The 57,671-nt window shown below is 63.0% G+C and carries 45 protein-coding genes, 8 tRNA genes, 1 other RNA gene and 1 pseudogene (1 of these 55 running past the window's edge); 47 read left to right on the forward strand and 8 right to left on the reverse strand.

Going from position 1 to position 57,671, the window contains the following annotated elements; all coding sequences use genetic code 11:
- The 10 genes and pseudogenes from C7438_RS06370 to C7438_RS09565 all read left to right on the forward strand — a co-directional run.
- Positions 1-744, forward strand: a 744-nt coding sequence (locus tag C7438_RS06370) for an RNA-guided endonuclease TnpB family protein (protein WP_147402004.1), incomplete at its 5' end; no start/stop codon positions are given.
- 312 nt (positions 745-1,056) lie between these two features.
- Positions 1,057-1,719, forward strand: a complete 663-nt coding sequence (pgmB, locus tag C7438_RS06375; protein WP_121444547.1) for a beta-phosphoglucomutase — start codon at positions 1,057-1,059, stop codon at positions 1,717-1,719.
- A gap of 97 nt (positions 1,720-1,816) precedes the next feature.
- Entirely contained in the window at positions 1,817-2,512 is a 696-nt protein-coding gene (locus C7438_RS06380; RefSeq protein WP_121444548.1) for a sortase, read from the forward strand.
- 603 nt (positions 2,513-3,115) lie between these two features.
- A complete protein-coding gene (locus C7438_RS06385; RefSeq protein WP_121444549.1) occupies positions 3,116-5,329 on the forward strand; it encodes a stage II sporulation protein M in 2,214 nt (737 codons plus the stop codon).
- An 8-nt stretch (positions 5,330-5,337) separates the two neighbouring features.
- The gene (locus C7438_RS06390) at positions 5,338-6,003 is read left to right on the forward strand and encodes an ABC transporter ATP-binding protein (protein ID WP_121444550.1); all 666 of its coding nucleotides are present in this window, start codon (positions 5,338-5,340) and stop codon (positions 6,001-6,003) included.
- A 698-nt stretch (positions 6,004-6,701) separates the two neighbouring features.
- Positions 6,702-7,469, forward strand: coding sequence for a hypothetical protein (locus tag C7438_RS09045; protein WP_147402005.1), 768 nt, complete (start codon positions 6,702-6,704; stop codon positions 7,467-7,469).
- Positions 7,470-7,482: 13 nt separating this feature from the next.
- On the forward strand, positions 7,483-7,956 hold the full coding sequence (locus C7438_RS06395; RefSeq protein WP_121444551.1) for a ribonucleoside-triphosphate reductase: 474 nt from the start codon (positions 7,483-7,485) through the stop codon (positions 7,954-7,956).
- The gene (locus C7438_RS09715) at positions 7,937-8,638 is read left to right on the forward strand and encodes an SPASM domain-containing protein (protein ID WP_434963946.1); all 702 of its coding nucleotides are present in this window, start codon (positions 7,937-7,939) and stop codon (positions 8,636-8,638) included. Before C7438_RS06395 ends, C7438_RS09715 begins: the two co-directional genes overlap by 20 nt.
- A 251-nt stretch (positions 8,639-8,889) precedes the next feature.
- Positions 8,890-9,027 (forward strand): annotated as a pseudogene (locus C7438_RS09495) (manganese catalase family protein); the annotation flags it as partial.
- 37 nt (positions 9,028-9,064) lie between these two features.
- Positions 9,065-9,196, forward strand: coding sequence for a hypothetical protein (locus tag C7438_RS09565; protein ID WP_289626241.1), 132 nt, complete (start codon positions 9,065-9,067; stop codon positions 9,194-9,196).
- A gap of 151 nt (positions 9,197-9,347) precedes the next feature.
- On the opposite strand, the gene C7438_RS06410 is transcribed toward C7438_RS09565, so the two are convergent.
- Positions 9,348-9,421, reverse strand: a tRNA-Gly gene (locus tag C7438_RS06410).
- A gap of 196 nt (positions 9,422-9,617) precedes the next feature.
- Between C7438_RS06410 and C7438_RS06415 the strand changes: the two genes are divergently transcribed.
- The 15 genes from C7438_RS06415 to C7438_RS06485 all read left to right on the forward strand — a co-directional run bounded on the left by C7438_RS06415 (position 9,618) and on the right by C7438_RS06485 (position 32,717).
- Positions 9,618-10,571: an RluA family pseudouridine synthase gene (locus C7438_RS06415; protein WP_121444553.1), complete on the forward strand. Its 954-nt coding sequence runs from the start codon at positions 9,618-9,620 to the stop codon at positions 10,569-10,571.
- Between the two features lie 111 nt (positions 10,572-10,682).
- Positions 10,683-11,627, forward strand: a complete 945-nt coding sequence (locus C7438_RS06420; RefSeq protein ID WP_121444554.1) for a DMT family transporter — start codon at positions 10,683-10,685, stop codon at positions 11,625-11,627.
- Positions 11,628-11,863: 236 nt separating this feature from the next.
- On the forward strand, positions 11,864-14,935 hold the full coding sequence (locus tag C7438_RS06425; protein ID WP_121444555.1) for a 5'-nucleotidase C-terminal domain-containing protein: 3,072 nt from the start codon (positions 11,864-11,866) through the stop codon (positions 14,933-14,935).
- 240 nt (positions 14,936-15,175) lie between these two features.
- Complete coding sequence (locus C7438_RS06430; protein WP_289626238.1) at positions 15,176-16,279, forward strand: LacI family DNA-binding transcriptional regulator; 1,104 nt, start codon at positions 15,176-15,178, stop codon at positions 16,277-16,279.
- Positions 16,280-16,449: 170 nt separating this feature from the next.
- A complete protein-coding gene (locus tag C7438_RS06435; RefSeq protein ID WP_121444557.1) occupies positions 16,450-18,252 on the forward strand; it encodes a glycoside hydrolase family 13 protein in 1,803 nt (600 codons plus the stop codon).
- A 337-nt stretch (positions 18,253-18,589) separates the two neighbouring features.
- Entirely contained in the window at positions 18,590-19,891 is a 1,302-nt protein-coding gene (locus tag C7438_RS06440) for a sugar ABC transporter substrate-binding protein (RefSeq protein WP_121444558.1), read from the forward strand.
- Positions 19,892-20,185: 294 nt separating this feature from the next.
- Positions 20,186-21,520 (forward strand): carbohydrate ABC transporter permease, encoded by a 1,335-nt coding sequence (locus C7438_RS06445; RefSeq protein ID WP_121444692.1) that lies wholly within the window; start codon positions 20,186-20,188, stop codon positions 21,518-21,520.
- Positions 21,517-22,356: a sugar ABC transporter permease gene (locus tag C7438_RS06450; protein WP_121444559.1), complete on the forward strand. Its 840-nt coding sequence runs from the start codon at positions 21,517-21,519 to the stop codon at positions 22,354-22,356. Before C7438_RS06445 ends, C7438_RS06450 begins: the two co-directional genes overlap by 4 nt.
- Positions 22,357-22,428: 72 nt before the next feature.
- Positions 22,429-25,125 carry a glycoside hydrolase family 31 protein gene (locus C7438_RS06455; RefSeq protein ID WP_121444560.1) on the forward strand — a complete coding sequence of 899 codons (2,697 nt, stop codon included), beginning with the start codon at positions 22,429-22,431 and terminating at the stop codon, positions 25,123-25,125.
- A gap of 66 nt (positions 25,126-25,191) precedes the next feature.
- Positions 25,192-26,316 carry an ABC transporter ATP-binding protein gene (locus C7438_RS06460; RefSeq protein ID WP_121444561.1) on the forward strand — a complete coding sequence of 375 codons (1,125 nt, stop codon included), beginning with the start codon at positions 25,192-25,194 and terminating at the stop codon, positions 26,314-26,316.
- A 170-nt stretch (positions 26,317-26,486) separates the two neighbouring features.
- On the forward strand, positions 26,487-27,212 hold the full coding sequence (locus C7438_RS06465; RefSeq protein ID WP_170143611.1) for a glycerophosphodiester phosphodiesterase: 726 nt from the start codon (positions 26,487-26,489) through the stop codon (positions 27,210-27,212).
- 46 nt (positions 27,213-27,258) lie between these two features.
- Positions 27,259-28,884, forward strand: a complete 1,626-nt coding sequence (locus C7438_RS06470) for a Ppx/GppA phosphatase family protein (RefSeq protein WP_147402007.1) — start codon at positions 27,259-27,261, stop codon at positions 28,882-28,884.
- 23 nt (positions 28,885-28,907) lie between these two features.
- On the forward strand, positions 28,908-31,139 hold the full coding sequence (gene ppk1, locus C7438_RS06475) for a polyphosphate kinase 1 (protein ID WP_121444563.1): 2,232 nt from the start codon (positions 28,908-28,910) through the stop codon (positions 31,137-31,139).
- A 43-nt stretch (positions 31,140-31,182) separates the two neighbouring features.
- Positions 31,183-31,752, forward strand: a complete 570-nt coding sequence (locus C7438_RS06480) for a low molecular weight protein-tyrosine-phosphatase (RefSeq protein ID WP_211322117.1) — start codon at positions 31,183-31,185, stop codon at positions 31,750-31,752.
- 20 nt (positions 31,753-31,772) lie between these two features.
- The gene (locus tag C7438_RS06485; protein WP_170143612.1) at positions 31,773-32,717 is read left to right on the forward strand and encodes a fructosamine kinase family protein; all 945 of its coding nucleotides are present in this window, start codon (positions 31,773-31,775) and stop codon (positions 32,715-32,717) included.
- 11 nt (positions 32,718-32,728) lie between these two features.
- Here the strand turns inward: C7438_RS06485 and C7438_RS06490 are convergent, their stop codons facing one another.
- The 4 genes from C7438_RS06490 to C7438_RS06505 form a co-directional block, all read right to left on the reverse strand.
- Entirely contained in the window at positions 32,729-34,045 is a 1,317-nt protein-coding gene (locus C7438_RS06490; protein ID WP_170143613.1) for a globin-coupled sensor protein, read from the reverse strand.
- A 150-nt stretch (positions 34,046-34,195) separates the two neighbouring features.
- On the reverse strand, positions 34,196-34,903 hold the full coding sequence (locus tag C7438_RS06495) for a queuosine precursor transporter (protein ID WP_211322118.1): 708 nt from the start codon (positions 34,901-34,903) through the stop codon (positions 34,196-34,198).
- A gap of 99 nt (positions 34,904-35,002) precedes the next feature.
- A complete protein-coding gene (locus C7438_RS06500) occupies positions 35,003-37,072 on the reverse strand; it encodes a heavy metal translocating P-type ATPase (RefSeq protein WP_211322119.1) in 2,070 nt (689 codons plus the stop codon).
- Between the two features lie 338 nt (positions 37,073-37,410).
- Complete coding sequence (locus C7438_RS06505; protein WP_121444567.1) at positions 37,411-38,934, reverse strand: RsmB/NOP family class I SAM-dependent RNA methyltransferase; 1,524 nt, start codon at positions 38,932-38,934, stop codon at positions 37,411-37,413.
- 165 nt (positions 38,935-39,099) lie between these two features.
- Here C7438_RS06505 and C7438_RS09265 point away from each other — a divergent pair, with 165 nt between their 5' ends.
- Entirely contained in the window at positions 39,100-39,354 is a 255-nt protein-coding gene (locus C7438_RS09265) for a YqgQ family protein (RefSeq protein WP_211322120.1), read from the forward strand.
- Between the two features lie 95 nt (positions 39,355-39,449).
- On the opposite strand, the gene pdo is transcribed toward C7438_RS09265, so the two are convergent.
- On the reverse strand, positions 39,450-40,118 hold the full coding sequence (pdo, locus tag C7438_RS06515; RefSeq protein WP_121444696.1) for a protein disulfide oxidoreductase: 669 nt from the start codon (positions 40,116-40,118) through the stop codon (positions 39,450-39,452).
- Between the two features lie 326 nt (positions 40,119-40,444).
- On the opposite strand from pdo, the gene C7438_RS06520 reads away from it, so the two are divergent.
- From C7438_RS06520 to C7438_RS06580, 13 genes are all read left to right on the forward strand, one after another.
- Positions 40,445-41,206, forward strand: coding sequence for a uracil-DNA glycosylase (locus C7438_RS06520; protein WP_121444569.1), 762 nt, complete (start codon positions 40,445-40,447; stop codon positions 41,204-41,206).
- Positions 41,207-41,236: 30 nt separating this feature from the next.
- Positions 41,237-42,037 (forward strand): inositol monophosphatase family protein, encoded by an 801-nt coding sequence (locus tag C7438_RS06525; protein ID WP_121444570.1) that lies wholly within the window; start codon positions 41,237-41,239, stop codon positions 42,035-42,037.
- 107 nt (positions 42,038-42,144) lie between these two features.
- Positions 42,145-42,220, forward strand: a tRNA-Ala gene (locus C7438_RS06530).
- Positions 42,221-42,281: 61 nt separating this feature from the next.
- A tRNA-Ser gene (locus C7438_RS06535) sits at positions 42,282-42,371 on the forward strand.
- 6 nt (positions 42,372-42,377) lie between these two features.
- Positions 42,378-42,451, forward strand: a tRNA-Trp gene (locus C7438_RS06540).
- Positions 42,452-42,555: 104 nt separating this feature from the next.
- A tRNA-Cys gene (locus tag C7438_RS06545) sits at positions 42,556-42,629 on the forward strand.
- Between the two features lie 3 nt (positions 42,630-42,632).
- Positions 42,633-42,709 (forward strand) — tRNA-Arg (locus C7438_RS06550).
- 5 nt (positions 42,710-42,714) lie between these two features.
- Positions 42,715-42,790 (forward strand) — tRNA-Ile (locus tag C7438_RS06555).
- 38 nt (positions 42,791-42,828) lie between these two features.
- A tRNA-Ser gene (locus tag C7438_RS06560) sits at positions 42,829-42,920 on the forward strand.
- A gap of 178 nt (positions 42,921-43,098) precedes the next feature.
- Positions 43,099-43,473: RNase P RNA component class B (gene rnpB, locus C7438_RS06565), an RNA gene on the forward strand.
- A gap of 208 nt (positions 43,474-43,681) precedes the next feature.
- A complete protein-coding gene (locus C7438_RS06570) occupies positions 43,682-44,875 on the forward strand; it encodes an MGDG synthase family glycosyltransferase (RefSeq protein ID WP_121444571.1) in 1,194 nt (397 codons plus the stop codon).
- Complete coding sequence (gene sppA, locus C7438_RS06575) at positions 44,868-45,929, forward strand: signal peptide peptidase SppA (protein WP_121444572.1); 1,062 nt, start codon at positions 44,868-44,870, stop codon at positions 45,927-45,929. The genes C7438_RS06570 and sppA overlap by 8 nt, the downstream gene beginning before the upstream one ends.
- Positions 45,914-46,483: an RDD family protein gene (locus C7438_RS06580; protein WP_121444573.1), complete on the forward strand. Its 570-nt coding sequence runs from the start codon at positions 45,914-45,916 to the stop codon at positions 46,481-46,483. The genes sppA and C7438_RS06580 overlap by 16 nt, the downstream gene beginning before the upstream one ends.
- A gap of 90 nt (positions 46,484-46,573) precedes the next feature.
- Here C7438_RS06580 and C7438_RS06585 read toward each other — a convergent pair whose 3' ends face one another.
- Positions 46,574-47,476 (reverse strand): diaminopimelate dehydrogenase, encoded by a 903-nt coding sequence (locus C7438_RS06585; RefSeq protein WP_245956546.1) that lies wholly within the window; start codon positions 47,474-47,476, stop codon positions 46,574-46,576.
- Positions 47,477-47,520: 44 nt separating this feature from the next.
- Between C7438_RS06585 and plsY the strand changes: the two genes are divergently transcribed.
- The gene (gene plsY, locus C7438_RS06590) at positions 47,521-48,192 is read left to right on the forward strand and encodes a glycerol-3-phosphate 1-O-acyltransferase PlsY (protein ID WP_170143614.1); all 672 of its coding nucleotides are present in this window, start codon (positions 47,521-47,523) and stop codon (positions 48,190-48,192) included.
- 17 nt (positions 48,193-48,209) lie between these two features.
- Here plsY and C7438_RS06595 read toward each other — a convergent pair whose 3' ends face one another.
- Positions 48,210-49,037, reverse strand: coding sequence for a S1C family serine protease (locus C7438_RS06595; protein WP_245956548.1), 828 nt, complete (start codon positions 49,035-49,037; stop codon positions 48,210-48,212).
- Between the two features lie 267 nt (positions 49,038-49,304).
- Here C7438_RS06595 and C7438_RS06600 point away from each other — a divergent pair, with 267 nt between their 5' ends.
- From C7438_RS06600 to C7438_RS06630, 7 genes are all read left to right on the forward strand, one after another.
- On the forward strand, positions 49,305-49,862 hold the full coding sequence (locus C7438_RS06600; RefSeq protein WP_170143615.1) for a helix-turn-helix domain-containing protein: 558 nt from the start codon (positions 49,305-49,307) through the stop codon (positions 49,860-49,862).
- 31 nt (positions 49,863-49,893) lie between these two features.
- Positions 49,894-50,823, forward strand: coding sequence for a Cof-type HAD-IIB family hydrolase (locus C7438_RS06605; protein ID WP_170143616.1), 930 nt, complete (start codon positions 49,894-49,896; stop codon positions 50,821-50,823).
- A gap of 98 nt (positions 50,824-50,921) precedes the next feature.
- Positions 50,922-51,896: a hypothetical protein gene (locus tag C7438_RS06610; RefSeq protein ID WP_121444578.1), complete on the forward strand. Its 975-nt coding sequence runs from the start codon at positions 50,922-50,924 to the stop codon at positions 51,894-51,896.
- Entirely contained in the window at positions 51,893-53,689 is a 1,797-nt protein-coding gene (locus C7438_RS06615) for an ABC transporter ATP-binding protein (RefSeq protein ID WP_170143617.1), read from the forward strand. The genes C7438_RS06610 and C7438_RS06615 overlap by 4 nt, the downstream gene beginning before the upstream one ends.
- A gap of 93 nt (positions 53,690-53,782) precedes the next feature.
- Positions 53,783-55,582, forward strand: a complete 1,800-nt coding sequence (locus C7438_RS06620) for an ABC transporter ATP-binding protein (RefSeq protein ID WP_147402009.1) — start codon at positions 53,783-53,785, stop codon at positions 55,580-55,582.
- An 85-nt stretch (positions 55,583-55,667) separates the two neighbouring features.
- Positions 55,668-56,024 carry a hypothetical protein gene (locus C7438_RS06625; protein WP_121444581.1) on the forward strand — a complete coding sequence of 119 codons (357 nt, stop codon included), beginning with the start codon at positions 55,668-55,670 and terminating at the stop codon, positions 56,022-56,024.
- A 99-nt stretch (positions 56,025-56,123) separates the two neighbouring features.
- Positions 56,124-57,671, forward strand: partial view of an ABC1 kinase family protein gene (locus tag C7438_RS06630; protein ID WP_121444582.1) — the 5' portion only. It continues 198 nt past the right edge of the window; the window shows 1,548 of its 1,746 coding nt (coding positions 1-1,548); the start codon lies at positions 56,124-56,126; its stop codon lies off the right edge, out of view.

Raw genomic sequence — 57,671 nt, forward strand, 5'->3', positions numbered from 1 at the left:
GGCCGAATGCGCACTTATCTTCCCCAAGGCCGCATTCTTCACGCCACCGTAAGCCGTGAAGCCGACCGGTGGTTCGTGAGCCTCACGGTAGAAGAGGAAGTGCCCGACCCTACTCCACCAAAAGGGCCGGCGGCGGGAGTCGATGTGGGGCTTGAGAGTTTTCTCACGCTGGCCAATGAGGCGGGGAACATCTGGAAACTTGGCGCGCCGAAGCCGCTTCAGAAGATACTTCAGAAGATACTTAAGAAGCTAAAGCGCGAGCAACGGAAACTCTCGCGACGCGGCAAACGAGACCGAAACGGAAAACTTGTAGAGCGCACGAAGAACTACGAAAAGGCGCGCCTTGAACTTGCCAGACTCCACCGCCGGGTTCAAAACATCCGGTTGGACTTCCTCCACAAGCTCACGACCGAACTCGTCCGGACGCATCCGGTGATCGCGATTGAAGATCTAAACGTCGCCGGCATGCTCAAAAATGACCGCCTTGCCCGGCACATTGCCGACGTCGGCTGGAGCACCTTCCGGACGCTCCTCGAGGCGAAAGCCAAGCTTCGGGGAGTGCGGATGGTGAAGGTAAACCGCTTTGAGCCGACGTCGAAGACGTGTTCTGTCTGCGGGTCCGTACTTTCTGAGCTTCCGCTTTCTGTCCGAGCGTGGACGTGTCCGGTGTGCGGCACACGCCACGACCGAGACGAAAACGCGGCGAAGAACCTGCTCAAATTTGCCCTGGCAGTCGGCGCGTAGACTGCCCTACCGCGAGTTCCGCGGGAAGTTACGCCTGTGGAGAGGAGCTATGCGGCGGAACGGGAAATCCGGTCTACGAGCACCTCCTCGTGGAAGCAGGAAGCACTCGGGGCATTTGCCCATGTGTTGCGGAACGGTACCATCGCCTGTCCTTCGGTGGGATACCCTTAGCCTCCTTCGGGGTAGCGAATTGGATAGATCTCGTATACCTCGCGGGCAAAGATTCCGTGGTGTTCCTCCCCGGGAATTTTTTGCGACAATAGGTCCGGGTGCCTAGCTGAGGATTCGACTTGCTCCGGGGGTACGGGAAACTTGTGGGCGGTTGTTTTCGATTTGGACGGCGTCCTCGTAGATACGGCGAAACTCCACGCCGAGGCATGGAGGCGCCTCGCCGGGGAACTCGGGATCTCCCTTTCCGAGGAGTTTCTCCGTTCGCTTCGGGGTCTGAACCGCATGGACTCCCTCGACCGTATCCTCGAGTGGGGTGGGCGGACGGAAGTGGGGCCTGCGGAGCGAGAACGCCTTGCCGAGCGGAAAAATCGGTGGTACGTGGAAAGCCTCGAACATCTAACTCCGCGCGACGTGCTTCCCGGAGTCGTCGAGCTTCTCGACGGACTTGCCTTCTATAGGGTTCCCGTGGCAGTGGCTTCTTCGAGCAAGAATGCGCGCTTGGTGCTCGAGCGCACCGGATTGGCGAAGCGCTTTTCCGTCGTCGTCGATGGGAATGCGGTGCTTCGGGCAAAGCCGGACCCGACGATCTTCCTCGAGGCTTTCCGTCGGCTCGGCGTTTTCCCGCAGGACGGAGTCGTCGTCGAGGATGCGGCATCCGGAGTAGAGGCCGCCCGCCGCGCAGGAGCACGCGTCGTCGGGGTTGGTCGACCGGAAGAACTCCCCGGAGCAGATCTCGTGGTTTCGGACTTGCGCGAACTCACCGTAGCTCGCCTCAAGGCGTTGGTAGATTCCGCCGCGCCCTGAACACGTTCGGTGGAGAGATTGGCGATTTTGCGGATGTCCCTGCCCTTACGGAAAGAAGCCGTGTGGGCAGTAGAGATTGCTTGAGGAGGGACAGAAGATGAAGGGGAGGGTACGCCGCGTCGTCGGCGTAGGTCTCATCGTCGTAGGAGTGCTCGTCCTCGGGTACGCTGCTGTGGCGAAGTGGTTAGGCGCGCGCGAGCTTGCGCCCTGGCGCGAGGCGGCAGACGAAGTGGAAAGGGAGGTTCCCGCAGGGGCGCTTACCGGAGACGTGGGTTCTCCCCCGTGCCTCACCCTCCCGCCCAAGCTCCAGGAAAACCTCAACACGCCGGGCGTCGTTGCCGCCCTCTACCTCACCAAGACGAAGGAACTCATTCCAATTCGCAAGGCGGCGACGATTCGAGAAGCGGAAAAGCTCCAGACCGCCGCGGGCATCATCCCGTGGGAGACCCTTCGCACGTGGAGCGGTAGGTGGGACGAGGAAGGAATCAACGTTGGCCTTGCGGGGCACGCGACGGCGCTCTACGCGGCGGTATTCAACCGCCTCGAGGAATACGCGGTAGGGGATTCGTTCCTCGTGTTTACCCGCGAGGGCGCCTTCGCGTACCGCGTATTCGACGTGCGCGTGGTAAAGGACACGGAAGGTTGGGTACTCGATCCCGTGCCGGGCAAGACGGTCGTCACGCTTGTGACGTGTACGCCCAAAGGAGCCGTTCGTCCCGACCGACTGATCGTCCGCGGAGAACTCGTTCGCACCTACGGGGCAGGAGAGTGCCCGACGACCGACGGGAGGTAGTTCGGTCAAAGCAAAAACTCCGGCGGATTCCCGTCTGAGAGGGAAGCTTCCCCTACTTGGGAAAAGAGCTTAGCGCTCCCTAAACTACTTCGGGCAGGGGAGGATAGATCAACTTGCGCCCCTGCTTGAAGAGGGGCAGCGGCAGTTGTACGGCTTTCGAGGGGTGAAGAATCCCTCTTTCGGACAAAGCGGCGTGGGCGCGGCAAAGCCGTAACGGGTTGGGTGCACTGGGTATGTGTCAATTTTGTTGCATAGGTCAACCTTGGGATTTATTGACGGGATATTCGTACCTGTGCTATCTTTACCTCAATGCCGGAGTTACCCTGATTCGGGATTTCGCCAAACCCAAAAGCTTAGCGCAGGAGACGAAGTCGAGGAGGCGAGTGAACGAAACGGGAGATTGAACGGCGCAGGAGGGAGGGTCGTGGGAAGCCCCTCAGAGAAGCGAGTCCTAGGCCAGGAACCGGCGTTCCTGGCGGCGGATGAGGAGATCGCGGAGGTGCTCGGCGATTGGGTAGGATCCTTTGTATAAATAGTTAAGATTAACGCAAAAATAAGTAATAATTGCCGCCGTTTTGTTAAAACAAGGCGGTAACCTGGAATATGAACATTAAAATAGTTATTTTACAGTTTTTGCGAATGGAGCGCCGATCTATCCCTCATTTTTTGAAAGCTTTTTCCCCTTACTTGGCAGATAAACCTTTATTTCACCTTTTCTATCGTGTAATTGAGGTTCTCATGAGTAGCGCGCTGGTTCTTTTTTTGGTGATTCGTGCGAGCGATGGGTGGGGGCCGGGCGTAGCGGGGACGGCACTCCTTGTTTTTTATACCTATACCTTTCTTTTTTCAGCTATTTCAATACGTCCGGATATATTGCAAAGAGAATATAATTTTTCTTTTTATCGTATGAGCCGGACCAGCGATGAATCGCTTTACCGCAGCGTGCTGTGGGTGGACGTTGCGGCCCGCTGGCTGTATCATCTTCCCCGCCGCCTCCCTTTTATGGTCGGGTCGATGAGCGTCATGGGGATGCGGGCCATCCCGCTCATGATGCTCGGTGATGCGTTGGCCCTTGCTGCCTACATGCATCGGGCGACGCGGGGGCTGGGAGAAACCGCAGGGCTTCAAACGCTGCGGGCGGTACTCAAAGGCATCCTGGAACGGGGAATCGTTGGCCTTTTTGCTTATGGGATAGGGGTTTTGACTGCCCGTTTCCTTGAAATCATCCGAGGGGTTACGCTGCATCGGGGGATTTCGCTCGAGACGTGGCTTGCGGCCGAGGCGGCCGTTCGCTCCGAAGTGAGGCGCTTCCTTGAAGCGTTTTCTCTTTCACCTTCCGCCGTGACGGCGTTTGTGGAGGGGCCGATGTGGATCGGGGCGCTTCTCTTCGTCCCGGGACTGGTGCTTCTTGCCGTCTTTTATTCCACGCGATTTCAGATCGAGCCCGCTGTAAAGACATTTCGGATGCCGCGCCTGATCGTTGAACGATGCTTGTCGGTAGAGAGGAGCTCGCATCGGCTCGAGGGAGCGTTCGTTTTGGACCGGCTCCGGCTGCTTCGTCGTCAGGACCGGCTCGCTCATCCCTGGTGGATGTGGGGAGTACCGACGGGTTTTGTTGCCGCTTTGGCCTTTGTCTTGCCGGTCCTTCAGCTGGCCCACAACCCGTATGCGCGTGCGTTTTTGTTCTTCATTGTTTTTTTCTTTGCTTTGCGAAGCGTGGCCGATGAAATTCAGTTTTATTTTCAGGATGTCTTCTACTATCGCTCTGATCTTCGTCGTCTTCCACTTTATCATCTTCTCGGAGTGGAGCGGCTGGAGACGTTTTTGCGGAGCAAGATGGAACTTCTCTCATGCCTCGTGCGGCGCATCGCCGGAGTGCCGCTCGTGATTCTGGGGACTGTGGCGTTCATTTTTCTCGGGGTTCATACGGTAATCCTCGGAGTAGTTGCCGCGTTAGTATTTCACATTTTTCTCAAGGGCGCCGTGTTCTTGGCCGCATCATTTCCGTATCGGAGGTTTTTGCTGGCATTTCAATTGAAAGAGTTTCGCCTTCGTCCACCGGAGGAAGAGCGTATTGAAGAGCATATGTTCCAAATCGTTGTTGACTACCCCCAAAGAGTGCTCGTCTATGCTTCGATCCTCGGAAGCCTGATCGTCGCCATGTTCGGGCTTGTTCGGGGTGCGGGGTGGCTCGTTTACGGATTGGCCTTCTTTGGGATCTGGACGCTGTTTTTGATGACCCGGTACCGGGAGGCCTTTGGGGTTACCCCGGAACGGGAAAAGTGGGCGTCGCTTTCATTCTGGCTTTCGGCGACCGGGGCGTCGCTTTTCGTCTTTGGGATTGGAGTCGTGGGAGGGTTTGCAGTTAGCGGCGGTTTGGGAGAGATCATCGGCGCTTTCGGTTCGATTGTATCTCCTTCTCTCTCATGGGAAACGATCCTCTTCAACAATGCTCGGGTGGCACTTTTGCTCTTTGCTTTGGGACTGGTGAGCTTTGGCTTTGGTGCGCTCCTCGTTCTCCTCTTCCAAGGCTTTGTGCTCGGGGGGAGCGTGCGCATCGCGGTGGACGCTGTCGGCTGGGAGTTGGTGTTCCGGAAGATTTTGCCCCATGCTTTTTTAGAGATCGCGGCTGTAAGCCTCATCGCCGGCGCTTCCTTCACTGGATTGCGTGTACTCCGATCCATTCGGCGAGAGGGAAGGATCTCCGGTGAGCTTCTTAGAACTTGGCTTCAGGAAGTCGCGTGGGCTCTCTTGCTCGGGGCGATCCTTCTCACCGTGGCAGCGTTCGTGGAAGCGTATGTTTCTTCTCGGGGGTGAGGGAAGGCATGTCAGGACAGCGTCATCTGCTTGTTCTTCGGGATCTTGTCTTTTCTTACACGACCGACGGAAGTCCGCCGCTTTTTGACGGACTGAACTTTGAGATCGCTCAGGGAGAAAAAATTCTTCTCGTTGGGCCGAACGGGGCCGGCAAGACGACGCTCCTGAATCTGCTGGCTGGTCTGCTTGAGTCCTACCGCCCTCGCTATCAGGCATTCTGGGCGGGGAAGCCGGTTCGCCTACAGGAAATTCGTCCCGAGATCGCCTATGCGCCGGATGAAGATTATCTTTTCGACGAGCTTACGGCCGAGGAGCACATCGAGGTGTTTCGGGCGCTCTGGACGGTTCAGCCGACGTACCGAAGCGATGTGCTGGATCTGCTCCGGCGATTCGGGCTGGCCGAGATCACAAAGCCAGTGGGACGGTACTCCCGCGGCATGCGTCGGAAGCTCTTCCTGTCTCTCATCCTCGCCCGCCGCGCCTCGCTTTGTCTTTTGGATGAGCCATTCAACGCGCTCGATCAGCAAAGCATCGAGGCGCTCATTTCCTTCATCGAGATGAACCCGGGCGCGTGCGTGCTTGTCGCGCATCGGCCGCCGGAGGCCCTTCGGATGGACCGCGTCATCGATATACGAACTTTCACGCGATCTGACGCTTCTTCTACCCGAGAGTGAATTCAGAAAGGAGAATGGACATCATGAAAAGTCTCTTCGTTTCCTTCTTGTTATACGTCCCGTTCATCGTGATCGCGCTTATTTTGAAGTTCTACGGGATTACGTCGCCTTACGTCGTCGAACTGCTTATCGCCGGTATCTTCATCGTTGGTGCCATGGAGCGGCGACGCCATTTACGGCGCTAACCATGACTTGTCTTTGGTAAGCTAAGTAAACAGAGAGACATAAGGATCTTTCGATGTTAGTTTGGCGGGGCCAGGATGGTGAAGCGGCCGAAGGCGTGGCGGTGGGAGCGATCGAGGGCAAGTGTTTCACCATGTGGCACGACGGATGAATCGGCATGAAGCATGGACCCGGCAACTGGCTCGAGTGGCCGGGGAAGGCTTGAGATCCATTTGTCGGCACTGAAAGGCTCTACAGAGACCGGCCGCGGGTCAAACAGATGCTGCGTGAGTTGGCCCGAGCGGAGTAACGGTTGTGGTGAAGAGAACCGGTGCCAGTGAGGTCTTTGCTTACCGAACGTTGACACACACCAATTTCGTCACACTTTTTGACACAAAATATACACAAAATGTTATTTAACACCACTTTACGGGATATTACCGCTGTTGATAACATACAATTGGGAGGTTACATGCATTCCAAGGGAGAAAGGAGAATAAAAAATGGCCGTAACTTTGTAGACAAGCGGTGGCTCTTTGTTCTCCTCTTCTAAAACAAATGTCCAGACCGTTTCAGCTGCTTACAGCAATGCTATTGCAATTTCTAAAGGAAGCACAAAGTCAGCGACAGCAAGTCAGGATCGTTTAGAAATTTCCCGAGAAGCAAAGCAACTTTTCGCAGCCAAGCAGAATACCTCGAATTCTTGGGTGAATACTGTAAGAATCTGGTTACAGCAGCCGGTGGAATGGTTAAAAAAGGCGGGGAGCTTTGCGCTTGAAGCCGCCGAAGCAGGGCTTAACTTTCTGGTACTCGATGATATTCGCGCCCTTTTTAATCCCAATGTCAGCAATACGGACAAAATTCTTTCTTTGATTTCACTCTTTCCCGCGGGGAAAGTGACGAAAGCCGGAAAGTTATATGCGTTACTAAAAAAATACGGCAAAGGAGAAATGGTTGATGCTTTATCTAAGATGGGCAATGTATTAAAATACAACCGTAAAGCCGTTTTGATGGAAGGTAATTCAAAAGAAGGATGGAAGCACATTGTAGAAAATCATATCATTGGAAAACCTGGAAAGTCACTGTTTCCAAAGCATATGGGAGAAGTGCAGATTAAAAATTTAATCATAGAGAGCGTGGAGAAAGGTAGTGTTTTCAAGAAACAAAGAGATGGCGCCATAGTAGTGTATTTGTATAGACTAAATAAGTATGGAATCAGTGAAATGCTTACGGTCGTTGATAGCAACGGAATAATTCGTACTTCTTTTCCAACCAAGGGTACAAGTGTTTTTAGAAAAAAATAAGGAGGTGTGTTACATGTCTATCAAGATTTTGCTTTATGATTGGGAAGAAGACCTAAGATCAGGTTATTTTCGTGGTTTTTTCAGTAGCGAGATGCACATGATAATTAATAATGGATCAGAACAACTTACTTTTGAAGTTGCTACAGCCCACAGTTCGGCGTTAATTTACATTGCAGATCAGCTTGCTAAAATGCTGAAAATTAATGGAAATTATTCCTTTAAAGTTTTAGGCTTTGGTTCTATTTACGATTGTGTTATCACTTCTTTGAACGATAAAATTAGAATTGATCTTGTTGATATATCTACCGACGAAGCAGAAGAAAGCATTTTATATGACAAAATTAAGTTTGCGCGAGATTATGTTCAGGCCTTAAAAAGTTACTTGAAATGTGCTGAGCATATAAACCCAAGGATCAGGGACGACGAGACGTTTAAACTTATCGATCAGTTTATGAAAAAACTAGAAAATGTTATTACAATGGAATAGCCTTCGAGATATCTCGAAATGCAAAAACAGCCTTGACTACGTGACGGGTGGGCGTTGTCTATGGCAGCGTCGAGGACCAGTTTGGGGTCTCTGTCCTCAAGCCAGGGGTGTTGGCTGGCATCTATACTTGAGGGTGCGGAAGGCGCGTTCGACTCGCCGGAGATCCTTGTATCCCCACACCGCTTCTCGCGGGATCGGGCACCGGGCGGTTCTTCCAGGTGGAGGCATCTATGAGCTGGTGGATAAAACCAATATCCTGTGCCCAGAGGTAGTGAAGACCATCTCCATCCATCCCGACGGCAGCGTGAAGGTCTGCTGTGGTCAGTCCATGTTCGAACACAGCAACCTCACAATCGGCAACCTGCTCGAGGTTTCCCTGCCCGAATTGATCGAGGAGGTTCCCTTGCCCGAATTAATTGAGGCCGCTCGCCATAACCTCATGTACTGGTGGATTCACATCCTCGGACCTAAGCGGATTCTGGATAGGATCGGTGTCTCGGGCCACTACACGAGCTTCTGCCACGTCTGCCAGGTGCTGTTCACCCGGTACCGGGATCAGGCGATTCAGTACCTGATCGAGCATCGGGACGAAGTGCTGATGAAGGACGTCCTCATGAGCGACGTGATCCCGCTTCAGCTCAAGGCTGTGGCGGAACGGAAGGTGAAGCTCCCCAATGCTTGAGGTCCGCTCGGTCACGGTAGGATACAGATCTCGAACCGTGCTGCACGAGATCGAGCTCAACCTTGGTCCGGGATTTCATGTGCTTCTGGGCCCGAACGGCGCTAGTTCATTTTGGGGCGCTGACTCGGTTTCGTTTTGGCCATATGGCCCAAGCCAAGTGTCCCGTTGACCGGTCATTTTTTCATGCTATCCTGATTGTAAATTCCGTCAAACCTAAAAACTTAGCGCAGAAGACGGAGTCGAGGAGGCGAGTGAACGAAAAGATCGAACTTCCGAAGGTGTGGGAGCCGGACCCGAACGCCGCTGCCGCTGTTCAGGAACTTTTCGGCGGGCGCTTTGGTGAGATGTCGACACTCATGAACTATACGATCCAGTCGTTTAATTTCCGCCTGGCGCGGCGAGCATCCGGATGGCGGGGCACTCATCGTGAAGGAAGGCCCGCCTCCCGGCGGACCCATCCCCGAGCTCCCGGATCTTCCGGAGAGCTTTGCGCCGAAATACGACCCCGAAGCGCTCGCTGAGATGATCCAGTTCCTGTTGAAGAAAAAACAGACGTAGTCCGCGGCGGAGCCCCGTCACGCCCTACACGCTCTGAGCCGGCCGTAAGCCGGCTTGTTTGTTTTGCCCAATTCCTGGCAGGAGTGTCCCTAGTTTGATTCCGCCCAAATAAAAAAACGCCGATGTACGGCGCTTTTCTCGGCTTGGGGAATGGAGCGGGTGACGGGAATCGAACCCGCGTTTCCAGCTTGGGAAGCTGGTGTTCTACCATTGAACTACACCCGCGTGCGACGATAAATATACTACGCGGGCCGTTCGTTGTCAAGGGGGCCCCTTCCTTCTCAGGCGACGCCCTTCTTTGCCGTGCGAGGTGCCCGTGTCCGACGGTTTCCGATATTTCTTTCGGGTTGTTCCGTATAGAATACCTCATATAAGATGTCGCCGTAGATCCGGGGACATCGCATCGTGAGGGGGAGGGAAGATGACAGAAGGAGAGTCGAGGGTCGGGGGAAAATTTACACGCGACGAGCGCTGGCTTGTGGTGCGTATTGAAGAGGAGGACCTCCGCGAAGGCGATCGACTGGACGAGGTGCTGCGTCGCGTCTTACATTTGTCCGGAAGACAGATTCAGCGCCTCGTCCAGAGCGGAGGATTGCGTAGGGGGAAGGCGCGAATATCCTCTGCCCTGCGCATCCGTCCGGGAGAGGAGATCGCGGTACGACTTTTTCCTTTCGAGGAATACGGAGTCGACCCTGAAGACATCCCCCTGCGGATCCTCTACGAGGACGACCACTACCTCGTCGTGGACAAACCTCCGGGGATTCTCGTACACCCGATTCGTCCGGGGATGCGGGGGACGCTCGCGGCCGCTGTGGCCCACCACTTTGCGACGATCGGCCTCCGTTCCCGCGTGCGGCCGGTGCACCGCCTCGATCGGGACACCTCAGGCGTAATCGTCTTTGCCAAACATGCCTGGGCGCATGCCCGGTTGGACGCTCTCTTTCGCGCGAGTGCGGTGCGGAAGACGTATCTGGCGGTGGTTTCCGGCGTTCCCGATCCCGCCGAACAGACCATAGAGCTCCCCCTTTCGCGGCGACCCGGGCGCGACGGAAAGATCGCCGTCGACGCGCGTGGCCTCTTCGCCCGTACGGTCGTGCGCGTACGCGAGGCGTTGGGGGAACGGGCGTCGCTCGTCGAAGCGGTGCCGGAAACCGGAAGGACGCACCAAATCCGTGTGCACCTCTCGGCCTTGGGCCACCCCATTTGGGGGGATCGCCTGTACGGCGGACCGCGCGTCGGTATTTCGCGGCAGGCTTTGCATGCCGAATCCCTCGAATTCCTGCACCCCTTTACGGGAGAGCCTAAGGCATTCCGTGCACCGGTTCCGGAAGACATCCGGCGGCTCACGGAACTTTTGCGTTCCGAAACGATGTAATCGTACGGTACACTGTTGGGGGCCGGCGCGCGGCCGGTCCGCGTTTCCTTTGGAAAAACTAGGAGTCCTCGATGCGTCGAACGATCCGTCGAAGCGAAAGGAGATTTCGCGGTGAACGAACACCTTCGGGGGGCTTTCGCCGTCGTTCTCGCCGCATCCCTCTACGGGGCGTTGAGCCCGCTCGTGCGCCTTTCCTACGAAGGTGGGGCGACGTTCGCAGACGTGACGCTCGCCCAGCTCGGGGTTGGCGCGCTATTCCTCTGGGTTTTTGGTCCCCGCCGCTACCCCTGGCAGGTTCCCGGAGGGATTCGGGCGGTCGTCCCCTATGTTCTTTTGGGAATCGTAGGCGTGGCCGGAGTGACCCTCCTGTATACTTCGGCTTTACGCTGGATCCCCGCTTCGCAAGGGCTCATCCTCCTCTTTCAGTACCTCTGGATCGGGCTCCTCCTCGACGTCGCATTCGGCAAGGCGCGTTGGGATCTTCGGAAGCTCGCGGCGGCGGCCTCGGTGCTCGGGGGTGCCGCCATCGCCCTAGAGGTGTGGAATTTTCGCCCCGAATCTGGTCAACTCATGGGCGTGGTCCTTGGGCTCTTCTCTGCCCTCGGGTACGCCGTGTTTCTCTTTGGGCTTTCCCGTCGCGGCGACTTCGTAGACGTGTGGACGCGGGGGCGCGTCCTCATCACGACGGGATTCTTGACGGCACTGCCGATTCTTCTGGTGTTCTTTCCCGAAGAGGTGTTTGCGACGCCCCTCGACGTCCGAAACGTGACCCTCCTCCTCTTTCAAGGGGTGGCGGGGCAGGTCTTTCCGCCCCTCCTCATGGCCTACGGCGCACCGCGCGTCGGGGCGACGCTCACCACGCTCCTTTCCGCTACCGAGTTGCCCGCAGGCACCCTGCTCGCCATCGTGCTCGTGGGTGAACCCGTGGGGACCTGCGGCTGGGTGGGGGTGGCGATGATCCTTTTGGGCGTCTTCTTTTCCGTGTGGGAAAGTGCCGCCTTGCCGAACGCCTCGCTAATCGAAGATGGGGGGACGGGCAGCGAGGGGAAGGAGTAGGCGCACGAGGCGAGACCCTCGGAAAGGGTCCGGCCGTCACCTTTTTCCGGTTTTTCCGCTCGAAGCTCTGCGGAGAAACCAGCTCCGCCCGGCGAACCGGCCTTCCGGCACGTGAACAGACTTACGCCAAACTTTACAAAAGGTTAACCCCCCGTTCACGGGGGGTTTACACGTGCTTGGTAGGATGGCGAGGTGCGGAGGAAGGTTTTTCAGATGCTTCGAGAGGAGGGAAACGGGTGAACGGCCGCATCCCCCGGTTTGCCGCATTCTTTGCGCTTTTGGTGTACGTGTGGACTTCCCTTGCCCCGGCAGCGTGGGCACAGTCCCCCGCCCCGGAGGAGGGAGGGCTCGTTCGCCTCTTTTCCGAGGACTTCGGTGGGGCGACGAAGGGAAAGTACGCTGCGGGCGAGGTTCGTTTGGACTCTGGGACGTGGTATTTAGACGACGCCCTCCTGGGGAAGGACGACAATCCCGACGGAACGCAAAAGGACAAGCGGGTCGGAGAACGGTCCGTCCGGATCCGCAATTCCGGCAAGCTCGAGATGCGTTTTGACGTGGACGCGCGCGGGCGCGTGCGCGTGGACGTCCTCCACGCGATGTACGGATCCGATCAAGGAGGACGCTGGCGCCTCGAGTATTCTCCGGACAAAGGCGAGACGTGGCGGGCGCTCGGCGAAGAGGTCGCGAGCGGCCCCGACCTCGCCCTCGCCTCGTTTTCCCTCGACCTAGAAGGATTCGTGCGTTTCCGCGTGCTCAAGACGGACGGCTCTACGGACGGAAAGGTGCGCATCAACGTCGCGGAATTTGCTGTCTACACCGGCGCGCCAGGGGAGAATCCACCTTCCTTTGGCCCTCCGGGTGACGGTCAAGACGTCCCTCCGAGAGACCCCACGGCTCCCGATGAAGGAGGGGCATCGCCTCCTTCCGGCGGGAACGGGGACCACCCCGTGAAGCTCCACCTCATCCACACGAATGACATTCACGCCAAAATCGGGGACTTTGCGAAGCTCGCCCGCTACGTGCAGGACGTGCGGGCACACGAGCCGTATACCCTCTTCCTCGACATCGGCGACCAGTTCAGCGGCGACGCCGTCGTCGACCTCCCGAAGGGGAAACCCATGGTCGAACTCATGAATGCCGTTGGTCTCGACGCCATGGTCGTCGGGAACCACGACTTCGACTACGGTCCAGAGGAAACCCAAGCGCGGCGTGCAGAGTCGACCTACCCTTGGCTTGCCGCCAACGTACACGTCGCAGATCCGGCGGCGACACCCCTCACTCCCTTTGTGCCGTACGTCGTCTTCCGCTGGGATTCGGCGGGGCGCGTCGAGCGGATCGTGGGAAATCCTGGCGACCACGACCGCGACTTCGGCCGGGAGACGTCCCGCCTTACCGTAGGCGTCCTCGCCGTGACCCAAGCTCCCCCGGCCACGGCGCCCAAAAACGTCGTCGGACTGGAATTTGAACCGTACATTCCCGCCATCGAACGCTACCTCTGGCTCCGCGACCGTGTAGACGTCCTCATTCTCGCAACGCACGTCGGCTACCCCGACGACCGCCTCCTCGCCGAACACTTCGGTCCCGTATTCGACCTCATCGCCGGGGCGCATAGCCATACGCGCTTGGACAAGCCCGTCTGGGTAAACGGGGTTCCTATCGTCCAGACGGGGGCGCATCTGGAAAACGTCGGCCACACGGTGCTCACCGTAGATCCCGGGGCGCGACGCGTCATCCACGTAGACGGCGAACTCGTCCCCTTGGCTTCCCTCACGGAGGCGGATCCACGGATCCAGGAAATCGTAGACCGTGCCACGGCGGACGTACGCTCCTTTCTCGAGGAGGTCGTCGGCACCTCTCAACGCGGCCTTTCCCAAGCAGGGAAGACGCGCGGGGACACCCCGCTCGGGAACTTCTGGACGGACGCCATGCGCTTTTACCTGCGGGACCTCGATCCGGCGCCGGACATCGCCTTTATGAACGGCGGAGGGATTCGCGGAGACCTCGCCCCCGGTCCGATCACCCGAGGCGACTTGTACCGCATCGAGCCGTTTGCCAACCAACTCACCGTGATCGACCTTCCCGGGCGCGCGTTGGAGGAAATCCTCCGCTACTCGTACACGCGCGACGGCCGGAACACCGTGGACCTTCAGGTGTCCGGGATGCACTACACCCTGGTGACCGACGCACAGGGGAACCTCTTGGACGTGCACATGGAAGTCGGTGGGAAACCCGTAGATCCGGATAGGATCTACCGCGTCGTCGTCCCGGACTACATCGGCACGGGAGGTTCCGGCTACCCCTTCCCACGCTTGGGAGAGATTCGCTTTACGATGGTGGGCCTCGTGACCCAAGCGCTCGAAGAGTACGCACGCCACCTCATGGATACCCGGGGAAGCGTGGACGCGGACAAGGAAGGGAGAATCCGCATCGAGGTTCGGGTGGGCGCCGAAGAACCCGACCTCGTGAGCGTGCGCGCCGTGCGGGAAGCGCCGGAGGGGACGTTGGTCCGCACGCGCGGCGTGGTAACCACTCCCTTGGGCGCCTGGGGCGGGAAGGGCTTTTACCTTCAGGACGATACGGGCGGCATCTACGTGTACCAGACGAATGACGAAGACTTCGGTCCCGGCGACGAGGTAGAGGTCGTGGGGCGGACCAAGGTGTACAACGGCGAGCTCGAGATCGCCGATCCCGTGCGCGTGACACTCGTACGCCGGGGGGCTCCCCTTCCTGCGGCCCGCGTTGTCGCACCGACGCCAGAGGATCTCGCCGCCCATCAGGGGGAGCTCGTCCGGCTCGAAGGCGTGCGCATCGAGAACCTGCGGCAGGCGAACAAGTACGGTAGCTTCGAATTCCTCGCCGCGGGCGCTTCCGGCGCGGGCGTTCTCGTGCGCGTGGACAGCCGCACGGGTCTCGACTACACCCGCTTTACCGAGGGGCTCGGCTTTCGGGAAGGAGACGTGCTGGACGTCGTCGGGATCGCCTCGGTGTACAACGGGACGTACCAACTCAAGCCCCGCGGTGCGGAGGACTTCGTCCGTCGATCCGCGGAAGTTCCCGCTCCACCCGCTCCGCCCGTCGAAGAGTCGCCTCCTAAGGAGGTTCCCGGAGGCGACTTGGATGCGGGGGTTCTTCCTCCTCCCGCAGCGCCTCCGGACCAATCTCCTCCTCCGCAGGAAGGCCCGCGCGAGCGGGTGGCCCACCTCCTAGACCGCCTTCTCGCCCGGTTCATGGAGTCCTTCCGTCTGATTTTCGCCCGGCTCTTTGTACCTGTGGCCCCGTGGTTTTCATTTTTTGCGGGGGGGAAGTAGGGCCCGACAGGGAAGCCTTCGATCCCAAGGCGGCGGGTTTTTCAAAAGCCGAGGGGCTGTACGTCTCCAACCGTTCGGCGCGGGGAGGGAAATTTCCCTCCCCTCGTCCGCTTTTTCCCGGCCTTTTCCCACCGGTTCCCGCTTTGTACGGATTTTCTCGCGCGGTTTGGGGAGGGGGTTCGCCTTCGTGTACAATGAAAGCCAACGCAACGAGGTCGCCGGTGGGAGGTGCGGGGAGAGGTGGAGGTGACGATCAAGGAGATCGCCCGCATCGCGGGCGTTTCGCCGTCTACGGTCTCGCGCGTCCTATCGGGAAACCCGCGGATCAGCCAGGCCACGCGGGAACGGGTGCTCAAGGTCGCCGAAGAACTCGGCTACCACCCCAACCTTCAGGCGCGCTCGCTCGTCGTAAAGCGCGCCGAAGCCGCTGCGGTGATCCTCCCGCGGTCGCGCGACGGAGCCTTTCTCAATCCCTTTTTCCCCGAGGTACTTCGCGGAATCGTGGCGGGTTTGGCGGGGCGGAAGTACGCGATGCTCCTCGTAACGGGGGAGGACGACGCGGAAAAGCGGGACAACGTAACGCGGGCCGTGCGCGGAAGACAGGTGGACGGGGTGATCCTCCTCGAGTCGCGCCGGGACGACCCCCTCATTCCCCGCCTCGTCGAATTGCGGGTCCCTGTGGTCATGATCGGGAGGCCGCCGACGCGGGAAATCGCCTACGTAGACAACGACAACGTCGCCGCCGCAGAGGCGGCGACCGCGTACTTGATCGCCCGCGGCCACCGGGAAATCGCCTTCCTCGGCGGATCGCCCGAATATACCGTCACCCGCGATCGGTTGGAAGGCTACCGCCGCGCCTTGCGCCGGGCGCGGATTCCCGAACAGGCGGAGATCGTCGGGCACGCCGACTTTACGGAAAGCGAGGCGTACCGCGAGGTGGAACGGATTCTCGCCAGGGAGCGCCGGCCCACCGCCTTCGTCGTCGCCGACGATCTCATGGCCCTTGGCGTCCTCGCGCAGGCGCGCGTGCGCGGCCTCGAGGTTCCGCGGGACGTCTCTCTGGTTTCCTTTAACGACACCTTTCTCGCCCGGTTGAGCACGCCGCCCCTCCACTCCGTCAACATCGGGATTTACGAACTCGGGTTTCTCGCCGCACAACTCCTCTTCGAACTCTTGGACGGGGGGGAGCCACGCGGCGAGCTCGTTCCTACGCGGCTTGTGGAGCGCTCGTCCGTAGCCTGCGGTCCGTACGCCCCGAAACCGGTTACGGGAAGTTCCCGGGACAGCGCGGAGAAGGTCGCTTCGGAGGACGCCTCCGAGTTTGAGCGCCCGCAAGCGCCCTGAGGCGCCGGGGTGGTTCGGCAGCCGTCGACGGCTGTACCCCATGCTGTGCCGTTCGGCGGTGTTTTCGACTTGGGGTTCCCCGGGCGGGGGATTCTTCTGAAGACAGGCGTTACCTCGGAAATGGAAACGGGCGCGCAAGACGCAGAATACACGGGAAGGAGGGATTTTTCGTGTCGACGCGGAAGACGTGGTCGGGGTTTCGCCACGCGCCTTACCCGCCTACCGCGTTTCCCGTCTCGGAGACCGTGCTCCGCGTACGCCTGAAGACGCCGCATGGGGTACGGCGTGCGGCCGTCCTCTTCGGCGATCGCTACGCCCCGCAGGACGAGGACCGGCTCGTCCCCATGCGCTTTGCAGGCGAAGGGATGTTCGGTGTGTGGTGGGAGACGGACCTTCCGCTGTCTACGCGCCGCTTTCGCTACGCGTTTTACGTCGAAATAGGCGGTAAGGGGATCTGGTTTGGGGAGGCGGGGATTTCCCCTTCGCGGCGCGAAGCCGGAGTCTTCCAGGTCCCCTACGTGTACGCCGAAGACGTTCCGTCTCCCCCTGCGTGGGCGGCCGATGCCGTCGCATACCAGATCTTTCCCGATCGGTTTGCCGTCGCATCCGGCGGCTTCGAGGGCGCGCCTCGCGGGCGCGCGGCGTGGGGGAGCCCGCCGACGCCTGAGAGCTTCTTCGGTGGAGATCTCGTGGGAATTCGGGAAAAGCTCGACGTCCTCGCCGATCTCGGGGTAAACCTCATCTACCTCACGCCGATCTTCACCGCTCCGTCCAACCACCGCTACGACACGGAGGACTACCTGCAGGTCGATCCCCGCCTCGGGGGAAACGAAGCGCTTCGCGCCCTCGTCGACGCGGCGCACGCCCGCGGGATGCGGATTCTCCTGGACGGCGTGTTCAACCACGCCGGAGAGCGCTTTTTCGCCTTTCGCGACGTCCTCCGCCGCGGGCGGAGTTCTCCGTATGCGGGGTGGTTCTGGTTTCCCGGAGAGTTTCCCGTAGAGGACGGTGTACCCCGGTACGAGACCTTTGCGACGGGCGTGTGGTCGATGCCCAAGCTCAACCTGCTTCACCCCGAGGCGCGGGAGTACTTCCTCCGCGTCGGAGAGAATTGGGTTCGCGAGTTCGGGATCGACGGTTGGCGTCTCGACGTGGCCAACGAAGTTCCCACGTCCTTTTGGCGAGAGTTTCGCCGGCGGGTCAAGGCGGTTCGGCCCGACGCCCTCCTCGTGGGCGAAATCTGGCACGACGCCCTTCCCTGGCTTCGCGGGGACGTCTTCGACGGCGTCACGCACTACCGCTTCCGGGAACTCGCCGTGGCCTTTCTCGCCGAAGGTGGGCTGTCCGCAAGCGAATTTGCCCGCCACCTTCTCGACGCCTATTTTCGGTATCCGTCCGGTGTGTGGCCCGCCCTTTGGAATCTCGTGGAAAGCCACGACACGAAGCGGTTCCTCACTTTGGTGCGCGGCGACCGCCGCCTCTTTCGCCTCGCCGTCTTTCTTCAGATGGCCTTGCCCGGCATGCCCCTTCTGTACTACGGAAGCGAAGTAGGTCTCGAAGGGGGCGACGATCCCGACAACCGACGGACGTACCCGTGGGATCCCGCGGAACAGGACCTCGCCCTTAGGGCTGACGTCCGCCGCCTCGTGCACCTCCGGAGGAAACTCCCGCAGGCGGGTGCGGGAAGCTTCGCCGTCGTCGCTGCCGACGACCTCGCGGAGGCGATCGTCGTCTACCGCCGAGGGGGGTCGTGGAGCGGTCTCTTTGCCTGGACGCGTTCTCCCCGCGACGTCCGGCTCCGAATTTCCTGGCGTGCCTTTCGGCGATACGGGATTTCGCGGGACGAGGTCGTCCACCTCGCGGCGGCGGGTCGGGAGTTTCTGGGAGAAGGGGAGGTTCGCCTGCGCGACCCCGGCTTGGAGCTCGAGCTTTCTCCCTTCGGCCGACTATGGCTTGTATCGGAGGACGGGTGATCGCGAACCCGTTCACCGGTGCCCCCGGCCCTTCCGTGTACCACCACAGCCCGAGGGCACCGCACGGGTTCTCGAGGAGCGGGGAAAATTTTGGAGGTTCTTGACGCGGGAGACGACGCTCCGTATACTTGGTAATGAAAACGTTTGCACTGCCCGGGAACCCAAATACCGCCCTACGGAGGAAGGGGAGGCCGCGCCTTTGCGTGCCGAAATCGTCTCGGTACGTCGAGCCGGCTCGCGGGGGCCGACGTACCTCCGACACGGCTAACGAGGAAAAAACGGGGAAGACTTTCCCGGAGGGTGCGGACGTGAGGCGATCGAGAAGGGGGTAGCGAAGGTGAGACGCGTTGTAAGCGCTTTCTCCGTGCTTGCGTTGTCTGCGTTGCTCGTCCTCGCCGGGTGCGCGGGGAAGGGCGGGACGACGGCCCCTCAAGGAGGGACTGCAGGACCTACGGCAGAGGCGCCGCAGGCGGGAGAACTTCAACCGGAGCCGGGGGCACAGCTCCTCTTCTGGGAATCCGGCGGAGCCGTCGGTGAGTGGGCGAAGTACGTTGCGGAGGAATTTTCCAAGCGCTACGGCGTGCCCGTGACGTATGAAGAGGTCTCGCACGTCGACACCCCAGGCAAGCTCAAGACGGATGGGCCAGCGGGTTTGGGTGCGGACGTGTTTGCGGCGCCGCACGACCACCTGGGCGAACTCGTCGCCGGCGGGCTGATCGAGGAAAATGCCGCGCCTCCGGACTACGCCAAGGATTTCCTTCCGGCGACAATTCAGGGAACCACCTACGAGGGCAAGCTCTGGGGCTACCCGACGGCGATCGAGACGTACGCGCTCATCTACAACAAGGACCTCGTCAAAGAAGTTCCCAAGACTTGGGACGAGCTCCTCGCGCAGGCTAAGGCGCACACCGACGTTCAGAAGAACACCTACGGGTTCATGATGGAGCCGGCGAACTTCTACTTCGCGTACGCCTTTTTCGGCGGATACGGGGGGTACGTCTTCGGCGACCACAACACGAACCCCGCGGACATCGGTCTCAACAACGAAGGCTCCGTAAAGGCCGGCGAGTTCCTCCAGCGCATCCACCGCGAAGTCCTTCCCCTCAAGGTCGAGGACGTGACCTACGACGCCAAGGAAGGGCTCTTCAAGTCCGGGAAACTCATGTACAACGTGAACGGGCCGTGGGCGGTGGACGACTACCGGAAGGCCAACGTGAACTTCGGCGTAGCACCGCTTCCCCTTCTCGACAACGGCAATCACCCCACGAGCTTTTCGGGGATTCGCGCCCTCTACGTGAACGCCTACACGAAGTACCCGAAGGCAGCGGCGCTCTTCGCGCAGTTTGCGACGAGCGAGGAGATGCTCCTCAAGCTCTACGAGATGACGGGGATGCTCCCCGCACGCGCTTCGCTCTTGCAAAACCCCGAAATCCAGGGGAACGAGGCGGTCCGGGGATTCCTCGAGCAGGCACAGTACGCCGTGCCCATGCCGAACATCCCGCAGATGAGCGCCGTGTGGACCCCCATGTCTTCGGCGCTGACGACCATCTGGAACGATAACGCAAACGTAAAGCAGGCGCTCGACGCGGCGGTGAAGCAGATCCGAGACGCCGTTCAGGCGCAATCGTCCGGAAGGTGACAAGGTGACGAGGGGTGTGCGTCGGGGCGACGCACCGAGCGTGGGAATGCGAGGAGCCGTAGGGTTTTCCATGTTCGGGTGTACGCGGGGGCGGGGCGGCGGGTCGCCGCTCCCGCCCTTTCTTCCGTAGGCCCCGTGCCGACGCCCTTTCGGTTTCCGCGACGAGATGGAGAACGGACCGCCGTGCGCGCTGCGGAGGTTTCCTCCCGCCGGGAGAACGTACGGGAAATCCTTCGGTCGTCAGGTCGGGGAGGAGAGCGGAAAAACGGAACACGCGAAACGGAGGGATGGACGATGCACGTCGCAGCGAGCTCCGCTTCACGTCCCGTGCGGCTTCACGCCCGGCGTGCGGCGGTCTTGTCGGTTCTCGGGATGGGCTTCGGCCAGATGTACAACGGCCAGTTCGCAAAGGGAGCCGTCCTCTTTGCCGGAGAGCTCGCGGCGCTCGTTTTGGGGTGGGCACCGTTTCGCCACGCAATGTGGGGACTCGTCACGCTCGGGGAGACGCCGCAGATCCGTCAGGGCGGCCGAATCGTCGTCGCGGGAGACCACTCGATCTTTCTCCTCATCGAAGGTCTGCTCGCCCTTTTCGTCTTCGCCCTCTTCCTCCTTTTGTATGCGGGGAACGTTTGGGACGCCTACCGAACCGGGGCGCTCCGGGATGAAGGGCGCAGGCCTCCGACGTTGCGGGAGGAAATCCGCATTTTCCTCGATCGCGGCTATCCCTTCCTTCTGCTCGCGGTTCCCGTGCTCTTCGTCCTCTTTACGATCGTCCTTCCCCTCGTCTTCGGCGTCCTCATCGCCTTTACGAATTACTCGAGTCCTTACCACCTCCCACCCCGTTCGCTCGTGAACTGGGTGGGGTTGGAGACTTTCCGGAACCTCTTTCAGCTCTCCACGTGGAGCCGGACCTTCTGGGGGATCCTCTGGTGGAACGTCGTCTGGGCTACCCTAGCGACGTTGAGCACGTATTTCTTGGGACTCGGGTACGCCGTACTCCTCGGATCGAAAGTGGTCAGGGGGAAGCGCTTCTGGCGCACCCTCTACATCCTTCCTTGGGCCTTTCCGCAGTTCGTGTCCCTCCTCATTTTTCGGAACTTCTTAAACCAGCAGTTCGGTCCGCTCAACCGGTTTCTCGTTTCCGTGGGGCTTCCCTCTATTCCTTGGCTTTCGGATCCCTTTTGGGCCAAGGTCTCCGTTCTCCTCGTGAACCTCTGGCTGGGGTTTCCGTACTGGATGATGCTCATGTCCGGCGTGCTTACGGGCATCGACCGGGAGCTCTACGAGGCCGCCGCCGTCGACGGCGCCCGGGGGTGGCAGGCCTTCCGCCACGTCACCCTGCCGCTCGTCTTCCGCGCCACGGGGCCGCTCCTCATCATGTCCTTTGCCTTTAACTTCAACAACTTCAACGTGATCTATCTCCTCACCTCGGGAGGGCCCGCCAACCCGAACTACTCCTTTGCGGGGCACACGGACATCTTGATCAGCTGGATTTACAAGCTCACGCTCGAACAGAGCCAGTTCAACATGGCTTCGGCGGTCTCGTTGCTCATCTTCCTCTTCGTCGCGGGAATCTCGCTTGTGAACTTCCGAAACACCCGGGCCTTTCGAGAGGAGGAGCTCGCATGACCTCCGTGCGGTTCTCGCGACTCGTCCAAGCGGCCTTGATCTACGCGATCCTCCTCATCACCGCCTTTGCGGTACTCGTTCCCATCTTTTGGATCGTGATGAGCTCCTTGAACCCCGGAAAGACGCTCCTCTCCACGACGTTCTTCCCGGACCGCCTTTCCCTCGAGCACTACGAGTACCTCTTTACGAAGACGGATTTCCCGCGCTGGTTTCGGAACACGCTCAAGGTCGCCACGGGAAACATGCTCCTTTCCACCTTCCTCGTGATCACCTCGGCCTACGCCTTTTCGCGCTTTCGCTTCCCTGGTCGTCGGTCGGGTCTGCTCGCTATGCTCATCCTTCAGATGTTCCCTGGGTTCATGGGTATGGTAGCGATCTACGTCCTGCTCCTCCACGTTGGGCTTTTGGATACGCTTTGGGGATTGATCCTCGTGTACGCCGGCGGCGCGGTTCCCTACGGAACGTGGCTCGCCAAGGGGTACCTCGACGGGATCCCCCGAAGCATCGAAGAGGCCGCCTTCCTCGACGGGGCTTCGCACACCCAGGTCTTCTTCCACGTGACGCTTCCCCTCACCTTTCCCATCCTCACGTTCGTCGCCCTCACGAACTTCATCGGACCGTGGATGGACTTCATCCTCGCCCGCATCGTCCTTCGCTCTACGGCAAACAAGACGTTGGCCCTCGGCCTCTTTGAAATGGTAACGGGTCGGGGAAATACGGAGTTTACGACGTTTGCCGCCGGGGCGGTGATCATCGCCCTGCCGATCACCCTCCTTTCGTTCTTCCTTCAGAGATTTTTGATCGAAGGGCTTACCGCCGGGGCGAACAAGACGTGAGTTCCCGTTCGGAGAGGGGCGTTTTCGCTCCTTTTCTCTTCGCCAGCACCGCAAGCTCAGGAGGTACTCGGCATGCACCCTACCCAAGGGAAATCGAGAGAACGAAAGGCGAGCTCTCCGGGATACGGGGAACGCGCGCTTGCCGGAGTCGTAGTTTTCCGGGGTTCCTACGTCCTCGAGGTCACCGGCGCGACAGACGGGATGTTCCGCCTCGTGTTTCGTCACCGCAGGGCGTGGTCTCTGGAAGCCCCACCCCGCGGGACGGCGGCACCGGTTCCGACCCTCTTGGAGGAAGGCGAGGGAGGGCTTCCTCCGTCGGAGGGGGAGTCCCTACGCCTCGTGTTCCGTCCACCCTCTCCGAGCTTGCCCGCGGCGACATCCGCCCTTACGGTTTTGGGACTCGGGCGCACCTGTCCGTGGCACGAGGAAGCACGACGGCAGGTTCCGCGGCTCGGAGAATTTCCCCTCTACCTCCAAAACGGCGATGCGCTCCTCGCCTTGGCGGTTCCCGAAGGAGATCCGGACGACCTCGCTTTTGCCCTGTTCTCCCTTGCTTCGGGATTTCCCTTACTCGCGGGAGAACTCGCGATGCCGCCTTCGATCCGCCGCGCGGACGTACGCATCGCCTTTGCCTTAGACCGGCAGGAACGCGTCTTCGGGGTCGGGGAGCTCAAGCCCGAAGAGAACCCCACGCTCGACCTCAGGGGTCGACGCATCCCCATCTACCACGACCATCTCCCGGGACCGTCGCATCTCGCCTTCCCCCTCGTCTACACGTCGCGCGGGATGGGGTTTTTTGCAGATCATCCCGCACGGGGACACCTCGACCTAGGGGCCTCCGATCCCACCCTCTTGGTATACGAAGGGGAGGGTGCGGCGCTTCCTCTCTACCTTTGGAGTGGCTCGAGCTTGGCGGAGCTCGTCGGCCGCGTCGTGCGCTTCCTCGGCCCCCCTCCCCTTCCTCCCCTCTGGCTGTTCGGCTACCTCCAGTCGAAGTACGGGTACCGCACGCGTGCCGAGGTGGAGGCGCTCGTGGAGGAGTTCCGCCGAAGGGGGTTGGGGCTCGACGCCGTCTTTCTCGACCTGTACTGGTTCCGTCGCATGGGCGATCTCAGCTTCGACGAAGAGGCCTTTCCCCGACCGGAGGAGTTCCTTCGCACCCTACGCGATCGGGGGACGGAGGTCGTGCTCATCGAAGAACCGTACGTCGTCGAGGGGAGCCGCCTCTACGAGGTGGGCCTGAGGGAAGGAGTCCTCACCCGTCGTCCCGACGGAACCCCTTACGTCTTCCCCTTTTGGTCGGGACGGGCGGCGCTCTGGGATTTCACGGACCCACGAGCGCGGAACCTGTGGGCGGAGGCGCACGAGCCCCTTTTGCGAGCGGGCGTGGCGGGGATTTGGACGGATCTCAACGAACCCGAAGACCACCCTCCGGACGCCGTGCATCGGGAAGGACCGGCCTCCCTCGTCCACAACGCCTTTGCGTACCGTATGCACGAAGCCGTGTTCGCGGCCTTTTCCCGCGCGCTTCCCGACGCGCGCCCGGTCGTCCTGAGCCGCTCCGCGTGGCCGGGATCCTGGCGTTTCGGGGTGGGAATTTGGAGCGGCGACACGCGGACGACGTGGAGTGACCTTGCCGCCCAGATTCCCGTCGGGATATCCGCCTCGCTCACGGGGTTTTTCCTGTGGAATTCCGACGTCGGGGGGTTTCTCGGCGACCCGCCGTCCCCGGAGATGTACGTGCGCTGGTTTCAATTCGGTACCTTCACACCGCTCCTTCGCCCGCACGGCGCCTTTCAGGATAGAGAACCCTGGGCGTTTGGCGACGAAGCGTACCGCATCGTCCGGGCGTACCTCCGCCTTCGCCGTGGGCTTCTCCCGTACTGGTACGCCCTCGCCCGCGAGGCGTCGACCGCGGGCGAGGGCGTACCCCTCCTTCGGCCCGCGTTTTGGGAGTCGTGGGCGTTTGCGGAGGACGCGGACCGTTCCTTCCTCGTCGGTCCGGCGATCTTCGTACGGCCGGTGGTCGAGCCCGGACAGGAGGCGGTGGACGTCGTCCTCCCGGGAGAGTCGCGGACCGCGTGGCTCGATGTGTGGACGGGGAAGGTGGCGCGCGGGGGAACGCGCGTGCGCGTATCGACTCCGCTCGCCAAAATCCCCCTTTGGCTGCGGGTAGGGAGCATCGTACCTGTCTGGGAGGGCGGGGTACGCGGTGAACGCGTCGGATCCCCCTGGGAAGAATTCCGTCTCGTCGTCGTTCCGCCGGGACTTTGGCTCCCTTCTTCGGAGGCCGTGGGAGAGCCGGAGGGGTCGTCGTGCGCCCGCTTGGGCTTTTGGTACGAAGACGACTTTTCCACCACGGCGCATCGAATCCGGGAAGCCTTTCGGGAGACCGAGGTGTTCCTCTGTGCGGCCGAGCCCCTCTTCCTCGAAGAGGATGGCGTTCGGTACCGTAGGGCGAAGCTTGTGCTCCGCGTGCGCCACGACCATCCAGACGTCCTCCCGCGCCGCCGAAGGCTTTTGGTAGAATGGTGGGGAAGACCGGCGGTTTGGGCCGTAGGACCGCAAGGTCGGCCGACGCTCGTCCGTTCGGCCAACGTCGATGCGCGTTCTGCGGGGCAGGCGTTGGGGGAACTCCTCTTCGGCGACGTTCTTCCCGTCGGACGGGCCGGGGCGGAGGAAGAGGTCCTTCGGCCGCAGGTGATCGACTTCGGGGAGATCCCCGCAGACGAAGACATAGCCCTTGAACTTTTGTTTGCGGATGACTGACGGTGGGGAAGACGTTGGGGGCCGAGGCGGGGCAAATGTCGATTTTGGGACAAGGAGGCGGCCGAAATGGCACGGGTACTCCTGGAACACGTCACAAAGCGCTACCCCAACGGCTTTGAAGCGGTGAAGGACCTCAACCTCGAGATCCGCGACGGCGAATTCCTCGTCCTCGTCGGCCCTTCGGGTTGCGGAAAGACGACAACCTTGCGGATGATCGCGGGATTGGAGGAGATCACGAAGGGAAACCTCTACATCGGCGAGCGCCTCGTGAACGACGTCCCTCCGAAGGACCGCGACATCGCCATGGTGTTTCAAAACTACGCCCTCTACCCGCACATGAGCGTGTTCGACAACATGGCCTTCGGCCTCAAGATGCGCCGCTACCCGAAGGAGGAAATCCGGCGGCGCGTCCAGGAAACGGCGCGCATGCTGGGCATCGAGGACCTCCTCGACCGGCGTCCGGCAGCCCTTTCGGGCGGCCAGCGGCAGCGCGTCGCCCTCGGGCGGGCGATTGTACGCGAGCCGCAGGTCTTCCTCATGGACGAACCCCTGTCCAACCTAGACGCCAAGCTCCGCGTCCTCATGCGGGCGGAGCTCAAGAAGCTCCACGAACGGCTCGGCGTGACCACCGTCTACGTGACCCACGACCAGACGGAGGCGATGACCCTCGGCGACCGGATCGCCGTGATGCACCGCGGCGTTCTCCAGCAGGTGGGCACGCCGGACGAGGTGTACCGCGATCCCGTGAACATGTTTGTCGCGGGGTTCATCGGATCGCCGCCGATGAACTTTCTCCGCGGGGTCGTCGCCTGGGAGGGGGATCGGGCCGTGTTTCGCCACGGGGGCAGGGACCTCGTGCTTCCCGAAGAGGTGGGTGCGCGCCTGCGCGCCTCAGGGGCGAGCTTTCCGCGCGAGGCCTACCTGGGCGTTCGCCCGCAGGACGTGCGCCTCGAAGGGCCCGAGACCTTGCGCATCGACGGCAAGGTAAACATCGTCGAGGACGCCGGGGCGGAAAAGTACGTCTACGCAGAACTTCCCACGGGCGAGGAATTCGTCGCCCGCCTGTTCGTCGGCGCGGTTCCCAAGGCAGAGGAGCGGATTTCCCTGTACCCCGATCCGCAGAGGTTGCACCTCTTCGACGCCGAGACGGAGCTTTCCCTCTTTGCCGCTCCCGTGGCGGTACGGGCGTAGCGATCCGTCCCCTCTCCGAACCCCGCACGCGCAAGTCGCGCGAAAGAAGCGGTACAATATTCCCGGAGGCCCCGGTGCCGCCCGAGCTCGGGCGGCTTCTCTGTTTCTCCGGAAGCGGGTACCGGGTATGCCGCTTCTGGAGATGTGCGGACAGATCGGGGGGGAATTCCGTGCTCCTTTACGCGCACCGCGGCGCTTCGCAGGACGCCCCGGAAAACACGTTGGCCGCTTTTCGCGAGGCGCTCCGCCAAGGGGCGGACGGCATCGAGTTCGACGTGCAGCTCTCGCGCGACGGGGTCCCCGTGGTGATCCACGACGCCGAACTCGGGCGCACGACTCGGGCTAAGGGATTTGTGAACGAGTGGGACTGGGAAGACCTCGCCCGCCTCGACGCCGGATCGTGGTTTTCCGATTCCTTTCGCGACGAACGCATCCCCTCGTTGGAGGACGTCCTACGCTGGGCGCGCATGACGGAGCTAAGGCTCAACGTGGAGCTCAAGAACGAATCCGGCCGCTTCGACCGGACCGCCCTCGGGAAAGTCGTCGACCTCCTGCGCAAGTACGACCTTGTGGAACGGACGGTCGTATCGTCCTTCGACCACACCCTTCTCGCCGTCCTCGCCCGCGAGTTTCCCGAACTCCGCCGCGGCGTCCTCTGCTTTGCCCGCCTGTACCGCCCGGAGGCGTACGTGGGGGCGTTGGACGCCGACCTTCATCCGTTTTACCTAGGGGTGACGAAGGACCTCGTGTCCGTGCTCCACGCCCGCGGGCGTGCCGTCCGTCCCTTTCCCGTAAACGACGGCTCGACGGCGCGCGCCTTTGCGGCGATGGGAGTCGATGCGGTGATCACGGACCGACCAGGCGAACTCCGTGCCGCCCTGGAGGGGCGGGTGTAGGGGGCGGGTTTTTCCTGTGGTAGGATAAGGGCGAGGAGTGACGGACATGGGGGAATTCCGCGGCGTAATCGACCTCGGATCCAATTCCGTGCGCCTGGTCATCTATCGCGTGGACGACCATGGCTTCCCGTGGGAAGTCGTGGACGTGAAGCGGTCGCTCCGGCTCATCGACCACCTGCGGGACGACGGGACGTTTGCCCCCGAGGCCGTGGAACTCGTGCGGGCTGCCGTCCGCGACTTTCTCGGACGGGCGGAACTCTTCGGCCTGGGGCCGGAGTCGCTCGTCGGCGTAGCCACCCAAGTCTTTCGCGAGGCGCGCGACGGTCCTATTGTCCTCGCTGCCTTGTCGCAAGAGACGGGGATCTCCTTTCGCCTACTCGCGGGCGAGGAAGAAGCCTTTCTCGGCGCCTGCGGGGCTACGGCCTTCCTTCCGTTTTCCCGGGGAGTCGTTGTCGACGTGGGCGGGGGAAGCACGGAGATCACCGCGTTTCGCGACGGGAGCTTCCGCGGAATCTCCGTTCCCTGGGGGGCCGTCGACGCAACGCGTGCGCTGTCGAGCGATCCGCCCACCCGCGAGTCGGTTGCCGCCCTGCGCCGCCGTATTTCCCGGGAAATCGCCGCGGAACTCGCCCGTCATCCCGAAATTCGTGCGGCACTGTCCGAAAACGGCAAAGACGCGCGGACGAACGCGGACGAGTGGCAAAGTCCGGTGCTCATCGGCATCGGCGGCACCGTGCGTTCCGTGGCGCGCGTTCTTCAGGCCCACGCGGAGTACCCGCTCCCCCTTCTCCACGGCTACGGATTTCGCAGGCGGGACCTCGAGCGCCTCGCGAAACACGTACTCACGCGCCCTTTGGAGGCCCGCCGACGGATCCGCGGGCTTTCCTCGGATCGCGCGGAGATCATCCCCGGTGGGGTGCTCGTCCTCCTCACCGTGTGGGAGGCGTTGGGCGCGGGGCGCCTCGTCGTCGGCGAACGGGGCCTTCGGGAAGGCGTGCTCCTCGCCTCCCGCTGTGCTGAGGGGAAAGCCGGTTCCGCCGGGCGTATGCGGCTCTTCGAGGCTTCCGCGCGCCGCCTGCGGGCGTTTTTCCCCGAAGGCGAGAGGTCGGGGGAGGCTCGGGCCCGTGCCGCGGCGGCCCTTCTCGACGCCCTCGAAGGAGCAGGGTACGAACGGTTGACCGCGGAAGAGCGGGAGCTCGTCCTCTGGGCGGCGCGTTTGCGCGACGTCGGGCGGGGAATCGATTCCCGCTCCTTCCTTTCCCATACGTTTTACCTCCTCCTCTACGGCCTTCTCTACGGCCTGACGCATCGGGAGCGGGTGGTTTTTGCCGCCGTCGCAAGCTTCTCCACGCGTAAGGCGACGCGCAAGGTCGTCAAGCCCTTTGCTCCGCTGCTTTCGCGGGACGATCGGCGTCGCGTCGTCCTCTTGGGTACGTTGCTTCGCCTCGCCGAACTTTTGGGGGAAGGCGGGGGGGACGTTCGCGCCGAAGTCCTTCCGCGGGGGAAGAAGGGCGCCACGCTCGTAGTTTCCGGAATGTTTCGCACCCCTTGGCTTCTTCACGCCCAGGCGCTAGAATGGACGAAAAAACTCGGGGAGGCCCTCGGCGTGAACCTCGACCTCGAGCTTGGGGAAGTCGATGGGTCCTTCGGCCGTGCACCTGCCGACATTTAGAGCGAACGGAGTGGGAAACGGAGATGGGCGCCCGAACCGGTGGCTCGGGGGAAGAGTTCGACCGACCGGAGCACTTCTTTAACCGCGAACTGAGTTGGCTCAAGTTCAACGAACGCGTCCTGGTGGAGGCGGAAGAGGAGGCCAACCCGCTCTTCGAGCGTCTGCGCTTCCTCGCGATTACCGCCTCCAACCTCGACGAATTTCTCATGGTGCGCGTAGGCGGACTGCGGATGCAGCTCCGATCGCCGGTTCCCGTCGTGGACAAAAAGACGCGGATGACGGCGCGCGAGCAGTACGAGGCCGTCATGGCCGAGACGCGCCGCTTTCTAGAGCGGCAGCTCGCCGTCTACCGCAGGCTTCTCGAGGAACTCGCGCGTGAGGGATTCGTCTTTTGCACCTACCGCGACCTTTCGCCCGAGGAGCAAGACGCCGTGGACGAGCTCTTCGAGGCGGAAATCTACCCCGTGCTCACGCCCATGGCCGTCGACGTGAGCCGGCCCTACCCCGTCCTCTCGGAACGGAGTTTGGGCTTGGCCGTCTACCTCGAACCCCAGGAAGGTCCCGGAGCCGAACCGATGTTCGCGTTCGTGCAGCTCCCTTCGGTTCTCCCGCGGGTATACGAGTTGCCGCCTCGGGAGGCGCCCGCGCCCGTGCCGGGCGAACCTTCGGAGGAGGGCGCGGGGGCGAACGAGCTTCCCACCTCTGCCGTACAGAGCCGGCGAACGCGGCGCTTCATCTTTCTCGAAGATGTGGTCCGGGAGAACCTGCAGAGCCTCTTTCGCGGCTACCGCGTCCTCGCCTCCGGCGCCTTTCGGATCACGCGCCACGCCGACCTCGAACTGCGAGAAGAGGAAGCCGACGATCTCATGGAGGAGGTGGAGCGGGAGCTCCGGCGCCGGCGCACGAAGGAGGCCGTGCGCATCGAAGTGGAGGCGGGGATCCACCCCTTCCTCTTGGACCGGCTTTTGGAGTGGGAGGAAGTCGGACACGAGGTGGTCTTCGAGGTGGACGGTCCGCTGGACCTCCGCTTCCTCTTTTCCTTCGTCGAGCGCTACGCCACCGAGGAATACCTCTTTCCGCCTCCGCCCGTGCTTCCCGTCCCGGTAGACCTGTACGGCGAGGAAGATATCTTTGAGGCGATTCGCCGCCGCGACCTCCTCCTCTACCATCCGTACGAACCGTTTGATCCGGTAGTGGAGTTCCTCGAAGAGGCGGCGGAGGATCCGAACGTTCTAGCGATCAAGCAGACGCTCTACCGGGTGGGGCCGAATTCGCCCGTCGTCGACGCCCTCGTGCGCGCCGCGGAAAACGGCAAGCAGGTGTCCGTCGTCGTGGAACTCCGCGCCCGGTTCGACGAGGAAAAGAACATCTCGTGGGCGCGCCGCCTCGAGGAGGCGGGCGCGCACGTGACCTACGGCCTTGTTGGACTCAAGGTTCACGCCAAACTCGCCCTCGTCGTCCGGAGGGAGGCGGAAGGGCTCGTCCGCTATGTGCACATCGGCACGGGGAACTACAACCCCCAGTCGGCGCGCGTGTACACGGATTTGAGCTACTTCACCGCCGATCCGCGCGTCGGCGAAGACGTCACGGAGATCTTCAACCACCTTTCCGGGTATTCCCGCATGCTCGAGCGGAGCGTCGTGCGCGTCGCACCCGACGACCTCAAGGACACGATGCTCCGGCACATCGACGAGGTGATCGCCGCCCACACGCCGGAAAATCCCGGGCGGATCATCGCCAAGATGAATTCTCTTACGGACAAGGAGATGATCCTCGCCCTGTACCGCGCCGCCGCGCACGGCGTTCAGGTCGACCTCATCGTCCGCGGGATTTCCTGCCTGCGTCCGGGAATCCCCGGCGTGAGCGAGCGAATCCGCGTCGTAAGTTTGGTCGGCCGGTTTCTCGAACACAGCCGCATTTTCGCCTTTCGTCACGCCCGGGCGACGCATGTGTACATTTCCAGCGGAGACTGGATGACGCGCAACCTCCACTACCGCGTGGAGGTGGCCGTCCCCATCCGCGATCGCCGGCTGAAGCGCCGGCTGCTGGAGATTTTGGAGCTGTACCTGCGCGACAACGTGAACTCCTGGGAACTCCTCCCCGACGGCTCGTACGTGCGGCGTTTGCCCGAAGAAGGGGAGGGGACGGTCGACGCCCAGCTCGACGTGGCGGAACTTTTGCGCAGCGAATTGCGGCGCATCGGTCGACGCCGGCGCGTGCCGCGGGCCAGGCGTGAAGTTCCGCCGCACCCCTAGTGGCTCTTACCCCTTTGACGTGGAAAAGGAAAGGAGGGACACCTTGTCCTTCGAGCCAGAGCCGAAACTCCGTGTCCTTTTTGTCTGCATGGGAAACATCTGCCGCTCTCCCCTCGCCGAGATGCTCTTTCGTCACTACGTGCAAGCGCTCGGCCTCGAAGGACGCGTGCGCTGCGACTCCGCAGGAACGGGAAACTGGCACGTCGGGGAGCCCCCGTGCGAGGGGACGCTTACCACGGCCCGCCGTCTGGGCCTTCGGTGGGAGGGAGTGCGGGCCCGGCAGATCGGCCCGCGGGACTTCGACGAGTTCGACTACATCCTCGCCATGGACCGCGAAAACCTCGCCGCCCTCGAACGGCTTTTGCGCGCCTACCGCGTGCGCCCGCGGGGGAAGATCGACCTCCTCCTCGCATACGCCCCGCACGTGGGGACGGATGAGGTTCCCGATCCGTACTTCGACGGCCGGCACGAAGAGGTGTACGTCTACATCGACGAAGGGGTGCGCGCCTTTCTCCGGCACCTCCTCGCGGAGCGCCCGAACGAGCTCGGCCTTACTTCCGAGGAAGCTCAAAGCGCCCTCCGCCGTCTGGAAGCGCTGCGCGCGAGACCTTGACGGCCGAAAGGAGGGAAACCGTGGGAAGCGAAGCGCAGGCGCTAGCCTTTGCCCGCGATCTCCTCGCGCGCCAAGGCGTCTGCCCTTCGGACGGGGAGGTTTGGCGCCGCCCCGTCGCCGGAGGGGATACGAGCGCGGCCTTTCGCCTGGAGGCCAGCTGCGGCAGCTTCTTCGTGAAGTGGGTGGAGGCGGCCAAGGCCGATGTACTCACGGCGGAAGCGGAGGGGCTTCGCGCCCTCGGCGAAGCGCTCCAGAATGCCGTTCCTTCTGAGGGCCGAGATGCCGCTCCGTCGTGCGCCGTACCCCGGGTGCTCGCCGTCGGTTCCCAAGGCGACGGCGGGGTTGCCGTGCTCATCCTTTCCTGGATCAACGCGGGCCCCAAGCCCGAGAACTCCGCCGCCTTGCTCGGCCGCTGCCTCGGAACGCTCCACCGCGAAACGGCGCGTTCTTCGCCGCCGCGCTACGGCTTTTTTCGCGACACGTACATCGGCGGGCTAAGGCAGCCGAACGCCTGGGGCGAAGCGTGGCCGGAGTTTTACGGCACGCGGCGTTTCCTCCCGCGGATCGAGGAGGCCGAACGCCGCGGCGTCATGCCGCCGGAACGCCGTCGCAAGTTCGAGCGGCTTTTAGGGAGGCTTCCGGATCTCCTCCCCTCCCGTCCGCCGGCCTCTCTCCTTCACGGCGACCTCTGGTCGGGAAACTGGCTGGCCGATTCGGACGGTCGCGTCTACCTCATCGATCCCGCCGTCTTTTTCGGCGACCGCGAACACGACCTCGCCATGGTCCGCCTCTTTGGCGGCTTCCCCCCGTCCTTTTTTGCCGCCTATGCGGACGCGTACCCGCCTGAACCTGACTTTTCCGAACGCGAGCCCATCTACCGCCTGTACTACCTCCTCGTCCACCTCGTCCTCTTCGGGGAGATGTACGGGTCGGCGGTAGACCGGATCCTCCGCACGTACGCCTGAGGAGACCTTCCTCAGGCGTTTTTTCCGAGTAGGTCTTTGCTTCGGGCGAGCTCTTCGGCGAGCCTCACGAGTTCTTCGGCGGCGGCGGCGACGTCGTGCAGGGCGTGCGCGAAGCGCTCGGTGCTCTCTTCGGTGTGCGCCGCCGCCGCACGTCCCTCCTCCATGTGGCGGGAGATCTCGGCAAGGGCTCCCCCGATTTCCCGGAGGCGTTCGCGCGACGCCTTGAGTGCCTGTTGCGCCTCCTCTACGGCCTTCGTCACGCTTTGTACGGAAACTTGCGCCCGCTTCACCCGTTCTTCTACGAGGCGCAGCTGGTCCTTCGTGTCGTCGGCGAGGCGGCGGACTTCTTGGGCGACCACGGCAAATCCCCGCCCGTGCTCGCCGGCCCGCGCCGCTTCGATGGCGGCGTTGAGGGCGAGGAGGTTCGTGTCTTCGGCGATGGCGCGGATGATCTCCGCGAGCGGACCGATGTCCCGTGAGAGTTCCCCCAGGTCGTTCGCCTTTTCGGCGATCGCCTGCATCCGCCCTTCGAGCTCCGCGGCCGCGGACTCCGTCTGCCGAAGCCTTTCGAGGCCGTGTCGAGAGCTTTCGGCACTTTTCGCGGCGAGGGTGTGGCTCTTGGTGCTCAGTTCTCTGAGGACTTCCACCTCGCGGCCGAGCTCTTCAAGTGCGGCACCGGTTTCCTCCGAAACCGCGGTGAGCCGTTCCGCCGTGCGGAGGAGCTCTTCGCGCGCGGCTTCTTTGGCACTCTCTGCCGCACGAATCTTTGCATCCTTCAGTTCTTGGTAGCCGCGGCGGACGAGGATCATCTCCAAAAGGAGAATCCTGTACAGGGCGAGGCGGACCGCCTCCGGCGGTGCGGGAAGATCGTGCGCGGGGATCGTCTCCAAGATCCGGAGAAAGGTTGCGTAGAGGACGGAAAACGAGGCGAGGTATACGTCGAGGGGGAGGTCGATCCGCTGGTGCGCGGCTACGACCGCCTGCCGCCGCGCAAAGTACTCCCCATCCACGCGTCCGGCGAAGAGGTCTTCGAGGTGTTCGTGTAGGGTCGCCTTGAGGCGATCGAGCGTCGTGTGGCGGTCGATGAGGGTTTTGAGTTCCGGGATCCGGTACACGTGCGTGTCGTAAAAGACGCCCACCACCTCGCGCAGGCGAGGGCGGACGAGAGGACCTACGGCGTGCAAGACCCCCAGGTCGTGCGCGGTAAGCCCCAGGAGCCCGACGACGGTTTCGATACCGGGAAATCCCGCGCGTACGTCGAGTACTCCCGGGGGTACCTTCTTTCCGTTTACCTCTCGTTGCGCGCCCTTCCGGAAACGAATCCGCACGTCGGCTACCTCCCCACCGTGTTGCCTTTTGGGAAATGGGCGTCGCACACCTGTCCGGAGCGCCGCGGCGAGTCGGACCGGCAGCGGCATCGTCCCGTATACACGTTGAAAACTGGCAATAATCGGTCCTCCGGTGGCGTTTTCAAGGCATCAGGCTTCGTTTTCTTGTTTCGGAAGTTTTCGCGAAAAGTTGAGGAACACGCCGCGGGCCCAGCCGACGAGGAGGTAGGTGACGGGCGTGCCCAGGAGGGTGAGGAGGACTTTGATCGTGTATTCGGTGGCGATGATCTCCCAGATCGCCGAAACCGGCGCCCGGCCGAGAAAGGCGACGAAACTGAAGAGCGTCGTGTCTACGAGCTGACTTACGAGCACGGCGACGTTGTTGCGCAGCCAGAGGTGGCGGCCGCGGGTGAGGCGGCGAATGTACAAAAAGAGGCTCACGTCGAGAAGTTGGGAGACGGTGTAGGCGGTCATCGAGGCGACGGCGATTCGCGGCGCGCTTCCCAGGACGGCGGCGTAGGCCTCTTGGTCTGCGTAAAACGGCGCAGGGGGGAAGGCGACGGCGAGGAGGTACATGAGGGAGGCCGTGAAGTTTGCGGCGAGCCCGAGCCAGATGATCCGCCGCGCCACGGGCTTTCCCCAGACTTCGGCGATCGTGTCCGCGAGGAAAAACGTCGGCGGATAAAAGACGACGGCGGCGGATGCGTACGTGATGTGGAAGTCGACGATTTTGGAAGCCGTGACGTTGCTCACGAGGGAAAAGGTGACGAAAAAGCCCACCAGGACGAGGAGTCGCCGTCCCGGCGGGTCGAGGGGGTACGGGTCGAGGCCTACGTACGACGGGCGCCGAAAGCGCACCGCGATTCCTCCTTCGCGCAAGGGGCATGTGTGTGAGGGGTTACGGCAACACGATACCGAAAGCAGATCCGCCGCACGACGCCGGGCCCTCATTGGCGGTCAGACGGATTCGGCGTTCACCGCGGTGGCGGGGCGGATGCCGAGAAGGCGCAGGCTGTTCAGGATCACGAGAATTGTAGAGCCCTCGTGCCCGACAACGCCCAAGGGAAGGGGAAGGGTGAATCCAAAGTTCACGCCGATGAGAAGCACGATCACCGAGGCGGCGAAGAGGAGGTTTTGCTTGACGATGCGCATCGTGGCGCGGCCCAGGGCGATCGCGTAGGGGATGCGCTCGAGTTCGTCTTTCATGAGGACGACGTCCGACGTCTCCAACGCCACGTCCGTCCCTGCGGCGCCCATGGCAATCCCGATGTCCGCGTAGGCGAGCGCCGGGGCGTCGTTGATTCCGTCGCCGACCATGGCGATCGGGCCGTAGGCTTCCCGCAACGCGCGCACGTGGGCGAGCTTATCCTGCGGGAGGAGCTCTGCCCGAACTTCGTCGATCCCGAGTTCCTCGGCAATGCGCCGGGCGACCGCCTCCCGGTCTCCCGTGAGCATCGCCACGCGGATTCCCATGCGTTTTAGGGCCTGCACGGTCCGGCGGGCTTCGGGGCGCAGGACGTCCCGAAGGCCCACGATACCCAAGATCTTTCCGTCCCGTGCGATGTATACCACGCTCTTCCCCTCTCGCGCAAGGTCCTCCACCCGCTCTTCCCAAAGGGAACGTTCTTCCGCGGGAAGGTCGTGGAAGCTCACGTGGCGGGCGTTGCCGATGCGGTACGTCTGCCCGGCGATTTCCGCGAGGATTCCCTGCCCTGCGACCGCCGTGAGCTTATCCGGCGCGCCGTAAGCGACGCCCTTCGCGTCGGCGTAGGCGAGGATTGCGCGGGCGATGGGGTGCTCCGAACGGCTCTCGGCCGTGGCGAGGATCTCGAGGAGGGTTTCTTCGGAAACCTCCGGCGCCGGCAGGACGTCGGTCACCCGCGGCCGTCCGAAGGTGAGCGTCCCCGTCTTGTCAAAGGCGACAATGCGCACCTTCCCCAAGGTTTCGAGGTAGCCGCCGCCCTTTACGAGCACGCCGTGGCGAGACGCGCTGGAGAGGGCGGAAAAGACTGCCGGACTGATGGAGGCCACGACGGCGCAGGGCGAGGCGACGACCATAAACACGATCGCCTTGTACACCGCTTCGGAAAACGGCATGCGGAACACCGTGGGCAGGAGCGCGATGAGGAAGAGGGTAAGGCCGAAGACCACGTACACGTAGTAGCCTTCGATGCGTTCGATGAGGCGTTGTGCCGGCGGCATCTCCGCCTGCGCGGCCTCGACGAGTCGGACGATCTTGGCGAAGACCGTCTCCTCCGGACGGCGTGTGGCCTCGACGACGACGGCACCGCCGATGTTGAGCGTACCGGCGAAGACTTCCGCACCGGTCCCCTTGTCCGCCGGGACGGACTCTCCCGTGATCGTCGCCTCGTTGATCGTTGTCTCACCTTCCACGATCACGCCGTCTACGGGGACGACCTCACCCGGGCGCACGAGGAGGCGCATGCCCGGCCGAATCTCTTCGACGGAGATGCGTTCTTCCCGCCCGTCCCGCAGGAGGGTGGCCTCTGTAGGCGCGGCGGAAAGGAGGGAAGAGAGGTCGCGGCGGCTTCGGGCCATGGAAATCGTCTCCAGAGCGCCCGACAGGGCGAAGATGAAGATGAGCATCGCCCCTTCAAACGGGTACCCGATGGCCATCGCAGCGATCGCCGCGCCGAACATGAGGGCGTCGACGGTGAGCTTATGTTCCTCTCGGAGGATCGTCCAGGCTTCCTTGGCCTTGGAGTATCCCCCTACAACGTAGGTGAGGACGTAGGCGCCCATCGCCAGGGGCTTCGATATGAAGGAAAGTCCGAGAGAAAGGAACATGAGGGCGCCTGCCGTAAGTGCGAGCACGAGCTCGCCGTAGGCGGACCAGTTTTCGCGCAACGTCCGCACGATGCGCGTAAAGGCAGAGCCGCGGGGAGGTACTTCCCACGTCGGGGTGCGGAGCGCTTCCTTTCGCGGTTCGTCCCCAATCCGAGCGGCGGGCTCTCCGGATGGACCGGAAGTTACGCGAACTTCGGGACGTTCTTTCGTGACCGTCATCCTGGCTTTCCTCCTCCAGGCGCGCGAACCGCGCGCCCGCAATTTCAAGGTTCCCCCGGATTGGGCTTTCTCCCTGTACGGGTGACGGTCCGAAACCGCCGTTCCCGGAGGCGAGAGATCCTCGTACCCGCGGACGAGTTTTGGTCTCGGGGAAGTCATTTAGAACTATACCAAACTAATACTCGGTTGTAAAGAGCAAATGCCATGAACCGTCGAGAAAAAATCCGCGGGAGGTTCCGTCCCGCGGCAAACTCGGGTTTTGACGCGGCCCGATCGCCTTCCATCACCGCCCGGTCCGTGAGAATCTCCGAAATCGTTTCGGGGGGAGGTCAATCGCCTTACGGATCTCCGTCGTAGGCGGCCGAGAGGTCGCGGCGGAGGGACTTGGGGTAGAGGTTTTTGCCGGTACCCGCCCGAAGGCGCACCCAACCCGCGGGGAAGTCGTCGTACACGAGGAGGGCGTGGCCGTCGGTTTCCCCCGGAAACGCGAGTTCTTCTCCGCGGAGGTAGCGGATGAGCGCCTTTTCGTCTATGCGGATGCCGCGCACGCGCCCCAGGAGGTCTTGCGGGAGTGCCGCGGCGAGGGCGTGTTCGGGGAGGAAGCGGTCGCCGCGAACCCGCCCGAGGAAGAGCCCGGGGAGCAGCACGCGCATCCCCGCCACGTCGCGCAGAAAGGATTCTGCGTCGCCCCAGAGGTCGGGGAGAAGGAACACCTCCTCGTCCCGCAGGTAGATCCGATCCGAAGGGACGAACCGCAAGGCTTCCCACGCGTCGGCACCCACCTCCGCGAGGAAGTTGGAAAAAAGCTCGGCGGCTTTGCGCCGGGCGCGATATTCTTCCTTCGTCGCTGCGAATTTGCGGGGCGGAGGTGCGGTGTCTGCTTCCGCGTCTTCTTCGGCGAAGTCACTTTTTTCGAGCTTTGCGAGGCGGGCGACGAAGTGACCGTCTCCTTCCACGCGGTGCGGCCAGAGGCGTACCGCGTCTTCCGAAGACAAAGGGGGGAACGCCTCGCTTCCCCGTAGCCCTAACCGTTCGCGTTCGGCAAAGGACAAAGGCACGACCGCGAATTCCGGGTGCGCTTCGAGAAAGCGGGCGACGACTTCCTCGTCTTCTTCGGGGGCAAAGGTGCACGTACTGTACACGATGCGCCCTCCGGGGCGCACGAGGCGGGCTGCGGCGTCGAGGAGCTCGAGCTGGAGCTTTTGTTCTCGGAGGATCCGCCCTTCGCTCCAGTACGCCCGCGCGTCTGGCTCACGTCGGAAGAGCCCCTCTCCCGAGCAGGGAGCGTCGACGAGCACGGCGTCAAATCGCTCCGGCCACCGCCGGGCGAGCCGTCGGGGTTGTTCGACGGTGACGAGGGCGTTCGGGACGCCGAAGAGCGTGAGGTTCTGTACGAGGACGTGGGCGCGCTCCCGCTTCGCGTCGTTTGCCACGAGGAGCCCCTGCCGGTTCAGGCGGGCGGCGATGTGCGTCGCCTTCCCTCCAGGTGCGGCGGCGAGGTCGAGCACGCGTTCCCCGGGCCGTGGCTCGAGGAGGACGACGGGGAACATCGCCGAGGGGTCCTGGATGTAGTAAACTCCGAGGGCGTGGTACGGGTGCAGCCCCGGCCGGACGCCCGGGGGAACGACAAAACCTTCTGGGCACCAGGGGACGGGCGTGAGGTCGAAGGGGAGCCGCCGTGCGCGGTGTTCGACCTCTTCCAAGGGTACTTTGAGCGTATTGAAGCGAATGCCTCGTGCGGGCTGACGGTGAAGGGCGCGGAAGAACTCCTCGGCTTCCGGGCCGAGGAGGGCGCGCATCCTACGGACAAAGGCGCTGGGGAGGAGTGCAGCGAAGTCGGTCGTCGAATGCGGTTCTGCCATCGGTTTTGTTCCTCACGGCCTTTCTTTCCCTCTTGTCTGCGGGCGGAACTCGCGGTACCGTGGAAGCGAAGGCTCCGGGTTTCGAACGTGCGAGACGGCCTCGTTGCGTTCGATCGGACTTGGTTTCATTTTCGCGAACCGAGGAGAAAGGGGCAAGCGTCGTCCGTGAGCGCGGGAACTTCAGATTCGATCCTCTACGTCCGAGAACTCTTGGCGCGCTTCGGCGCGCGGATCTACCTCGGAAATCGCCGGTGGGAGCTCGAACTCATGGAGGAGGAACTGGACGAGCTCTTCGAGAGTGGCCTCGTTATGCGCGAAGAGTACCTAAAGGCCAAACGCATTCTCTCCCGAGAACTCCGAGAGCTCGACCGCCCTTTTGATGCCTCGGAATCCCCGGGAGAGGGGGACGTGCCTCCGTAAAAAAAAGCCCCCGCGGATTTTCGGGAGCTCGAGGTCTTCGATCGGCAGTCCTGAGGGCACCCGCCGGTCGGCCGCACCGACCAGCCGAGGTGCCCTTACAGTTCGACCGCCTGAATTGCCGAGAGGATCTTCTGCGCGATGATGTTCTCGGGTACGGCGCCCTCTTGTTCCTCGACGTCGTTGATCACGGTCTTAGGTACGCCGTACACGCCGTAGCGATCGGCGAGCTCGGGGAATTCCGTCGCCTCCACCATGTCGGCGCGGATGTGCGGGTTGGCCATGGCCATCGCGTGCGCGATCCGCACCGCCCGCGGGCAGTAGGGACAGGTGGGGGTGACGAACACTTGGATGTGCACGGGCTTGTCGACGGCCTCAAGCGCCTTGAGCGTAGACGGTTGGAGCATGTTCTTGCCCGTGCCGAGGTCGATGATGTCTTCGATGAGCGAGGTGAATTCGTACCCCGAGGGGATCCCGCAGAAGCGGACGCCCGTGTCCGTCCCGTCTTCCCGAACGAAGACGATCGCCGGAAACTTTTCCACGTTGTAGCGCCGGATTTCCTCCTGCGCCTCGTCGTCCGCGGCGTTGTAGTAGGAGACGTGGAGCTTATCCGTGAGCTCGGAGAGTTCTTCGAGGATTTGCTTGGTCGCCTCTCCGAAGTCCTTGTTCTCCAGGTTGCTCCAGAAGAACTTGATGTACACGTCCTGTGTCATTTGGGAGAACCATCCGCGGATCGTCTGTTTGTCCTTTTCCCCGATGAGCCCCATGGCCGACATCACCTTCCTCGAACTTGGATTTCGGGTTCCCGTGCACGGCTTTCCCGGCGCACAGCCGCGACGTCGAGGGCCTTTTCGGAGTACAACCCCGTACGGCAGGGGGTATCTCCCCGCGGCCGGGGGTGGCGTGCACTCTCGTAGCGCGCGGGCCCCATCTCGGGAACGTCGTCCTTTACTTTACCACGAATGGAGCACTTTGCAAAGGGTGAAAGGCAGGACGCGAGTTCGCCCGGAGCCCTTCCGCCGGCCGTCCTTTCGGGAAAAGTTTGCTATACTGGAATTCGGGAGCGATGAGGAAAGGCTTCGGAGGTCTTCGCATGCCCGTATTCGCCAACGACTGGCAGGATCTCTTGGCACCGGAGTTCGAGAAACCCTACTACCAGGAGCTCCGGCGGTTCCTCGTTCGCGAGTACCGCACGGCGACCGTGTATCCGGACATGTACGACATCTTTAACGCCTTCCACTATACGCCCTTTCACAACGTCAAGGTGGTCATCGTCGGGCAGGACCCGTACCACGGCCCTGGACAGGCCCACGGGATGGCGTTTTCCGTGCGTCCCGGGATTCCGATTCCCCCGTCGCTTCAGAACATCTTCACCGAACTCGAACGCGACCTGGGGATTGCCCCACCGGAGCACGGGAACCTCGTTCCGTGGGCGCTCGAGGGGGTTTTCCTTCTCAACGCCGTCCTCACCGTGCGGCGCGGCGAGCCCGGATCGCATCGAGGAAAGGGTTGGGAACGCTTCACCGACCGCGTGATCGAAATCCTCGGGGAACGGGAAGACCCTATCGTCTTTTTCCTCTGGGGGCAAGATGCGCAGGCTAAGCGCAGCCTCATCCGCAACCCCCGGCATTTGGTACTTCAGGCGTCCCACCCGAGCCCGCTTTCGGCCCACCGTGGGTTTTTCGGCTCCCGTCCCTTTTCTCGGGCCAACGCCTTTTTGCGCGCCGTAGGCAAAAAGGAAGTCGACTGGCGGCTGCCCCGGACTCTCGCCGAACTTGAGGCGTACCTGGCAGAGCGCGAAGCTCCGCTCCGCGCCCGGGGGCTTCTTCCCTCGCGCCCGGCACGTCGGGCGTAAGCGGCACACAAAAGAGGAGGAGGTTTTTGCGTGCAAAAGCTTTTGGACGAAGTCGTCCGCGTAGCCCGCGAGGCCGGCCAGATGGCGCGCGCGGCCCGGGAAATCCGCACACTCCAGGTCATGATGAAAAGCTCCCCCCAAGACCTCGTCACGGAAGTCGACCGGGAAATCGAGGCCCACGTCGTCGAACGCCTCTCCCGCATCCTTCCGGAAGCGGGCTTTCTCGCGGAAGAAGGGACCGTGCGCGAGGGAAGCGACGCGAACCTCGTTTGGGTGATCGATCCCATCGACGGAACGACGAACTACATTCACCACGGGCGGTTCTTCTGCACGTCGATCGCCCTCGTCCGCGACGGGGTGCCCGTCCTCGGCGTGATCTACGACCCCATCCACGAAGAGATGTTCACGGCGATGCGCGGCGCGGGTGCTCGCCTGAACGGGTTTCCCCTTTCCGTACATCGCGAACGTCGCCTGCACGAGGCGCTCCTCGCCACGAATATGCTCTGGACGCAGAGCTTTGGCACGCACGAGGTGCGCGAGGTTCTCGGAACCTTGCTCAGGCGAAGCCGCGGAATCCGTTCCTTGGGAGCTGCGGCGTTGGAGATCGCCTACGTGGCTTCGGGGCGCTTCGATGCCTACCTGAGCATGCGCCTTTCTCCTTGGGACTTCGCCGCCGGAGTCCTCCTCGTGGAAGAAGCCGGCGGAGTGGCGACGGATTTTTACGGTGGCTCCCTCGACGTCTTGCGAAAGCCCTCTGCCGGGTTTCTCGTCGCGGCTCCGCGCGTCGGAGAAGACATCGCCGTACTCTTTGCAGAAGCCATGAGGCGATAGGCGGTTCCGGATGGAACTCCGGCGGCACGAAATTCCCCTTGCAAAGCGCGCCGTGCCGTGCTATAGTAACTTGTGCGCGGTTGGATGCCGTGCCGCGAAGAAGAGACGGGGCCGTAGCTCAGTTGGGAGAGCGCTACAATGGCATTGTAGAGGTCGTGGGTTCGACTCCCATCGGCTCCACCAAATACCGCCGAAAAGCCCGAAGAGGGCTTTTTTGTCACTTCCGAAAGGGAAGTGACGGCGTGGAGTGATACCCAAGTGGTGAAGGGGACGGTTTGCTAAACCGTTAGCGGGCTTTTGCCCGGCGAGGGTTCGAATCCCTCTCACTCCACCAGACCTTAGGGGCGTAGTTCAATGGTAGAACAGCGGTCTCCAAAACCGCAGGTGCGGGTTCGATTCCTGCCGCCCCTGCCATGTGCCGCGCGGCGCGGCGCCGTAGACGCTTCGCCCCCCAATTGGGGGGCGAAACCATCTTGCGGGACGAATGCGCGTCGGCTATCATGGATGCGCGGGAAGTTGGGGGCATAGCCAAGCGGTAAGGCAGAGGTCTGCAAAACCTCGATCCCCGGTTCGAATCCGGGTGCTCCCTCCAAGCGTTCCAGTAGCTCAACAGGATAGAGCAGCGGCCTTCTAAGCCGCCGGTTGGGGGTTCGAGTCCCTCCTGGAACGCCAGGCAAGGGCCCTTAGCTCAGCGGTGAGAGCGGCTGACTCATAATCAGCGGGTCGCAGGTTCGAATCCTGCAGGGCCCCCCACTGCGTGTGCGACGCGCCGCAAGGCGGTACGCTTCCACGGAGGAGTACCGAAGCGGTCATAACGGGGCGGCCTTGAAAGCCGTTAGGGTCCTCGTGACCCACGGGGGTTCGAATCCCCCCTCCTCCGCCAGAAGACATCCCGACGCGCGGGGAAGCGTCCGCGAAGCGGGTTCTCGAGAGACACCGCCACCCGACGGGGTGCCGACTCGCCGACGCCCTTGCGGGTGCGGGTTTGGCGGAGAGGAAAGTCTCTCCCGCCGAGGACAAAAGGGCAAAAGAAAGGCGCAGGGTCTTTGCGTTTCTTTCCGAGGTGCGGGCAACCGCTGCTCCGCGCGCCGCGCGGGGTAGAGGAAAGTCCCGGCTCGCCCGGGCTGCGATGCCCGGAGTGTTCGGGCCCGCCGTAAGGCGGGGCGGGGATCCTCCCCGACGGCGGTGAAAGGGACTCCCGGAGTCCCGAGTAGCCTGAAAGTGCCACAGTGACGCAGCCTTCCGGCGACGGAAGGGTGAAACGCGGTAAACCCCCCGAGCGAGAAACCCAAAATTTGGTAGGGGAACCCTCCGGAGGGAAATGAACCGAAGGAGGGATCGGACGCGTACGCGTCCGATAGATAGATGGTTGCCGCTTCCGTGCGAGGGGTGGCGTCCCGTTTGCAGCACGGAAGTACAGAACCGGGCTTACAGCACCTCGGAATCGCCGGCGCAGACTCTGCGCGTTTCTTTTTTGCACAAGAAGACAGAACAGTAAGACCAATTGGGCGACATTTTCGTCCTTGCCGCGGCAAGACGGAGCGGGCGAAGCGAAGGACTCCCTTTCGCCTTCGAACTGGTTGCTTCTCCCGTCCGTCGGCAGCATACTTATGGTGTGGTCGGAAGCTACGAGGAGGCGGTGCGATGGCCGACCTTTCTCAAGTGCTCGTCTTGAGCGCGAGTTTCGGAGAAGGGCACAGGCAGGCATCCCAGGCCATACGAGAAGAAATCCTCGTCCACTATCCGGACGCCCAGGTCGACATCCTGGACTACATCCAGACGATCAATCGGGCGTGGAACCGCGTGGCGCAGTTTTTTTACATCCAGGGGATCAAGCGGACGCCCGGCGTGTACGGGTTTTTCTACCACCACTTCAACAAGATTCCCATGGATTCCGCCCTCTCCCGCGGCGTATCCCGCCTCGGCCTCATCGTAGGAGGAAACAAACTCCTCACGTACTTGGAGCGCAAGCGCCCCCAAGTCGTCGTCCACACGTTCCCCACTTCGGCCGGGGCCCATGGGACGCTCAAGGAAGACGGGCTTGACGCTACGCCTTCCGTGACGCTCATTACGGACTACGCCCCCCACCGCCAGTGGCTTCACCGTGCCACGGACATGTACTTCGTCGCCGCTCCCAAGGTGCGGGAAGAGCTCGTACGCGAAGGGGTGCCGCGGGAGAAAATTCGCGTAACGGGGATCCCCGTTCGCCAGCGCTTTCGCCAAACCTACGACCCCGTGGCGATCCGGGCGAAGTTGGGCCTCGCGCCCGACGTTCCCACGGTCCTCGTCCTCGGCGGCGCATTCGGCGTTTCCCTACAGATCGTAGCCTTGGCGGAATACCTCGCCCACTTTTCCGACCCCGTCCAGCTCATCTTCGTCACCGGACGCAACCACCGCCTCTTCGAACAGCTCGAGCGGGCACTCCGGGGTACGGAACACCCGACACTCCTCTTTGGCTTTGTGGAGGAAATCGCCGAGATCATGGCGGCAGCGGATTTCCTCGTCACGAAGTCCGGCGGCCTCACCACGACGGAAGCCGTGGCGATGGAGCGCCCCCTCCTCCTCCTTAAGCCCATCCCCGGACAGGAGAAGGCCAATGCCGACTTCTTCGTGGAAAAGGGCGTCGCCCACGTGGCGGAGACGCTCGAAGAGCTCAAGGCCTTGAGCGCCATGCTCCTTAAGTACCCCCAAGTCTTGGAGGAGATGCGGCGGCGCATCGTCCTCCTCAAGCGCGAGCTTGCGGAAGTCCCCCTGATCGACGCCTTGCGAGAGGCCGCCGATCTTGGCGAGGTGCGGCGAACGACCACAAAGGTGAAGAGGAGGACCTCTCGTGCGTAAGGAGATCGTCGCGTTCGTGCTCGCCGTATTTGCCCTTGGCGTACTCGTGAACCTCGCCCTTTCTTCGCGCCCTGCGTCGTCCGAGGGAGTTGACGGAGAGGCTTTGTTCTTCGGCAAGAGGTCCGTAAACATCGCCGGTCTGGGCGGAGACTACGCGGAGGTCACTGTATCCGGCGAGGGCAACAAGAAAAAGATCGCCCTCCTCGCCTTGGATCAACCCATCGACACGGGTACGGCCGTCTCTTCTACGGGCCTCACCGTAGAGGACTTCGTATCGGTGCTCGCAAAGGCGAAGAAAGACGACGCCGTGAAGGCCGCCGTCCTCTACGTAAATTCTCCCGGGGGTAGTGTCTACGAGTCGTACCTCCTCTCTCAGGCGGTCAAGGACTTCCGGGAGTCGGGGAAACCCCTGTACGTGAGCATAGGAGGGATGGGCGCCTCGGGGGCGTACTACACGAGCGCGTTTGCCCAAAAGATCTTCGCCACCCCGGAGTCTCTCGTGGGGAGCATCGGAGTGATCGCCGAGGTTCCCGTAGTCACGGGCCTTATGGACAAAGTGGGGATCCGAGTATACACGTTCAAGACGGGGGAGTACAAGGATTCCGGTTCGCCCTTCCGCGATATGGACGACAAAGACCGTGCCTATGTCCAGGGAATTATCGACGACATGTTCCACCGCTTCATCCAAACGGTTTCCGAAGGCCGAGGGATTCCCGCAGAGACCGTGCGGACCTTTGCGGATGGCCGGGTGTTTCCGGCGGCAGAAGCGCAAAGGCTCGGCCTCGTCGACGGTATCGCTTCCTTGGAGCAGGTGATCCGCCTGGCGGAAGCGGAGGCAAAGATTTCCGAGGGAAAGGCAAAGATCGTCACATATACCCCTAAACGCGATCTCTTCGACCTCCTCTCCACGCTCCCCGCCTTTCCCCTAGCGAACTTCACCCTTTCCCTTCCCCCGGAACGAATTGCATCCCCGTTGCGAGAAGGCTTCGTGCTCAAGCCCGGGAAGTTCTACTACCTCGCGCCGGAGGTGGCCTATCGATGGATGTACCGGTAAATCCATCTGAAGGGTTGGGACTTCCGCGGGACTCGGGAGAGGTCGGGGGGTTTCTCCACCGGGAGGCATCCCGTGAATCCGCGGCGGGTGGGAACGCCTTAGGACAGGGAAGGGGAGCGAAGCCGGGGGGGAGCGCGGTATACGGAACATACGCGGGCTTTTGGCAACGCGCGGGCGCCCTCCTCCTCGATGTCCTCTTCCTCTGGGGCTTCCTCTCCCTCTTGCACGCGCTGGACGCGCTCCTGGGCCGGGTACCTTCCTTTTTGGGCGACGTCATTCTTTGGGTGGGCTACTTCGTCGCCGCCACGTCCCTATTTGGGGGAACGCTGGGGAAGCTCGCCGTCGGAATTCGGGTCGTAGACGAAACCGGACGGAAGCCGCCCTTCGGAGCTGTGTTTCTCCGCGAAACTGCGGGGAAGCTCACGTCTACGTTCTTCTGGGGATTGGGGTTTCTCATGGCGGCCTGGGACGACCACATGCAGGCGCTTCACGACCGGATGGCCCGCACGTACGTCGTTTCCATCCCTTCGGACGACGCTCCTTCGGCAGGGTGAAGGGTTTCGCGAAGGTTTTCGGGAAGGAGAGGGCCGGGTACAGAAGTACCCGGCCCTTCTCGTTGCGAGGTTGCGGAAAGGCAAAACGCGTCAGACGAGCCTTCGGATGATCGAAGGGCGATCGCCGGGGAGGAGGTCGATAGGCGGGATTTCCGGGAGCGTGTACGCGCCAGGTGCCTGGCGCATCGCGGCGCGTGCGGCGGCGACGAGGACTTGCGCGGTGAGCGCGGGGTTGTGCACACTCATCCGGAGGGAGAAGCGTTGGTTGTGGGCACCCGCCGAGACGCCTTTGCGCTCAAGCTGGACCCCGTGTCCCATGTCGCGATACGGAGAGACGTCGTCGACGAAGACCACGTCCGTAGGGTCGTGGGCGAAATAGGGATCCGTGAGGATGGCGCGGCGAACGGCGTCGGGGTCCCCGTCCGCGGCGAGACGTACGTAGACCAGGCGGCGGTGCTTCCCGAAACCCAAGGGAAGGGTGAGGGAGACGGCATCGTCCACCCCGGGGATGGCGCGGACGGCGGTGCTGTGCCCCATGCTCATCCCGGGACCGAAGTTCGTAAAGGTAGTCCCCGCGGGTGCCATCGCTTCGAAGAGGACGCGGATTACGGAGTCCGTCCCCGGGTCCCAGCCGGCGGCCAGGACGGCGACGGTGCCGGACGCGCGGGCGACGCGCTCGAGGCGTGCGCGCACATCGGGAATTTCCTCGTGGATGTCGAAGGAGTCGACCGTGCGTATGCCCCGAGCGAGGTACCTTTCGGCGGTTTCCGGCACGAGTCGCGAGGGGACGGCGAGGACGGCCACGTCCGCGGGCGGATCAGAGGGGAGTTCCCGCACCACAGGGACGTCCGCAGGAAGCTCGGGCGGGCGATCGGCGGTACGGCGTACGAGGGCCACGAGATCCATGTCGGGAGCGCTGCGAACCGCTTGAAGCACGTATGCACCGACGTTTCCGTACCCTACGACGGCGACGCGAATGCGGGATATCCCCACGGCCTCCTTTGGCGGGTGGGATCGGATCGAGGGGACGCGGGTACTTGTGCGCCCCCTTCTTTTGTTATACTCCTACCGGGCGCGCCGCCAAAGGGAGGGCGCAGGCCGACACCTACTCGCGGGAGGGGATCTTCATTCGCCTACTCATCGGACTCATCGCTGCCTACCTTCTCGGGGGGATCCCTTTTTCCTACCTTTGGGTAAAGGTTTTGCGCGGCACCGATATTCGGAAGTGCGGGAGCGGAAACGTCGGCGCGACCAACGCCTATCGTTGCGGGGGACTCCTCGCCGCCCTCTTGGCCGCGCTGTGCGACGTAGGGAAGGGATACCTGGCCGTTCTCCTCTTTGCCCCGCTTTCGCCTGCTCCGGCGTATGCCTACGCCGTCGGCGCGGCCGCAATCCTCGGACATGTACGTTCTCCTTTCCTTGGGTTCCGCGGGGGAAAGGCGGTGGCGACCTCCCTCGGTGTACTCCTCGCCTTTCACCCGTGGGGGCTCTTGGTCGCCGCCGTCGTCTTTGCCTTCGCCCTTCTCCTTGCGCGCCGAATGTCGGTGGCCTCCATGGCGGCCGCCGTCGCCTTTGCCCTTGTCGCCCCGTTTTCCGGACGCGATCCTTTGTTCGTATCGCTTTCCTTCCTCCTCGCCTTTGCAATTCTTTGGCTTCATCGAGGAAACATCGTCCGTCTCATGGAAGGTCGCGAGCCTAGGCTCTTTTGAGAACCGTCCCTGGGCGATCACCCTTTCGGAAGAAACGGCGTAAGGAGGGGCTTTAGGGGATCTACGGCGATGGCAAAGCCGATGGATTGAGACTGGCGGATGATCGCCGCATTCACTCCCACCACTTCGCCGTAAAGGTTGAGCAGCGGACCGCCGGAATTCCCGGGGTTGATCGCCGCGTCGGTTTGGATGACGTCTTCGTAGTCGTGTTCTGGGGTGCGGAATGCGCGATGTTTGGCCGAGACGATTCCCACGGTCACCGTGTTTTCCAGCCCAAGGGGATTGCCGATGGCCAGAACCCACTCCCCGACCTCCGTGCGTTCGGAGCTCCCCAAGGGCAGAGGGGATAGGGGGCGGGGTGGACGCACCTCGAGGACGGCGATATCCCGCCGCCGATCTTCCCAGGCGATGCGGGCCGGAAACGTCTCCCGCCCCACCTTGACGTGGATTTCCTCGGCCTGCGTCAGGATGTGCGCGTTCGTGAGGATGTATCCGCGGGGGTGGATTACGAAGCCCGAGCCGAACTGCGTTCCGGGCGCCACATCGCGCCGTTCTTCGGGGGGAAAGAAGGGAATGTAGGGCCAAGGGAGGGGTACGGTGTCCCTGTCCCGAGCGAGCGTGCGTACGGCCACTACCCCAGATTGCGCCTTGCGGACGACCTCCACGAAGATGTTTGCCGGGTGGGGGGGCCGCGAAGCCGCATCTGCCTTGTCGCGTTTTGGGCGCGTTTCTCGCTTGGCGGGACGGATGTGAAGGGAAAGGGGTTTCTCGCCTCGCCGCCCGTTTCCCCGGGAGGAGGCCTTTTCGCCGAAGAAGCTCATCCACGTCGCTTTCGGTGTCTCCACGCCGATCCCCCCTCCCCCCATCTCTACGGGAGAGACTCCCGTTCTGCCCAGGCCATGGCCTGCAGGGCGGGGAAAAGCCCAAGCGGCCGGGACGGATGCGGAATCGGGGACGCGCGCAAACTCGGAAGGCAGGAATGTGTATATTTTTCGCCGCGGACGTGCACATTTTTCCTGTTTTGTGGTATAATGCCTTTGCCTTTCTCGTTCTTTTGGCTACACCCTACGGCGGGAATGCGGATTGCGAGTCTCCGAGGGAGGTACGGCGAAATGCGGCGGAGCCTCCTTCTGGCCGTCGGGAAGGAAGCCGATTTCTTCCTCTTTGTGCAGGAGGCCCTCCTCCGCACGGGTACGGAGGTTCACTACGCGGAGAGCTTCGCGGAGGCGAGTAAGCACCTCCGCTGGCGGCGCTACGATGTCCTCCTTCTGTGGCCGGAGCTCGCCGACCTCGACGGGCTCACGGCGGCGAGGCGCCTGCACGACCTCGACTACCTCGTCCGCCTTCTCTACGTTTCGCCGAGGCCCAGCGTGCGGGAGGCGGTGGCGGCGATGAAGGCCGGCGCGAGCGAATACCTCGAGTGGCCCGTGACACCCGAACGCCTTCAAGCCGTGGTCGCGCAGGAACTAAAGGCACGACGCGAAGAGCCCTCGCCCCTCTCCTTGGCGGAAGTGGAACGGCGGCACATCCTCTTCGTACTCGACCTCTTTTCCGGCAACCGCCGAAAAACCGCCGAAGCTTTGGGGATCAGCCCGCGTACGCTGTACAACAAACTTCGGGATTTCGGCCTCGTGGATCAGGGGGAGATGACTCAAGGGAAGCCGCGGTGAGGTACAACCTGTTGCGAAAGGGGGGATGGCCATGCGAGACGGACGTACGGTCCGCCTCTCTTTGGACGACGTGCGGCTTCTCGCCCTCGACGTGGACGGAACGCTCATCGACGACCAATTCCGCCTCTTGCCGCGCACTCGGGCGCTCCTCACGTGGCTCGTGCGCGAGGCGGGGAAAAAGGTCTGCCTCTGCTCGGGCCGCAACCCCGCGGGCGTAATGCCCTACATGGAGATGATTCGAGGCGAAGGGCCGCTCGTCGTGCACAACGGCGCCTTCAACTTCTACCACCCCAAGGGGGATATGTACGCCCTCTACGGCTACCCCGTGGAGGACTTCCTCGAGGTGATCGAAACCCTCGAGCGGCGCCGTCTGCCGTTCGACGTGAATACCCCCTACGACCTCTACGTACGGGAGGTACGTCCGGAGCTCGCCCCCCTCTACGCGGCGTACTTCGCGGAGCCCAAGGTGATCGCAAATTGGCGGGACCTACGCGACCCGATCGTCAAGCTTTCCGTCCTCGTCCCCCCCGAGGAGTTGGACGCGGTGCACGCGGAGCTCGCGGAGCGCTTCGGCGATCGCTTCCGCGTGGTAAAGAGCGGCGAGACGTACATCGACTTCGTACACCCGGAGGCCAACAAGGGGAACGGCCTCCGCTCCGCCCTGCGGGAACTCGGACTTTCTCCCAACCAGGTGATCGCCGTCGGCAACTACTACAACGACCTCGAAATGCTCTCTTTGGCAGGCGTCGGCGTCGCCATGGGAAACAGTCCGCCTGAGGTCAAAGAACGCGCGGACTACGTCACGCTTTCGAACAACGAAGAAGGGGTGTACGTCGCCCTCGTCGACCTCTTGTTCGGAGGGAGGCTTCCGCGCGACGTCGCCCTCGACCTCGAACGTCTTTTGCGCGAGACGCCCAAACGCGCGCGCGGGGAGCGCGCTTCGGGCGCTTTGGGCGGGTGAGGGCCCGCCCACTCCCGTTTTCTTGTGTCGGAATGGGAGCCATAGCCGCGCTCGGATTTCCCGAAGGGAACCTGCTTCCTTTGCCAGGAGGATGTGCCGTGTTTCGCTTCGACCGGGAGGCCATCTTTGGCCATCCGCGCCTTCGCCTCTTCGACGACATCCTGCCCCTGCACGCCTATTTGGACGACCTCGAGCGCCACATCAACGAGATCTTCGTCGCCCAAGGGGAGCGCGTCGTACAGCGCGGGCGCGTCGTGGCGCTCCGCAGTACGGATCGGGGGCGCCTCGTAAGCGCCTTTAAGGCGGGGCTCTACCTTGGGAAGTACCACGACCTCGGCAACCGCACCCGCTTTTTGAAGCGGATGGTCGCGGCGGAGCACTCCTACGAGCCGATCCGTGGCGAGACGGTGCTCTTCCTCTTCGTGGGCGTAGGGAAGCCGGTGTACGACCACCTCGTGACCTACAGCGTTGGACGGGTGACGCGCATCGCCGCCGGGCAGAGGGCAAACCTTCCCTGGGGCTACGAGGTGCCCGCGGAAGCCCGCGATCCCGAGCGCTACGTGCGGGAAAACGTCCCGCGCCTTCGCCAACTCCTCCTCGAGGTATTGGAGGGAAAGTCCGGGGAACCCATGCAGGCGTTGCGTTCCGCCTATCCCGTAGGCTACGTGATGCCCCCGTTTCTCCTCGAATTCGGCGAAGAGGCGCTCATCAAAAACGTCTTCCGCCAGCGCCTCTTCGAACCCGGTGCCCAGGGGGCTACGGCGGAAGTCGTGCGGGATATGCTCGACTGCGTGTTCGCCCTTGACCGCGAAAAATGGGAAGTTTTGGTGGACTACCACGGCCCCCACGTACAGCGTTGGCGTCGGGCGATGCGCCGGCTTCGCGACGAAGAGCTCACCGCCGAAGAGGTCTTTCGCCGGTACGGTTTCCCCGTAGAGGAAGAAGAGGAGGGGTGGGTGCGGATCCCCAAGGGAGTTTCTCTGTACGAAGTCCTCCTCGAGACGGTCGGGAAGCTTCCCCCCACGTTTTGGGAAAAGCAGGAGCGGGAAGACGGAGGTTCCAAGGACACGTGAACGGCGGGGGAATCCGGCGGGGGATCCGCGGCCTCCTCGGCCGGGCTTGGACGGAAGAGCGCCGGAGCTACCTGTGGGGGGCGGGTGTTCTCGTCCTCGTCGACCTCATCTCCCTCCTCCCGCCGGTTCTCGTCGGGCGGGCCGTCGATCGCATCGTCTCGGGTACGGTCACCCGGGAGTTCCTCCTTTGGACGGTCCTCGCCCTTGCCGCTGTGGCGGTGTCTACCTACGTCCTCCGGTACCTTTGGCGCAGGCTCTTATTCCTTCCCGCCTACCGGATCGGCGCCCGACTCCGGGTGGACCTCTTCGCCCACCTCCTCCGTTTGGGCCCCTCGTTCTTTTCCCAACGGCGCCGCGGCGACCTCCTCGCGTACTTTGCAAACGACGTGGAAGCCGTAGAGCAGGCCCTTTCCCTGGGCGTGCTGACGCTTCTCGACTCGGTAGTCATGGGAGGGCTCCTCTTCGCGGCGCTCGTAAAGACGAGCGCCCCCCTCGCTCTCGTGGCGCTTCTTCCTATGCCCTTCCTCGCCTGGCTGTCGCGCCGCCTCGGCGACCTCCTTTACCGCCGCTACGACGAAGCCCAAGAGGGGTACGCCGCCTTGAGCGCCCGGGTGGAGGAGACCGTGCGCGGAATGGAAGTCCTTCGCGTCTACGGCCAGAGAGAACATGTACTTTCATCCTTTGCCCGCGCGGCGCAAGACGTCGCGCAGAAGGGGCGCGCGGCCTTAGAGGTCGATGCGCTCTACTACCCGGCGATTGGCGGGTTGACCGGACTTTCCTTCTTTCTCGCGCTTTCCGCGGGGAGTTTCCTCGTCGCCCGCGGAACCCTCACCTACGGAGAGCTTGCCGCCTTCCTCGCCTACCTCGGTCAGTTCGTATGGCCGATGCTCGCCTTAGGGTACCTCTTTACCCTCCTCGAGCGCGGGGCCGCTTCCTACGACCGGATCGGGAAGATCCTGGAGAGCCGGCCGGAAATCGTCGACGCCCCCGATGCCCTCCGCACCCGCCCGCGGGGGAGGCTCGTCTTTTCCTCCGTGACCTACCGCTATCCGGGGGCGGAGGCTCCCACTCTGGAAGACGTGAGCTTTGCCCTCGAAGAGGGGGAAATTCTCGCTGTCCTCGGTCCATCGGGCGCAGGGAGGTCTACGCTCCTCCGCCTCGTCCTCCGGGAGATCGAGCCCGTTTCCGGGGAGGTGACGTGGGGCGGGATCCCCCTCCGGCGCTACGCTCTCGCCGCGCTTCGCGCTTCCGTGGGGTACGTCCCTCCGGAACCCGTGGTGTTTCGGGGCACGATTGCCGAAAACCTCTCTTTGGGGAAGAAAGATGCCACGCGCGAAGAACTGGAGCGCGCCGCGCGTCTCGTGGACCTTCACGAAGAGATCCTCCGCCTCCCTGCGGGGTACGACACGCGGGTGGGGCCGGACGGCGTGCGCCTGTCCGGCGGGCAGGCGGCGCGTCTCGCCCTCGCCCGCGCCCTCCTCGTCGATCCGCCCCTGTACCTCTTCGACGACCCGCTCGCGAGCGTAGACGTCCTCACGGAACTCCGCATCTGGGGGCGGCTTCTCCCCGCGCTCCGGGGAAAAACCGTTCTCCTCGTCACGCACCGCCTGCTGGTTCTCCCCCGGGTCGACAGAATCCTCATTTTGCGGCGGGGGCGCGTGGCGGCCTTCGGGACGCATGCGGAACTTTTGGCGACCTACGAACCCTATCGGCGGCTCTTCCGCGCCGAAGAGCGACTGGTGGACGTCCTCCAGGAAGGGGAACGTGCCGCGAGCCGGGGCGAGGGAGGATAGTGTGGGAACGGCTCGGGCCGTAGGCGGTCGGTGCGGGGGAGGTTTCCTTCCGGAAACGGCGTCGACTGGCAAAGCGAGACGTGGGGGGATCGAATGCGCGCTCTCGTGCGACTCGGCGCATACCTACGTCGGGAACGGCGGATGCTCGGCGCCGGCCTCGGCTTTCTCCTCTTGGCCACGGGTTTTGACGTGGCGGGTCCCGTGCTCGTGCGCGTCGCCCTGGACCGCTACGTCGCCCCGGGGAACTTCGATCCGGCGCCCCTGTTTGCACTTGCCGTCCTTTACCTCGCGACTTTGGCCGCTTCGGGACTCTTCCACTACCTTCAGTACCTCCGCTTAGGGGAGGTCGCCTTGCGGGTGATCCTCCACCTGCGCCGGGAGTTGTTGGCCAAGGCGTTTCGTCTCCCGTGGGCCGCCTTTCGCCGCCGCCCACCCGGCGAACTCGTCTCCCGCATCCTTTCCGACACGGAGGCTCTGAAGGAATTCCTCCTCTTTGCCCTCGGGTACCTCGTCTACAGCGCCGTGTACCTTTCGGGCGTGCTCGCGGCGATGTTCTTTCTCGACCGCCGCCTCGCGTTGTTCCTCGTCGCCCTTCTCCCCCTTTTGGGATTCGTGTTTTGGCTCTACGGTTCGCTCCTCATCCCCTTGTACCGTCGCGTGCGGGCGCAGACGGCGGAGGTTTCCGCCTTTCTCCAGGACGCCCTCGGGGGACTCGCCGTCGTCCGCGCCTTTCGCCTGGAAGAGCGCTTTCTTTCGGACTTTCGCGAACGCGTGGAGTCTCTGCGGCGCGAGCTTTCGCGCCAGGTCGTCCTTCACGCGCTTCTCGGACGCCCCCTCATCGACCTCATCGCGCTGGCGACGCTCGCGGGAATCGTCGCCTTCTTTGGTACCGCCTCCTTGCGCGGCACCGTAGAGGTAGGCGTGCTCTACGCCTTCCTCACCTACGTCGGACGCCTCTTCGAGCCGATCGCCGAGACGGTCGCCCAGATGGCGGTCGTCCAGCACGCCGCGGCGGCTTCCGAGCGGGTGTTTGCCTACCTCGACGAACGAGAAGAAGAAAGCGGCCGAGAAGAAGAAGGCGACGGGCAGAGCGCCCGCCGCCTTCCGGCCGAAACCCCGTTTGGGGCGCGTTCGGCGGCCCACGTGCGCTTTGCCGACGTGTGGTTTACCTACGACGGCGCGACGTGGGCGCTACGCGGGATCGATGTGGAGCTCTCCCCGGGGAGCTTCGTGGTCGTCGTCGGGCGTACGGGGAGCGGAAAGTCGACCTTCCTCCGTCTTCTCCTCCGGTTGTACGCGCCGACGCGCGGGCAAATCTACCTCGACGGCGTTCCCTTGGCCGCGCTTTCGGAAGAAGAGTTCGTCCGCCGTATCGCCCTCGTGGAGCAGGAACCCGTGCTCTTTGCCGGCGACCTCGCGTTCAACGTGCGCCTGTACGACGCCCGTCCGGAGCGGGACGTAGAGCGCGTCCTTCGCCGCGTCGGTTTGGGGGATCTCCTCGACCGGCTTCCGAACGGCCTCTTTACCCCCGTGGGGGAAGCCGGGTCCCGCCTTTCTTCGGGAGAACGCCACCTCCTCGCCCTTGCCCGCGCCCTCCTCCGCGATCCCGCGCTCCTCCTCCTCGATGAGGTCACCGCGCACCTGGACGCTTGGACGGAGGAGCGCATCCTCCGCGTCCTACAGGAAGAAAGGGGACGGAGGACGATCGTCGCGGTCGTCCACCGCCTCCGGCTCGCGGAGGCCGCCGACGAAATCCTCGTCTTGGACGAGGGGCGCGTCGTCGAGCGGGGAACACACGCCGAGCTCCTCGCCCGCAAGGGGCGGTATGCGGCCCTCTACGCGACCCGCAAAATCGAAGATCTCGAGGAATTCCAAGAGGGAGCCCTTTCCTGACGGAATCGCAAGTCCCCGGTCTCGGCGGGCGCCTTTTGCCCTTCGTGGTACAATGGAGGCAGAAAGCCCTGGGGAGGGAAGAGGTATGTCCGTCCTTCGGCGTACGCTCGCCTACGGTTTGGGAACCCTGTCCGTCTTGCGGGCGGAGGCCGTCCGCTTCCTGGAGGAAGGAGCACTTACGGCGGAGCGGCAGCGGGTGTCCCCTTCGCCGTGGAAGGAGCGGCTGTACCGCTTAGGCGAGGAAGAGCGGGAGCGGCTCACCCGAGAATTCGTCCGCGCGTGCGTCCTGCGCCGGCGGCTCAAGGAAGAACTCGAGGAGCAGGGTGTGGCTTCGCGTAAGGACCTTCAGGCGCTCGAGGAGCGCCTCGCGCGACTCGAAGCGCGGATCGAGGAGCTCGCGGCCCTCGTACGCGAGTTCGGCGCCCGCGTCGAGGGGGAGTGATGCCGCCCTGCGGAAGGAGATTCGCGCGTTTGCCGTTCGAAAGGGGTTGCGTGCCGGCCCGCGGCGGTAGGGGGTCGGCCTGGGCGAGGCGGTGAAGAGATGCTCCGCGGCGTGTTGCGCCTCGGTGAAGTGGCAGGGAAGCTCGGGATCTGGGCGGCGGGAACGGCGGCGGCGCTCGCCTTGCGCGGGGCGTGGCGCGACCTACGGGGGGCGCCGCCGGGAACGTGGGGCGCGATCCTCCTCCGCCGCCACGGCGACGTGCTCGGGAACCGCCTGCGCGAACTCCTCGTCGACTTGGGTCCCGCCTTCGTGAAGTTCGGCCAGGTGGCGAGCACGCGCATCGACCTCTTTCCCCGAGCGATGATCCAAGCGCTTGCGGAACTTCAGGACGAGGTTCCGCCTTTTTCCTATGCGGAGGTGCGGCGGACGGTGGAAGCCGAGTTCGGTGCACCGCCCGAGGCGATCTTTGCAGAATTCGACCCCGTTCCTATCGCTTCTGCGTCCTTGGGTCAGGTGCACCGCGCCCGCCTCGCGGACGGCCGCGAGGTTGCTGTCAAGGTTCGGCGGCCGCACATCGAAGAAGCGGTAGAGCGTGACCTCGCCGTCATCCGCTTTCTCGTCGCCTGGGCGGAGCGCCTCCTACCCGCCGCCCGAAAGATCGCCTTGAGCGAAAAGGTCGAAGAGTTCGGAGAAAGCCTGCGGCGCGAGCTCGACTACGTGCGCGAGGGAAATCACGCAGATCTCTTGCGCTCAGCCCTCCTCCCGGAAGCGGGGGTGAAGATCCCTGCGGTGATCTGGGAGCGGACGACCGAGCGTGTACTCACCCTCGAGTATGTCCGCGGCGAGAAGCTCAAGGATTTCCTCGCCCGACCGCCCCAGACCTCCGAAGAACGGGCCTTTCGAAAGACGGTCGCCGTCCGCCTCGTGCGAACGATTGTACGCCAGATGTTTCGAGACGGCGTGTTTCACGCCGATCCGCACCCGGGGAACGTCTTCGTCCATCCGGACGGCACCCTGACGCTCATCGACTTCGGCATGGTAGGGCGCCTCCCCGAGCGCCTTCGGGACGGCATGGCCCTTCTCGTGGTCGGCCTCATGCAAAAGGATACGGATACGATCGTCCGGGCCGTTCGGGCCATGCAGCTCCTCCCTCCCTCTGCCGACCTCGCCGCCTACCGCGCGGACGTCGACCGCCTGCGCGAGAAGTACTACCACCGCCCCTTTCACACGGTTTCCGTCCCCGAAGTCTTGGACGACCTCTTGGGCCTCGCCCTCCGCCACGACGTAGAGGTCCCCCGCGAGCTCACGCTCATGGGCCGCGCCCTCGGCCTTCTCGAGGGGATCGCCGTGCGCCTCGATCCGGAGCTCCGCCTCGTCGACCTGGCAGAACCCATCGGGATCGAACTCCTCCTCCATCGGCTTTCGCCCCCGGAGGTGTACCGGCGCGCGCGCGTGCGCCTCGAGGAAGACCTCGCCCTCGTCCGCCGGGCCCTTACCGCCCTCGCCGCCTTAGCTCCGGACGAAGAAGGCGCTTCGGTGGGGAGACCCCGTCGCCGGGACAGAAGGCGCGAAAGGGCGCCGGAACACCTCGGCGCCCTCGATTGGGCGATCCTCTCCCTCGCCTTCGTCCAGGGGGCGGCCCTCCTC

Origin of the sequence: Brockia lithotrophica, assembly GCF_003633725.1 — a bacterium.
Classification (GTDB): Bacteria; Bacillota; Bacilli; order Thermicanales; family DSM-22653; genus Brockia; species Brockia lithotrophica.

What these genes read in the sequence shown, in the direction of transcription:
- C7438_RS06380 (WP_121444548.1), top strand. Translation starts at nt 1,817, where the DNA reads ATGAAGGGGAGGGTACGCCGCGTCGTCGGCGTAGGTCTCATCGTCGTA.
- C7438_RS06385 (WP_121444549.1), top strand. Translation starts at nt 3,116, where the DNA reads ATGAACATTAAAATAGTTATTTTACAGTTTTTGCGAATGGAGCGCCGA.
- C7438_RS06390 (WP_121444550.1), top strand. Translation starts at nt 5,338, where the DNA reads ATGTCAGGACAGCGTCATCTGCTTGTTCTTCGGGATCTTGTCTTTTCT.
- C7438_RS06395 (WP_121444551.1), top strand. Translation starts at nt 7,483, where the DNA reads ATGTCTATCAAGATTTTGCTTTATGATTGGGAAGAAGACCTAAGATCA.
- C7438_RS09715 (WP_434963946.1), top strand. Translation starts at nt 7,937, where the DNA reads ATGTTATTACAATGGAATAGCCTTCGAGATATCTCGAAATGCAAAAAC.
- C7438_RS06415 (WP_121444553.1), top strand. Translation starts at nt 9,618, where the DNA reads ATGACAGAAGGAGAGTCGAGGGTCGGGGGAAAATTTACACGCGACGAG.
- C7438_RS06445 (WP_121444692.1), top strand. Translation starts at nt 20,186, where the DNA reads ATGCACGTCGCAGCGAGCTCCGCTTCACGTCCCGTGCGGCTTCACGCC.
- C7438_RS06450 (WP_121444559.1), top strand. Translation starts at nt 21,517, where the DNA reads ATGACCTCCGTGCGGTTCTCGCGACTCGTCCAAGCGGCCTTGATCTAC.
- C7438_RS06455 (WP_121444560.1), top strand. Translation starts at nt 22,429, where the DNA reads ATGCACCCTACCCAAGGGAAATCGAGAGAACGAAAGGCGAGCTCTCCG.
- C7438_RS06460 (WP_121444561.1), top strand. Translation starts at nt 25,192, where the DNA reads ATGGCACGGGTACTCCTGGAACACGTCACAAAGCGCTACCCCAACGGC.
- C7438_RS06470 (WP_147402007.1), top strand. Translation starts at nt 27,259, where the DNA reads ATGGGGGAATTCCGCGGCGTAATCGACCTCGGATCCAATTCCGTGCGC.
- ppk1 (WP_121444563.1), top strand. Translation starts at nt 28,908, where the DNA reads ATGGGCGCCCGAACCGGTGGCTCGGGGGAAGAGTTCGACCGACCGGAG.
- C7438_RS06500 (WP_211322119.1), bottom strand. Translation starts at nt 37,072, where the DNA reads ATGACGGTCACGAAAGAACGTCCCGAAGTTCGCGTAACTTCCGGTCCA.
- C7438_RS06505 (WP_121444567.1), bottom strand. Translation starts at nt 38,934, where the DNA reads ATGGCAGAACCGCATTCGACGACCGACTTCGCTGCACTCCTCCCCAGC.
- pdo (WP_121444696.1), bottom strand. Translation starts at nt 40,118, where the DNA reads ATGGGGCTCATCGGGGAAAAGGACAAACAGACGATCCGCGGATGGTTC.
- C7438_RS06520 (WP_121444569.1), top strand. Translation starts at nt 40,445, where the DNA reads ATGCCCGTATTCGCCAACGACTGGCAGGATCTCTTGGCACCGGAGTTC.
- C7438_RS06570 (WP_121444571.1), top strand. Translation starts at nt 43,682, where the DNA reads ATGGCCGACCTTTCTCAAGTGCTCGTCTTGAGCGCGAGTTTCGGAGAA.
- C7438_RS06580 (WP_121444573.1), top strand. Translation starts at nt 45,914, where the DNA reads ATGGATGTACCGGTAAATCCATCTGAAGGGTTGGGACTTCCGCGGGAC.
- C7438_RS06600 (WP_170143615.1), top strand. Translation starts at nt 49,305, where the DNA reads ATGCGGCGGAGCCTCCTTCTGGCCGTCGGGAAGGAAGCCGATTTCTTC.
- C7438_RS06605 (WP_170143616.1), top strand. Translation starts at nt 49,894, where the DNA reads ATGCGAGACGGACGTACGGTCCGCCTCTCTTTGGACGACGTGCGGCTT.
- C7438_RS06620 (WP_147402009.1), top strand. Translation starts at nt 53,783, where the DNA reads ATGCGCGCTCTCGTGCGACTCGGCGCATACCTACGTCGGGAACGGCGG.
- C7438_RS06625 (WP_121444581.1), top strand. Translation starts at nt 55,668, where the DNA reads ATGTCCGTCCTTCGGCGTACGCTCGCCTACGGTTTGGGAACCCTGTCC.